The sequence below is a fragment of the Ramlibacter alkalitolerans genome, from assembly GCF_016722765.1.
Classification (GTDB): Bacteria; Pseudomonadota; Gammaproteobacteria; order Burkholderiales; family Burkholderiaceae_C; genus Ramlibacter; species Ramlibacter alkalitolerans.
On record NZ_JAEQND010000003.1, the window covers coordinates 387,530 to 444,653 of the forward strand.

The following is a 57,124-nucleotide window of genomic DNA, read 5'->3' on the forward strand; positions in this document are numbered from 1 at the left end:
GCCGCGCGCAAGTACGCCCGCAAGTTGCGCGCTGTGGTCTTCTTGCCAGCCTCGTGCGGCCGCCGCAATGCGGCCACGATGCACGTCCTACCACCAGCCTGCTACCCCTATGAAGAAGCGCATCGGCCCTGGCGTTGCCGTGTCCCCTTCAAGTCTCCGAACAGGTCGTACAGCTGTTGCGCCGCGGGCGAGAGCGTGCGGCCCCTGCGCCGGATCAAGCCCACCTTGCGGTGCACGATGGGATCCACCAACGGCACGCTGACCAGGATCGGGTGGTCCTTGGCGGGCATGGCCATCGAGGGCACCGCTGCCACGCCGAGGCCCGCTTCGACGAGGCCCAGGGCCGTGGTGACGTGCTCCGCCTCGTAGATCGCCTGCGGACGCCTCGCCACCCCGGCGAGCGCCTGGTCCAGCACGACCCGGTTGCCTGAAGACCGGCCGACAGACACGTAGTCGTACTCGCTCAGCTGCGCCCAGCTCACGCGGCGTTGCTTCGCCAGCGGGTGATCACGGCGGCACGCGGCCACGAAGCGTTCCTCCACCAGCGGCTTGAATTCGAGCTCGCCTTCCTGTGCGCCGATGAAGTTCAGGCCGAAGTCCGCCTCGCTGCGGGCGACCGCCGCCAGCACCTCGTTGGCGCTCGCGTCGAGCACCTTCACGCGCACGCGCGGCGACTGCTGGTGGTAGAGGCGGATCACGTGCGAGAGGTAGTAGTACACGGTGGAGGGCACGCACGCCACGGTGACCTCTCCCATCCGCGTCGCCGTGCCGCCGCGGATGCCGACCAGCGTGGCATCGAGCTCGTCCAGCAGTTCACGCACCTTGCGCTCGAAATCCCGACCCACTGCAGTGAGCGTGACGCGTCGCGTGTTGCGTTCCAGCAGCCGCACGCCGAGCGCCTGCTCCAGCTTCTCGATGCGGCGGCTGAAGGCCGGCTGCGACAGGTGCACGGCCTCGGCCGCCTTGCGGAAATTGCTGAGCTCGGCAACGGTGCGGAAGGCCACGAGGTCGTTCAGGTCGAAGTTCATCGCCACGGTGCACCCGCCTTTCAGTGATGTGCGTGGAACATCAGTTGATCTTAAAGATGCAATTCACTTTGGCAATGCCGGAATGGATCATCCGCTCCATGCAACGAGTCATCCCCTGCGTCCTGATGCGTGCCGGCACGTCGAGAGGGCCCTTCTTCCTGCGCGAGTGGCTGCCGGCCGACGAGACCGCCCGCGACGAAGCGCTGATCGGCGCGATCGGCGCGTCGGACCTGCTGCAGGTCGACGGCGTGGGCGGCGGCAGCACGCTCACCAGCAAGGTGGCCATCGTCTCGCGGTCCTCGCAGGCCGGGTGCGACGTCGACTACCTCTTCGCCCAGGTGGGCGTGGGCCAGAAGTCGGTCGACACGCGGCCGAACTGCGGCAACATGCTGTCGGGCGTGGCCCCCTTCGCGATCGAGCAGGGGCTCGTCCAGGCGCGGGAGGGAGAGACGACCGTCCGCGTGTTCAACGTGAACACACGCTCGCGCATCGACGTCACCGTCCAGACGCCCGGCCGGCGCGTGCGCTACGACGGCCAGACCGGCATCGACGGGGTGGCCGGCACGGCAGCGCCCATCCGGCTGGACTTTCTGGACGCCTGGGGTGCGGTGACGGGCTCGCTGTTCCCCACGGGCAACCGCATCGACACCATCGATGGGATCGAGGTGAGCTGCATCGACGCCGCGATGCCGCTGGTGATCCTGCGCGCCCGCGACCTGGGGCTGGGCGGCCGCGAGCAGCCCGCCGAACTTGACGCCGACACCGCGCTGCTGGCCCGCATCGAGGCGATCCGCCGCGCCGCCGGCGAGGCCATGGGCCTCGGCGACGTCTCGGGCAGCGTCATCCCGAAGCTGGTGATCGCCAGCGACGGCGACGACGCCGACAGCGTCACCTCCCGCTATTTCACGCCCCGCCGCTGCCACGCATCCCATGCGGTCACGGGGGCGATCGGCGTTGCTACGGCCTTCGCGCTGCCCGGCACCGTCATCAGCGGTGCCGCGCGACGCGGTGGCGTCCGCTCCATCGCCGTCCTGCATCCGCAGGGACGGATCGAAATCGAAGTGGCCGTCGAAGGCGACCGCGACCACGCCCGCGTGCAGCGCGCCGCCCTCGTGCGCACCGCGCGAAAGATCCTGCAGGGCGACCTGCACCTCCCACCCCATGTGTTCTCGAGAATTCCCGAAGGAGACAAGCCCATGAACCGCCTGATCGCTCCCGCCGTCGCCGCCGTCCTGGCCACGGCAGCTCCGCTCGCCCTGGCTTACCCGGACAAGCCGATCACGATCGTGGTCCCCACTGCGCCGGGAGGCGGCAACGACGCCATGGCGCGGGTGATCGGCCAGAAGCTCGGCCCGCTGCTCGGCCAGACCGTGATCGTGGACAACCGCGCCGGAGCGAACGGCGCGATCGCGAGCGAGTTCGCCGCGCGGGCGCCCGCCGACGGCCACACGCTCATGTTCGGCTACGTGGCGACCCACGCGATGAACCCGGCGCTGCAGAAGCTTCGCTATGACCCGGTGGCGGATTTCGCCCCCGTGGGACTGGTGGGCTACTCCCCCACGCTCATGGTCGCGAACACCAGTGTGCAGGTGAAGGACGTCAAGGACCTGGTCGCCCAGCTCAAGGCCAAGCCTGACAAGTTCACGTACGCGTCGGCGGGCAACGGCACGGCACCGCACTTCGCGGCGGAACTGTTCAAGCTGAATGCCGGCGTCGTCATGCTGGGCGCCCCGTACAAGGGTTCCGCGCCGGCGATCACGGACACCATCGGCGGGCAGACGCAGTTCATGTTCCCGAGCCTGTACACGGCGCTGCTGCACGTGAAGGCCGGCAAGCTGCGTGCACTGGCCGTGGCTGGGCCCCAGCGTTCGCCCCTGCTGCCCGACGTTCCGACGCTGAAGGAGGCCGGGGTGGACGGCGTCGATGTCCGCCAGTGGTATGGGTTCTTCGTGCCCGCCAAGACACCCAGGCCCATCGTGGATCAGATCAACAAGGCCTTGAACCAGGTCCTTTCCGACAAGGAGGTGGTGAAGCGCCTGGCCGAACACGGGGCAGACGTCGAAACGAGCACGCCGGAGCAGTTCGGCGCCCTGGTGAAGAGCGAGCTCGTGAAGTGGAAGAGCGTGGTGCAGCGCGGGAAGCTGACCGCCGACTGATGGACAGGAGCGCGAACATGGAAACGTCCCTGGACGAACTGCAGGCCTGGATCAGCCGGACCGAAACCGTCCGCGACACCATCGGTGCGACGCCCGTCAGGGCACTCGATGCGACCCTGGACCATCCGGCGCGGCCGGTGGAGCAGGGAACGGCGCTTCCTCCCTTGTGGCACTGGCTGTACTTCCTGCCCCTGCACCGGCAAAGCGAGATCGGCCCCGATGGGCACGCCAGGCGCGGCGGTTTCCTGCCGCCGGTGCCGCTGCCCCGGCGCATGTGGGCCGGCAGCCAGTTCGAGTTCCGCTCCCCGGTCCGGGTGGGCGACGCGGTGGAGCGGACGTCGACCATAGCCGACGTGACGCTGAAGGAAGGCCGCACCGGCAAGCTGGTGTTCGTCAAGGTGCGGCACGAGCTGCGCTGCAACGGGGCCGCCGATCCGGCCATCGTGGAGTTCCACGACATCGTCTACCGCGAGGCGAAGCGGCCCGGCGACGTCGAGCCGCCGCCGCAGCGCGCCGAGACCGGCAGCTGGCGTCGCGAGATCGTGCCCGACGACGTGCTGCTCTTCCGCTACTCGGCGCTCACCTTCAACGGCCACCGCATCCACTACGACCGCAAGTACGTGACCGAGGTCGAAGGCTACCCCGGGCTGGTCGTGCATGGGCCCCTGATCGCCACGCTGCTGATGGATCTGCTGCGCCGGCAGGCACCCGGGGCCGAGGTCGCCCGCTTCGTCTTCAAGGCGGTGCGTCCGACCTTCGACCTGCACCCGTTCCACGTGAATGGCGAGCCTGCGGCGGACGGCAAGTCCGTTCGCCTGTGGGCCTCCGACCACGCGGGCTGGCTCACGATGGACGCGAGCGCCGTCCTGCGCTGAAGCGCTGCCACCACTTCCTGAAAGGCAATCCACCATGCAGCCGCTGAAGGGCCTGACCGTCGTCACCCTGGAACACGCCATCGCCGCGCCCTTCGCCACCCGCCAGCTGGCCGACCTCGGCGCCCGCGTCATCAAGATCGAGCGCCCCGGCTCGGGTGACTTCGCGCGCGGCTACGACCAGCGGGTGCGAGGCCTGGCTTCGCACTTCGTCTGGACCAACCGCTCCAAGGAAAGCCTGACGCTCGACGTCAAGAACCCCGAGGCCGCCAAGGTGCTCCAGCGGCTCGTGATCGAGAAGGCCGATGTCGTGGTGCAGAACCTGGCCCCCGGGGCCGCTGCGCGCCTGGGCCTGGGCTACGAGCAGCTCGCGCCGCGCAAGCCGGGACTGATCGTGTGCGACATCTCGGGCTATGGCGACGACCCGCGGAACCCGGGCCCGTACCGCGACAGGAAGGCGTATGACCTGCTGATCCAGAGCGAGGCCGGCTTCGTGTCGGTCACGGGCACGGCCGAAGAGCCGTGCAAGGCGGGCCCGTCGATCGCGGACATCGCTGCGGGCATGTACGCCTACACCAACATCCTGGCGGCCCTGTTGCAGCGCGCACAGACCGGCAAGGGCCAGCGGATCGACATCTCGATGCTGGAATCGCTCGCCGAGTGGACCAGCTACCCGCTCTACTACGCCTTCGACGGTGCCGAGCCGCCGCCGCGCACCGGCGCCAGCCACGCCACGATCTACCCCTATGGCCCGTTTCCCGCCGGAGACGGCGGTGTGGTGATGCTGGGGCTGCAGAACGAGCGGGAGTGGGGCGCGTTCTGCGAGAAGGTCCTGCTGCAACCCGGGCTGGCCACGGACCCGCGCTTCACCGCCAACTACAAGCGGGTGGCGGAGCGCGAGGCGCTGCGCGCGATCATCGTCGAGGCGTTTGCATCGCTGTCGCTTGCGCAGGTGCTCGAACGGCTGGAAGCGGCACAGATCGCGAACGCGCAGGTCAACACGATGCGCGACGTGTGGGCGCATCCGCAGATGAAGGCGCGCGGCCGCTGGACGGAGGTCGGGTCGCCGCAGGGCCCCTTGCCCGCCATGCTGCCGCCCGGGAGCTGGGACGTGGGGCCCCGCATGGATCCGGTTCCCGCGCTCGGCGAACACACCGAGGCGATCCTCGCGGAGCTGGGCTACAACGCCACCCAGATCGCGGCGCTGCGCGCAGTGCAGGCGGTCTGAAGCGAAGGCACCCTGGCGCGACCGATTTTCCTTCTTCGACGACTTCACCGAGAGACAAGCACCATGGCCTCAGCCATCATCGACTCGCGCATCTTCGGCGACATGTTCAGCGACGCGCGCATGCGCGAGGTGTGGTCCGACGAGAACCGGACTTCGAAGTACCTCGACATCGAGCGCGCCCTGGCCAAGGTGCAGGGGGCGCTCGGCATCATCCCGAAGGAAGCCGCCGCCGAGATCGTGAAGAACTGCGAGCTGTCGCAGATCGACTGGGTCAAGCTCAAGGCGAAAACCGAGCAGATCGGCTACCCCATCATCGCCGTCGTCAACCAGATCAACGCCAACTGCAGGGACGGGCTGGGCGAGTTCTGCCACTGGGGCGCCACCACCCAGGACATCACCGACACCGCGACCGTGCTGCAGATCCGCGAAAGCCTGGCGCTCGTGGAGCAGGACCTCGACGAGATCGGCGACGCGCTGGCAACGCTGGCGCGCAAGTACCGCGACACGCCCATCATCGGACGCTCCAACCTGCAGCAGGCCACGCCCATCACCTTCGGCTACAAGATGGCATCCATCCTGGCGGGCATCGACCGGCACCGGGAGCGACTGCAGCAGCTCAAGCCGCGGGTGCTCGTGGGCGAGTTCGGGGGCGCCTCGGGAACGCTCTCCTCGCTGGAACGGGGCGCGATGGAGACCCAGGCGGCGCTGATGAAGGAGCTGGGCCTCGCGCAGCCCCTGATCTCCTGGCACACGGTGCGGGACACCATCGCCGAAGTGGGCGCCTTCCTGGGGCTGGTGGGCGGCTCGCTCGGCAAGATCGCGATGGACGTCAAGCTGTTGATGCAGACCGAAGTCGCGGAAGTGTTCGAACCCTTCGCGCCCGGGCGCGGCTCGTCCTCCACGATGCCGCAGAAGCGCAACCCCATTTCGTGCCTGTACATCCACGCCAACATCTCCGTCGCGCGCCAGCACGCCGCCGCGCTGATGGACGCCATGGTGGCCGACCACGAGCGGTCCACCGGGCCCTGGGAGATCGAATGGGTGGCGCTGCCGGAGATCTTCTGCCTGATGTCCGGGGCGCTGAAGCAGGCGAAGTTCGTGCTCAAGGGACTGGAAGTCGACGCCACGCGCATGCGCGCGAACATCGACATGACGAACGGCCTCGTCATGTCGGAGGCGGTCATGATGGGCCTGGGTCCCTACATCGGCCGTGAGTACGCCCACGACTTGGTCTACGACCTCTGCCGCCAGGCCCTCACAGAGAACCGGCCGCTCATCGAGATCCTGGCCGCCCACCCAGAAATTTCGAAGCACGTCACCCGGGCCCAGCTCGACGGGTTCTGCGATCCCGGCAAGAACCTGGGCCAGGCCGGCGTGATGGTCGACCGCGTGCTTGCCCACCGCGGCTGACGACGCCGACGATCCGAAATGCCATGAAGGCGCGCGCCCGCCGCGGCGCGCCGCCTTCGTGCGCGCCATCGACCGAGGAGACCCATCGTGAGAATCGCCAAGCCCTTCAAGCTGCTGTACGTCCGGGACTGTTCTTCGCGCTGACGATCCTGGCGCGGTCAGTGAGTCCCGATCGAGGCTGTGTCCGCAGTCCGTGTCTCCGAAACCGTTCTACCCCGTCGAAGGCATTGACGCACCCTGCCCACGGGAATACAAGAATTTGCGGGCAGGCGCGTGTTCGCCTGCCGCTGCATCCCTTCAACCCCTGGCGATGGAGGTAGCGATGAGCGCAAATGCAGTCCTTTTCGGCTGGAACCGGTCTCTCCCCGGGCGCGAGCAGTTCAGCGCAGCCCACTTCCAGGATTTCAGCGCCTACCTGCAGCAGCAGGTTGCCGCCGGCACCGTGGAGTCTTTCGAGCCCGTGCTCATCGAACCCCATGGGGGTGCGTTCAACGGCTTCTTCCTGATCAAGGGGACGCCCCATCAATTGAGCACGCTCACCGGCTCACCGGACTGGGTGCAGCACCTCATTCGCGCCGACCTTCACCTGCAAGGCGCATCCGTCCTGCGGGGGGTCGTGGGCACGGCGGTGACCGAGCGCATGGGGATGTGGGTCCAGGCCCTGCCCAAGTAGGCGGGCCTGCTGGGGCGCCTCCGGATCCATCCGCCACCACGCAGGCAGGAGCTCGCGGACGGCGCGCCGCGAAAAGCGGTCGTCGATCAGGACCACGATGCCACGATCCTCGTGCGTGCGGATCACCCGGCCGGCGGCCTGCACCACCTTCTGCAAGCCCGGGACGAGGTACGCATAGTCGTAGCCTGCGCCGAAGAGCGTGTCCAGGCACGCCCGCAGCTGCTCGTTGCGGGCGTTCACCTGTGGCAGTCCGAGCGTCGCGACGAACGCGCCGACCAGCCGGTCGCCGCGCAGGTCGATGCCTTCGCCGAAGCTGCCCCCGAGCACGGCGAAGCCGACGCCGGCGCCGCCAGGAACGAATCGCTCCAGGAACTCCCGGCGCTGGCCCTCGTCCATGCCCCGGGCCTGCTCCCACACGGGAACGTCTGGGTGGCGGCGGCGGAATTCGGATGCGACCAGCGCCAGGTAGTCGAAGCTGCTGAAGAACGCGAGGTAGTTGCCCGGAGCGGCGTGGTATTGCCGCCCGATGAGACCTGCAATCGGTTCGGCAGATGCTTGCCGGTGGCGATAACGCGTGGAGATCGAGCTCACCACCTGCACCTGCAGCTGATCGGGCCTGAAGGGGGACTCCACGTCCATCCACACCGTGTCCGCGGGCAGGCCCAGCAGGTCGATGGCGTAGCGCGGCGGACTGAGCGTGGCGGAAAAGAGGGTGACGGTGCGCGCGGCCGCCAGGTGCGGCCGCAGGAACGGGGCGGGCACCAGGTTCTGGATGCGCAGGGTGCCCGATGGCCGGCCGCGCGGCACGACCTCCTCCTCCAGCTCCAGCACGGAATGCGAGCCGAAGCTCTCGGCGCGCCGGACGAACGCGAGCAGGTCGAAATAGAACTGCTGCAGCCCGCTGGTGTCGCCCCCCTGGTGGGGCGTCGCCTCGGCGAAGTGCGCCTCCAGGGCCTCGGCCGCGTGTTGCAGCGCCGCGACCAGGGCGGAGGGCAGCGCGGCCACCGGTGCGGCGGCCTGCACCCGCCGCATTGCGTTCCAGTGCCGGTTGACGCGGTCGAAAGCGGTGCGCACAGGCGCCGGCGCGCCGATGCGCGCGCTGCGCAGTGCCGACTGCGTCAGCGAAGCCGAGTACATGGCCCGCGCGCGCTCGACCAGGTTGTGCGCTTCGTCCGCGAGCACGCCGACGTTCCACTCGTTGGCCACCGTCAGCGCGTGCAGCAGGGCGCTGCCGTCGAAGTAGTAGTTGTAGTCTCCCACGACGAGGTCTGCCCACTGCACCAGTTCCTGCGCCAGGTAGTACGGGCAGACCTCGTGCGCGAGCGCGATGCGGCGCAGCGTCGCCGTGTCCATCGGGCCGGCGATGGCTTGCGCGCGTGCCGCAGGCAGGCGGTCATAGAAGCCGCGGGCCAGGGGACACGATTCCCCGTGGCAGGCCTTGTCGCGATGCTCGCAGGCCTTGTCGCGCGCCGTGATTTCGACGACGCGCAAGCGCGCGGGCCCTGCGCCGCGCACCAGCAGCGCAGCGGCGTCGAGCGCCAGCTGCCGGCCCGTCGACTTCGCCGTCAGGTAGAAGACCTTGTGCAGCCCGTACCGCGGCGCCGCGCGCAGCATGGCGAACAGCGTGGCCACCGTCTTGCCGATGCCGGTGGGGGCCTGGGCCAGCACGCAGCGGCGGGTGGCAGCCCCCTTGTAGACGGCCTCGGCGAGCTCGCGCTGGCCCTGGCGGAAGGATGCGTGAGGGAAGGGCAGCGTGGACAGGAGCTGGTCGCGTGCTTCGCGGTGCGCCAGTTCCTGCCCCGCCCAGGCGAGGAATGCGGCGCACCGCGCCTCGAAGAAGCCGCGCAGTTCTTCCGCCGAGTGCGTCTCCACCAGGATCGTCTCCTGGCCGGAGCGCAGGTCGAAGTAGACCAGTGCGACTTCCAGGCTCGCCAGCCCGCGTTCCCGGCACAGCAGCCAGCCGTAGACCTTGGCCTGCGCCCAGTGCAGTGCACGATGATTCGCCGGCTGCCGCGCCAGGTCGCCCCGGTGCGTCTTGATCTCCTCGAGGCGGTTGCGTGCCGGGTCGTAGCCGTCCGCCCGTCCGCGGACCGTGAGCTGCTCGAACTCGCCGCGCAGGGGGATCTCGGTCTCATAGCCGCTGCCGCGCCGTGCGGCCACTTGCTGGTGCCCCGCGATGCCTTCCTGCGCCGTCGGTGCCGGGGTGAACCGCAGGTCCAGGTCCCCGGCCTTGGCAGTGAATGCGCACAAGCTGCGGACCGCCACTGAATACTGCATCGGCCGATCGTAACTGGTGGCCGGCGCTCCTTGTCCAGACGGCTTTCGCGCCCTGGATGCCGGCGCGTTGCGCGTCAATCGTCGAGCCGCATGCCGCACGCGGTGAGACGCTCCAGTCGGCCGTCGGCGGGGGCGCAACGTCCTGGCTCTGGCGTCAGGGGTATTCGCCCAAGGCCAGGTGGGCGGCGTTTTGCGGCGGTGATGCAGCAGGCGTGATTGCTTCTCCTGCAGGGCGGATGTCTGCTTGCGGACAAAAGCGCAGTGACGGCGAAAGGCCCGCCCCGAAATGACGCGGGCGCTGTCCACGAAGAGTGGAAGCGCCCGCGGGTCTGGTCGAGACCTTGGCTACATCACGTAGGGAAGATCCCTCTCGGACCAAGAGAATGAAGACATATCACCTCCTTTCGTAGCTGCCAATGGACCTCCATCCTACCTGAAGACAAAGGGGGCGAAGATCGCCGGGCGGTTCGCGCCTGTCACACCTGCTGTCACAGCCGCGTCCCGCAGTGACGCGGTGACCAGACCGGTCCTGCGCCGCTCCCCCACCCGGCACGCGCCGCCGCGTGGGGCCGGCCTTCCGGGGCACCCGGTGGCATGGCTCTTGCGCCGATGCCGCCCATGTCACCGCCTGCCCTCGGCGTGATCGCGAATCCCGTGTCCGCACGCGACATCCGCCGGGTCGTCGCGCACGCGGGCAACCTGCAGATCAGCGAGCGGGTGAACATCCTCATTCGCGTGCTGCAGGCCGCGCGCGCTGCCGGCGTGGAACGCGCGCTGCTGATGCCCGATCGCGCCGGCATCCACGCGCTGCTCGAGCGGCACCTCCGGCGCGGCGACACGCAGTTGCCCTGCATCGAACTCCTCGACATGGAGCCGACGTCGACGGTGGAAGACACGTTCACGGCCACGCGCCTGCTGCAGCGCGCCGGCGTGGCTGCCATCGTCGTGCTGGGCGGCGACGGCACGCACCGCGCCGTGGTGCGCGAACTCGTGGCCAGCGCCGCCGCCGCCGCGTCGCTGCCGATTGCCGGCCTCTCCACCGGCACCAACAACGCCTTCCCCGAGATGCGCGAGCCCACGATCACCGGACTGGCGGCCGGCCTCTACGCCACCGGCCGGCTCGACGCGGGCGAGGCGCTGGTGCGGAACAAGCTCATCGAGGTGAGCATCCTGAACGGCAGGCGCACGCCGCGGCGCGACATCGCCATCGTCGACGCGGTGGTCACGCGGGACCGCACGGTCGGCGCCCGTGCGCTGTGGAAGCCCCAGTCGCTGGCCGCCGCCTACTTCGCCTTCGCGGAGCCCGAGGCGATCGGGCTGTCGTCCATCGGCGGGCTGCTGGAGCCGGTGGGCCGGCACGAGCGCGGCGGCCTGTCGGTGCAACTGGCGACCGATGCGCGCCATGCGCTGCTGCACCTGAACGCGCCGATCGCGCCCGGCCTCGTGTGCCCCGTGGCCGTGGCGAGCTGGGAGCGCATGGTGGCCGGCGAGCCGCTGGCCGTGGGCGTCGAGGCCGGCAGCGTCGCGCTCGATGGCGAACGCGAACTGACCTTCGCTCCCGGCGACCGCGTGACGATGACCCTGCGCGAGGACGCCTTCCACACGCTCGACGTGAAGCGCTGCATGGCCGCAGCCGCGCGCGACGGGCTGCTGAGGACCCGCCTTTCCACCCCCTGACGACGAGGAGATCCCCCCATGGCTGCCAATCCGTTCCCGCTGCCCCGGGAGCAACTGCTCCAGGCCTATCGAACCATGCGCACGATCCGCGAATTCGAGGAACGGCTGCACGTGGACTTCGGCCGCGGCGACATCCCGGGCTTCGTGCACCTGTATGCCGGCGAGGAGGCGGCAGGCACCGGAATCATGATGCACCTGGGTGCCGCGGACCGCATCGCCAGCACCCACCGCGGCCACGGCCACTGCATCGCCAAGGGGGTGGACGTGCGCTCGATGATGAAGGAGATCTACGGCCGCAAGGGCGGGGCCTGCGAAGGCAAGGGCGGCTCGATGCACATCGCCGACCTCGACAAGGGCATGATGGGCGCCAACGGCATCCTCGGCGCCGGGGCGCCGCTGGTGTGCGGCGCGGCACTGGCCGCGAAGTTCCGCGGCAAGGGCGAGGTCGCGGTGAGCTTCGTCGGCGACGGCGCCAGCAACCAGGGGACCTTCCTCGAAAGCCTGAACCTGGCGGCGGTGTGGAACCTGCCGGCGCTGTTCGTCGTCGAGAACAACGGCTATGCCGAGAGCACCTCGCGCGATTACGGCGTGGCGGTGGACAGCTATGTCGACCGGGCCGCGGGCTTCGGCCTGCCGGGCGTCACCGTCGACGGCACCGACTTCTTCGCCGTGCACGAGGCGGCCGGCGAGATCATCGCGCGCGCCCGCAAGGGCGGCGGCCCGGCGCTGCTGGAGTGCAAGATGGTCCGCTTCCACGGCCACTTCGAGGGCGATGCGCAGACCTACCGCGCGCCCGGTGAACTGGAACAGAACCGCGCAGAGCGCGACTGCCTGAAGAAGTTCGCCGCCGCCGTGACGACGGCCGGCGTCCTCACGCCGGCCGAACTGCAGGCGATCGACCACGAGGTGCTGGACCTCATCGAGAGCGCCGTCGTGGCAGCGAAGGCCGCACCCCTGCCCACCGCAGCCGACCTCACCACCGACGTGTACGTCTCTTATTGACCATCGAGGAGGACGCCATGGCACGCAAGATCAGCATGAAGCAGGCGATCAACGAGGCGCTGGACCAGGAATTGACGCGTGACCCCACGGTCATCCTGATGGGCGAGGACATCGTCGGCGGTGCCGGCGGCAACGGCGAGCGCGACGCCTGGGGCGGGGTGCTCGGCGTCACCAAGGGCCTGTACGCGAAGCACGGCGACCGGCTGCTCGATACGCCGCTGTCCGAGTCGGCCTATGTGGGCGCCGCCATCGGCGCCGCCGCCTGCGGCATGCGCCCGGTGGCCGAACTGATGTTCATCGACTTCATGGGCGTGTGCTTCGACCAGATCTACAACCAGGCCGCGAAGTTCAAGTACATGTTCGGCGGCAAGGCGCAGACGCCGGTGGTGATCCGCACCATGGTCGGCGCCGGCTTCCGGGCCGCTGCGCAGCACTCGCAGATGCTCACGCCGCTGTTCACCCACATTCCCGGGCTGAAGGTGGTGTGCCCGAGCACGCCCTACGACACCAAGGGCCTGCTGATCCAGGCCATCCGCGACAACGACCCGGTGATCTTCTGCGAGCACAAGAACCTCTACGGCTTCGAAGGCGAGGTGCCCGAAGCCAGCTACACGATCCCCTTCGGCGAGGCCAGCGTGGTGCGCGAGGGCAGGGACGTCACCCTCGTGAGCTACGGCCTCATGGTGCACCGGGCGCTCGACGCGGCCGCGGCCCTCGCCAAGGACGGGATCGAGGCGGAGGTGATCGATCTGCGCACCCTGAGCCCGCTCGACCTCGACACCGTGCTCGAGAGCGTCGGGAAGACCGGCCGGCTGGTCTGCGTCGACGAGGCCAGTCCGCGCTGCAGCATCGCTGCCGACATCTCGGCGCAGGTGGCGCAGCAGGCCTTCGCGGCGCTGAAGGGCCCGATCGAGATGGTGACGCCGCCGCATGCGCCGGTGCCGTTCTCGCCTGCGCTGGAAGACCTGTACCTGCCGGCCGCGGCGCAGGTGGTCGCGGCGGTCCGGCGCACGATCGAGGGAGGAAGGCACTGATGGCCGGGCGGATCACGGCGCTCGTGATGCCCAAGTGGGGCCTCGAGATGCGCGAGGGCCGGGTCGCCGGCTGGCTGGTCGAGGAAGGTGCCCGCCTCGAGGTGGGCACCCCGGTCATCGACGTCGAGACCGACAAGATCTCGAACGCGGTCGAGGCGCCGGACCCCGGCCTGCTGCGGCGCAAGGTCGCACGGGATGGCGAGATGCTGCCCGTCAAGGCGCTGCTCGGTGTGCTGGCCGAGGCCGACGTGCCGGATGCGGAGGTCGATGCCTTTGTCGCCGCGTACGAAGTGCCGCCGGCGGACGATGCGGGCGAGGACGAGGGCCCGGCCTACGCGTGGGCCGAAGTGGACGGCATCCGCGTGCGCTACGCGCGGCGCGGTCCGCCGGCCGGCGTGCCGGTGCTGTTCCTGCACGGCTACGGCGGCGACCTGGGCAACTGGCTGTTCAACCTCGATGCGGTGGCGGCGGTGGCGCCGGTGATCGCGCTGGACCTGCCCGGGCACGGGCAGTCCGACGCCAGGTTGCCGGGGGCATCGCTGGCGGACTTCGCCGCCTTCGTCGCGGCCTTCCTGGCGAAGATCGGCGTCGATCGCGTGCACGTGGTCGGGCACTCGATGGGAGGTGCGATCGGCGCGCAGCTGGCGCTCGATCATCCCGCGCGGGTGGTGTCGCTCGCCCTGATCGACGCGGCCGGCCTGGGCGCGGAGATCAACGGCGACTACACCGGAGGGTTCGCCCGGGCGACCTCGCGCCGGGAGCTGAAGCCGGTGGTCGAGCAGCTGTTCGCCGATCCCACGCTGGCCAGCCGCCGGATGGTGGAAGACCTGCTCAGGTACAAGCGGGTGGACGGCGTGGGCGCGCTGCTCGATGCGCTCCAAGGCACGCTGTTCCCCAACGGACGCCAGGCCGACACGCCGGGCCTGCGGCTGGGAGAAAGCGATGCGCCCCTGCTGGTGGTGTGGGGCGCGCAGGACCGGGTCATCCCGGCGGCGCATGCCGCCCAGGCGCCGCGGCGCGCGCTGGTGGAGGTGCTGCAGGGGGCAGGGCACATGGCGATGATGGAGAAGCCCGGCGAGGTGAACACGCTGCTGAAGCGGCACATCGGCGCGTGACAATGCGGGCGTGCGCCTTCCAGCCTTCGAATCCGTCACCGTCCACGAGCAGCCGCTCGCAGGCGGCGTAGCGTGCGAGTCCGCGTGGATGGAGCGCTGCGCCACCACCGGCCGCGCGGAGGCGCACCTGTGGCAGGCGCCGGTCGGCCTCGTCGTGCCGCGTCGCTACACGCTCCTGCCCGGGTGGCAGGCAGCGCGCGATGCGGCGACCGGCGAAGTCCAGGTGCGCTCTTCGGGCGGCGGCCTCGTGCCGCAGGGGCCGGGGATGTGGAACCTGAGCCTCATCTGGCCGGCGCCCGGCGCGTCCCCCGTCGACACGACTGCGGTGTACCTCGCGCTGTGCGCGGAGCTCGCCGCGGCGTTCGCGCAACTGGGCATCACCGCCACGGCGCAGCCGGTGACGGGTTCCTTCTGCGACGGCCGCTTCAACCTCGCGGTCGACGGGCGCAAGCTGGTCGGCACGGCGCAGGCCTGGCGCCGGGTGGCGGGACGGCCGCTCGTGCTGGCGCATGCGGTGATCGTGGTCGATGCCGATCCCGCGCGGCTGACGGCGCAGGCCAACGACTTCGAGGCCGCGCTCGGCAGCGACACGCGCTACCGTGCCGATGCGCTCACGAGCGTCGCGATCGAGGCCGCCGATGCGGAGGTGGCGCGCCGCGCGCTGCAGGCGATCGCGGGCCGGTTCGCACATGTTCTTACGCCGCGCGGCTGAGCCGGCGGTACATTGCTGTTTTCTCCGGCGCGTCGGAGGTTCCGGGATGGAAACGCTGCAGCGCGAACACATTCATGCCGTCATGCGGCTGGCCGGAGAGGGCATGCCGCTCGCGGACGCCCCCGCGCCGGACGCCGTCATCCGCGAGAGCTGGACGCGCTGCGTGCACGAGCACCACCTCGACCCTGCCCGCATGCAGGAGGCGATCATCCTGCCTTCGCACCAGCTGCGCGAGCACCAGGAACGGCTGGAGGAACTGCTGCACATCGCCCGCCATGGCGTCGAAGCGCTGTACCGCCAGGTCGCGGGCCTGGGCTATTGCGTGCTGCTCACCGATGCCCGCGGCGTGACGGTGGACTTCCTGGGCGACCTGCAGCTGGATGCAACGCTGCGCCATGCGGGCCTGTACCTCGGCAGCGACTGGAACGAGCGGCATGCCGGCACCTGCGGCGTGGGCACCGTGATCGCGACGGGACAGGCGCTCACCGTGCACCAGGGCGACCACTTCGACGCGACCCACATCCCGCTCACGTGCACGGCGGCCCCCGTGTACGACCCGCTGGGCCAGCTGAAGGCGGTGCTCGACATCTCCGCCCTCACCTCGCCGCAGGCCAAGAGCAGCCAGCAGCTCGCGCTGCAACTGGTGAGGGTGTTCGCGCAACGGGTGGAGAACGCGAACTTCCTGCGCTGGTTCCGCAACCACTGGGTGCTGAAGCTGCATCCTTCGCCGGAGTTCGTGGAGATCAGCCCGGACCACCTGCTGGCGCTGGACGCCGCCGGGCGCATCGCCGGCCACAACCGCGCCGCGCAGCTGCTGCTCGAAGGCGAGCGGGGCGGCCCCGTGCTGGGCCTGCCCTTCGACTGCCTGTTCAATGCCCGTTTCGAGGAACTGGGGCGCTACCTGCGCGCCGCGCACCCGGCCGGCCAGCGTGCCGTGACGCTGGCGCCCAGCGGCCGCGTGCTGTTCCTGCACGCGGCCCCGCCGCCCATGGGGTGGAGCACCACGCCGGCGGCGAAGGTGGCGCCGCTGCCGCAGGCCTGCGTGCCTGCGCCGCTGGCGCGGCTGTCGGGCGGCGACCCGGCGCTCGACCGGCAGATCCAGCGGGCGGCACGCCTGGTCGACACCACGATGAGCGTGCTGCTCACGGGCGAAACGGGCAGCGGCAAGGAGTACTTCGCCCAGGCCATGCACGCGGCGAGCCAGCGTCGCGGCAAGCCCTTCATCGCCGTCAATTGCGCGGCCATTCCCGAGACGCTGATCGAGAGCGAGCTGTTCGGTCACCTGCCCGGCAGCTTCAGCGGCGCATCGCCCAAGGGCAAGCGCGGGTTGATCCAGGAGGCCGATGGCGGCACCCTGTTCCTGGACGAGATCGGCGACATGCCGCTCCCGCTGCAGCCGCGCCTGCTGCGCGTGCTGGCGGAGCGCGAGGTCACGCCCATCGGCGGCACGCGGGCGCAGAAGGTGGACCTGCGCGTGATCTCGGCCACCCATGCCGACCTCGCCGCGCTCGCGTGCGAGGGGCGCTTCCGCGATGACCTGTACTTCCGCCTGGCGGGCGCGCAACTCGCCCTGCCGCCGCTGCGCCAGCGCCGCGACCTGCCATGGCTTGCGCACCGGATGCTCGACGAGCATCCCGCGCCGCCGCGGCTCGGCCCCGAGGTGGAGGCGTGGCTGCGCGCCTATCCCTGGCCGGGCAACCTGCGGGAACTGAAGAACGTGATTGCGTACGCCTGCGCGATGGCCGGCCCGGGTGGGGTGGTCGGCCTCGCCGAACTGCCCGATGCGCTGCTCGGTGGCGAAGCGGGCAACGCCGCCCCGGGCGCGGCGCCGTCTTCCATGCCGCCGGAGGCGCAACTGCTGCTGCAGTACCTGCGCGCGGCAGGCTGGAGCGTCAGTGCGGTCGCCCACCAGCTCGGCGTGGCGCGCATGACGGTGTACCGGCGCATGCAGCGCTGGGGCATTCGGCAGCCGGATCGCCTGCCGGGCGAAGCCGGCCGGTGAGCAAACTGCAAGGAGACATGCGATGGACCTCGGACTCAAGGGCAAGCGGGCACTCGTCACGGGCGGCACCAAGGGCATCGGCCGCGCGATCGCGGAGACCTTCGCCGACGAAGGTGCGGGCGTCTCGGTGTGCGCGCGCAACCACGGCGATGTCGAAACCACGGTGGCGGCGCTGAAGAAGAAGGGCGTGCGGGCCTTCGGCCGGGCCGTGGACGTGACCGACGCCAGCGGCCTGCAGGCCTGGATCGAGGCCAGCGCCAGGTCGCTCGGCGGCGTCGACGTGCTGGTGTGCAACGTCAGCGCGCTGGCCGTCGGCGATTCGCCGGAGACGTGGGCGAAGTCCTTCGCCACCGACATGATGCACACGGTCAACGCCGTGGCCGCCGCGCTGCCCTTCCTCGAGAAGTCCGATGGCGCGTCGATCGTGCTAATCTCCAGCGTCTCGGGTTTCGAGGTCGACTTCGCCGCGGGCTCGTACGGCGCCACCAAGGCGGCGCTGATCCACTACGCCAAGGGCCTGAGCCGCAAGCTGGTGGAGCAGGGCATCCGCGTCAACTGCGTGTCGCCGGGCAACACCTACTTCGAAGGCGGCATCTGGCAGAACATCGAGAAGAACATGCCCGAGCTGTTCGCGTCCACGCTGAAGGTCAACCCCACGCACAAGTTCGGCACGGCGCAGGAGGTGGCCAACGGCGTGGTGTTCCTCGCCAGTCCCGCCGCCAGCCGCATCTCCGGCGCCAACCTGGTGATCGACGGCGCGCTGACCGTGGCCGTGTGAAGGAGCAGCCATGGGCGCACCCGGCCACACGATCCACACCATCCACAGGGACCACATCCATCACGGCTGGAACAACGAATTCGAGCCGTGCCTGCGCATCGCGCCGGGCGAGACCATCGAGTTCCAGACCGTCGATGCATCCTCCGGGCAGCTGACGCGCGAATCGACGGCGAGCGACCTCGAGCGGCTCGACCTCGCGCGCGTCAACCCCGTCACCGGCCCGGTCTACATCGAAGGGGCGCAGCCGGGCGATGCGCTGAAGGTGACGGTGCTGTCGCTGCGGCCCTCGGGCTGGGGCTGGACCGGCAACATCCCCGGCTTCGGACTGCTGACCGACCAGTTCCCCAAGGCGCGCCTGCACCACTGGAACTACGACCCCGGCCTCGCGCCCGCGATGTACGGGCCGGGCGGACGCGTGCCGCTGCGGCCGTTCACGGGAACCATCGGCGTCGCGCCCGCGGCGCCCGGGCTGCACAGCATCATTCCGCCGCGCAACGTGGGCGGCAACATGGATGCGCGGGACATTGCCGAGGGCGCCGAGCTGTACCTGCCGGTCGAAGTGCCGGGCGCGCTGTTCTCGGTGGGCGACACGCATGCGGCACAGGGCGACGGCGAGGTCTGCGGCACGGCGATCGAAAGCCCGATCGACGTCGTGCTGAAGTTCGACCTGGTCAAGGATGCGCGACTGCGCATGCCGCGCTACGTGGTGCCCGGCCCGGTGACGAACCACTTCGACCGCAAGGGGTACGAGGTGACGACCGGCATCGGCCCCGACCTGATGCAGGGCGCCCGCGTCGCCGTGTCCGAAATGGTGGAACTTCTCAGCAAGCGCCACGGCTACGACCCGGTCGACGCGTACATGCTGTGCAGCGTCTGCGCGGACCTTCGCATCAGCTCGATCGTCGACGTGCCCCACTGGGTGGTGTCGTATTACTTTCCGCGGGTGGTGATCGAGTGAAAGGTCTGCCGGCGGATGGGCCCGGTCGGCGGTGCTGATCGCGGCGCCTGACCGGCGCCTGCCGCGGCCGCGTCGAACCACTCAATGCAGCACGGGCGGCTCACCGAGTTGCTCGCGCAACCTGCGGGCGCTCTCCTGCAGGCGGCTGCTCTCGGCCAGGGCAGCTTCGACGCGATCCTCAGGCGCACCGGCCTGCTGGAGGTCGAACGCGCGCTCGAACGCACGCTCGGCATTCCTGCTGATCGCCGTGAGCTGCGATCGAAGGTGGGCAACGTTGGCGATGGTTTCGATGGTCATCGGAATCTCCCGGCTGAAGCGCGATGCGCGCAGTGTCGGCTCCACCGGCTGGCCGGCCTTGTAGGTGGCGGCGGACCGCTGGCGTGATCCACCGCCGGCCCACGATGTCGCCGCAATGCGGCCGCCCGTGATCCAGCTGGACGGTCGAACCGGCCGCTGCCCCTCAGCGAACGCCCATGCCGGTGGCGGGCACCGCCGGGATGTTCGTGGCCTCCGTGCTGGTCGACCCTTGCTGCGCCGAGGCGGAGCGCGAGTGGTCGATCATCGCGACCGCCAGCGCGGCGATCACCGCAGGAATGGCGATCGCGACGAAGTTCTGCTGCAGGGGCAACTGCATCGCGACCAGCACGCCGATGACGATCGGCGCGAGGATGGCACCGCTGCGCCCCACGCCCGAAGTGAAGCCGATCCCGGTGGAGCGGACCGACATCGGGTAGAACGACGGCCAGGTCGTAGCCGTCGAACACGATGATGAGCGTGCACCAGAGGAGCACGATGCCGTGGAAGCGGTTGAACCGCGCGGTGTCGGCGACCTGGTGGATGTCGATCTGTCGCATGGAAGGAATGTCTCCGGCAGGTGGGGGATGTCAGGCCGCGGCTGCGGCGGCACGCTCGCGTTCGCGCAACCGGAAGCGCTGGATCTTGCCGGTCGCGGTCTTGGGCAGGTCGTCCAGGAACTCGATGAAGCGCGGGTACTTGTAGGGCGCCAGCCGGTCCTTCACGAAGCCCTTGAGCTCCGCCTCGGTGGTGGTGCCGCCCGGCTTGAGCACGACGAAGGCCTTGGTCTTGACCAGGCCGTCGTCATCCTCCTTGCCGATCACGGCGGCTTCCAGCACCGCGGGATGCTGCACCAGCGTCGCCTCGACCTCGAAGGGGCTCACGTAGATGCCGCTGACCTTCAGCATGTCGTCGCTGCGGCCGCCGTAGGTGTAGCTGCCGTCCGCGTTGCGCACGTACTTGTCGCCGCTCTTCGTCCAGCCGCCGTGGAAGGTCTCGCGCGTCTTCTGGCGGTTGCCCCAATAGAGCAGCGCCGCGCTCGGGCCCTGGATGTAGAGGTCGCCCGGCTCGCCGTCGGGCACCGGCTTGCCGTCCTCGTCGCGCAGCGCGATCTCGTAGCCGGGCACGGGCCAGCCGGTGGTGCCGTAGCGCACGCGCTCCGGGCGGTTGGAGATGTAGACGTGCAGCATCTCGGTGGAGCCGATGCCGTCGACGATGTCGATGCCGAAGTGCGCCTTGAAGCGCTCGCCCAGTTCGGCCGGCAGCGCCTCGCCGGCGGAAGAGACCAGGCGCAGGGCCACCTGCGCGCGGGTCGGCAGTTTCGGCGCGGCCAGCATGCCGGCGAAGCCGGTCGGGGCGCCGTAGTACACCGTGGGCCGCACGCCGGCCACGCCGCCGGTGAGCCGGTGGAAGGTGGCGTCCGGCGTGGCGCGTTCGGCCATCAGCAGCGTGGTCGCACCGACGCTCAGGGGGAAGCTCAGGCCGTTGCCCAGGCCGTAGGCGAAGAACAGCTTGGCGGCGGAAAAGCACACGTCGTCCTCGCGCAGCTGCAGGATGCCCTTGCCATACAGCTCGCAGGTCCAGTACGGATTGGCATGCGAGTGCACCGTGCCCTTGGGCCGGCCGGTGGAGCCGGAGGAATAGAGCCAGAAGGCGGGATCGTCCGCGCCGGTGCGCGCGGCGCGCGCCAGCGGCGTGGCCTGCGCGAGGAAGGCCTCGAACTCCACTTCCGCCGGATGCAGCGGCGCGACCGGCCGCGACACGATCACCTTCGCCACCTCGTGGTCGCTCCTCACCAGGGCGGCGTTGAGCGCCGGCAGCAGCGCCCCGGAGACCAGCACCGCCTGCGCCCGCGAATGTTCCAGCATGTAGGCGTAGTCGTCCGCGGTGAGCAGCGTGTTCACCGCCACCGGCACGATGCCCGCGTAGATGGCGCCGAGGAAGGCTACCGGCCAGTCGGTGCAGTCCTGCATCAGCAGCAGCACGCGCTCCTCGCGGCGGATGCCCAGGCCGCGCAGGCCGGCGGCCAGCCGGTGCACCCGCTCGTCGAGCGCGCCGTAGCTGAGGGTGTGGCCGTCGTCGATGAAGGCCGCCTTGGCGGGCCGCGCGCTGTTGGCGGCAAGCAGGTGCTGCGCGAAGTTGAAGGACTCGGGCGGCGGTGCAACGGGGGTCGGGGGCATGGCGGTCTTTCAGGCGAGGGTGGACTGGACGCCCGCGCCGGCCTGCACGGCCGCGCGCCGGTGGTAGAAGTTCAGCGCACGCGCCCCGCCCAGTTCCTCGCCGCCGCCGGCGCGGCCCGGGCCGCCGTGCAGCGACTGCGGCATGACGTTGCCGTGGCCGGTGTGGGAGGCGGCGACTTCGGGCGCGACCACGTGCACGCGGCCGTGGCTGTCGGCGAGCTCGCGTGCCGCGGCGCCGAGCGCCGCGGGGTCGCTGCCGTAGACGGAGCACACCAGCGAGCCCTGGCCGCGCCGCACGAGCGCCAGGGCATGCGCGGCATCGCGATAGGGCAGCAGCGTGGCGACGGGGCCGAACACCTCCACGTCGTGCACCGCGCGCGTGGAGTCCGGATCGCGCGCCCCCAGCAGCGTGGGCCCGACGCAGCAGGCGACGGCGGGATCGGCGTCGACCAGGGCATGCGCCGCGCCCTCGTGCAGCACCTGCGCGTGCCGTTGCAGCATGGCCAAGCCCTCACGCACGGCCGCGAGCTGCGCCCGGCTCACGAGCGAACCCATGCGCACGCCTTCGTTGCGCGGGTTGCCGACGGTGGTTTTCGCCAGGCGCGCGCTGATGGCCTCCGCGGCGGCGCCGTACAGCGCCTCCGGGACGAAGATGCGGCGGATGGCGGTGCATTTCTGGCCCGCCTTCTGCGTCATCTCGCGCGCGGCCTCCTTCACCAGCAGCTCGAACGCGTCGCTGCCGGGCGCCTCGCCGGGCAGGAGCAGGGCGCTGTTGACGCTGTCGGCCTCGATGTTGATGCGCGTCGCGCCGCGCACGATGGCGGGGTGCGAGCGCAGGATCGCGGCCGTGTCCGCGGAGCCCGTGAAGGAGACCACGTCGAAGGGCTGCAGCGCGTCCAGCAGGCCTGCCGAGGAGCCGCAGACGACCGAGAGCGCGCCCGCGGGCAGGATGCCGGCGTCGATCACGTCCATCACCATGCGCTGGGTGAGCCAGGCCGTCGCGGTGGCCGGCTTCACGATCACCGGCACGCCGGAGAGCAGCGCGGGGCCTGCCTTCTCCCACAGGCCCCAGGCGGGGAAGTTGAAGGCGTTGATGAACAGCGCGACGCCGCGCGTGGGCACCAGCAGGTGCTGCGACTGGAAGCTGCCGTCGCGGGCGAGCGCGACGGCCTCGCCATCGAGCAGGTGCCGGCGCTCGCCGAGGCCGGCGCCGAGCTTCGCGTAGAAGCCGAGGGTGTAGATGCCGCCGTCGACGTCGATGGCAGTGTCGTTCTTCACCGTGCCGCTGTTGGCCGTGGAGATCTCGAAGTAGCGGTCGCGGTTGGCCTGCAGCACCTTCACGATGGAGGCCAGCAGCGCGGCGCGCTGCGCGTACGTCATGGCGCGCAGGGCCGCACCGGCCTGCTCGCGAACGAACGCGAAGCCTTCGCGCAGGTCGAGGCCCGTCGCGTCGACGCGGGCGAGTTCGGTGCCCAGCACCGGGTCGGACAGCGCAGTGCCAGGCCCGCTGCCTGCCTGCGGGCGGCCGGCGAGGTGGTTCAGGAGGAGTTCGCTCATGGAGAAGGGGGCGGCCGGGCCGCGGCTCAGGGGGTGGATCGGACCGTCATCGACCAGGAGGCGGCTTGCAGGCGGGCGGCTGATGCACTATCGTGCGTGCAGACTGTAAAAGCACATCAAAATTCATGTCAAGCAGGATATTGCATTCAACAGGGTTAACCCTGAGCAAAGAAATGCCGGAAGGCCGTGGCGAGCCCGAAGGGGGGGCTGCGCCGCCGCCGCAGCCGGCGGAGTTCACCGAGAAGCACCCTTTCCTCGTCCGGCTCGGCGAGCGGGTGCGCTCGCTGCGCAGCGGCCGCGGCATGACGCGCCGGGAACTGGCTGCGGCCGCCGGCGTGTCCGAACGGCACCTGGCGAACCTGGAGCTCGGGGTCGGCAACGCCTCCGTGCTGATCCTGCTGCAGGTCGCGCAGGCGCTGAAGTCCACGCCCTCCGACCTGCTGCGCGACGAGGCACGCTCGCCGGAATGGCTCCTCATCCGCGAACTGCTGGAAAACCAGGACGAGGCCAAGCTGCGCCAGGTGCGCGAGGCGATCGCCACCCTCGTCGGCGCCGCGAGCCCCGATGCGGCGGGGCGCCCGCCGCGCATCGCGCTCATCGGCCTGCGTGGCGCCGGCAAGAGCACGCTGGGCGCCATGCTGGCGGAGGACCTGGGCTTCCCCTTCCTCGAGCTCAGTCGCGAGATCGAGAAGTTCGCCGGCTGCTCCATCGCCGAGATCCAGTCGCTGTACGGGCAGAACGCCTACCGGCGCTACGAGCGGCGCGCGGTCGAGGAAACCATCCAGATCTACCCGGAGGCCGTGATCGCGGTGCCCGGCGGGCTGGTGGCGGAGCCGGCCACCTTCAACCTGCTGCTGTCCCACTGCACCACGGTGTGGCTCAAGGCGCATCCCGAGGACCACATGAATCGTGTCGCGTCGCAGGGCGACCTGCGCCCGATGGCGGGCAACACGGAGGCCATGGAAGACCTGAAGGGCATCCTGGCGCACCGCGCGCCGTTCTATGCCAAGGCCGAAATGCACCTCGACACGAGCGCGCGCCCGCTCGCCGAGACGTTCGTCGCACTCCGCACCATGGTCCGGAAAGCGCTGCAGACCAAGGGAAAACCCTAGGCAAGAAAATGCTTGCGACCTTCGCCAGATATGCATTATGATGCGTATCACTGACGCAGGTCAAACGCAGTTTAGTGCATTCACCGGAGTACCCCTTGAACCAGACCGCCACGCCCTCGCCCGTCGACTACCAGACGCATCCCAGCCGGTACCGGCACTGGAAAATCGGTTTCGACGGCCCGGTCGCCCGGCTCGTCGCCGATTTCGACGAGAACGGCGGCCTGCGCCCCGGCTACAAGCTCAAGCTCAATAGCTACGACCTCGGCGTCGACATCGAGCTGAACGACGCGGTGAACCGCATCCGCTTCGAGCACCCCGAGGTGCGGACGGTGATCGTGACGAGTGCCAGGGAAAAGGTGTTCTGCTCCGGCGCCAACATCTTCATGCTGGGCGTCTCCAGCCACGCTTGGAAGGTGAACTTCTGCAAGTTCACCAACGAGACGCGCAACGGCCTGGAAGACTCCTCGCGCAACAGCGGCCTGAAGTTCCTCGCCGCGGTGAACGGTGCCTGCGCCGGCGGCGGCTACGAACTGGCCCTGGCCTGTGACGAGATCATCCTGGTCGACGACCGCAACAGCGCGGTGAGCCTGCCCGAGGTGCCGCTGCTCGGCGTGCTGCCCGGCACCGGCGGCCTCACCCGCGTGACGGACAAGCGCCACGTGCGCCACGACCTCGCCGATATCTTCTGCACCACCGCCGAAGGGGTACGGGGGCAGAAGGCCGTCGACTGGCGCCTGGTCGACGAGATCGTGAAGCCGAACCGGTTCGCCGCCCGCGTCCAGGAGCGGGCGCTCGAACTCGCGGCCGGCAGCGACCGGCCCGCGAACGCGAAGGGCGTGACGCTCACGCCCCTGCAGCGCACGCTCGAAGCCGACGCGCTGCGCTATCCCTGCGTGACGGTGGAGATCGACCGGGCCAGGCGCGTGGCGACCTTCACCGTGCAGGCGCCGCAGGCGCCGGTGGAGAGCGACGCCGCCGCGATCGAGGCAGCCGGCGACCAGTGGTACCCGCTGGCGCTCGCGCGCCAGCTCGAGGACGCGATCCTCTCCATGCGCACCAACGAACTGGACATCGGCACCTGGCTGCTGAAGACGCAGGGCGACGCCTCCGCCGTGAAAGCGATGGACGCGGCGCTGCTGGCGAACCAGGGGCACTGGCTGGTGCGCGAGACCATCGGCTACCTGCGCCGCACCTTCAGCCGCCTCGACGTCTCCAGCCGCAGCCTGTTCGCGCTGGTCGAGCCGGGCTCCTGCTTCGTCGGCAGCTTCCTGGAACTGGCGCTCGCCTGCGACCGCAGCTACCAGCTCACGCTGCCGTCGGATCCTTCGGCGGCCCCGCGCATCGACGTGGGCGAAGCGAACTTCGGCCTCTATCCGATGGTCACGGGCCAGAGCCGCCTGGGCCGCCGCTTCTACGACGAGACCGCGCCGATGGACGCCGTGCGCGAGCGCGCCGGCCAGCCGCTGGACGGCAACGAGGCGCTCGCCCTCGGCCTCGTGACCAGCGCGCCGGACGACATCGACTGGCCCGACGAGACCCGCCTCGCCATCGAGGAGCGCGTCGCGATGAACCCCGATGCGCTCACCGGCATGGAGGCCAACCTGCGCTTCAACGGCCCGGAGAACATGTTCACCCGCATCTTCGGCCGGCTCACTGCCTGGCAGAACTGGATCTTCCAGCGCCCCAACGCCGTCGGCGACAAGGGCGCCCTGAAGGTGTACGGCAAGGGCGAGCGCGCCGCCTTCGACTTCAACCGCGTCTGATTCCCCGAGGAGAGTGGCCATGAGCACGATCAACTACAGCGAGAAGATCCCGAACAACGTCAACCTGAGCGAGGACCGCACGCTCCAGCGCGCGCTCGAGCAGTGGCAGCCGAACTACCTCTCGTGGTGGAACGACATGGGGCCGGACGGCAGCCAGAATTTCGACGTCTACCTGCGCACCGCGATCAGCGTCGACCCGGAGGGCTGGGCGCAGTTCGGGCACGTGAAGATGCCGGACTACCGCTGGGGGATCTTCCTGAACCCGGCGGAGAAGGAACGCAAGGTGCACTTCGGCGACCACAAGGGCGAGGCTGCGTGGCAGGACGTGCCCGGCGAATACCGCGCCAACCTGCGCCGCATCATCGTGACCCAGGGCGACACGGAGCCGGCGTCGGTGGAGCAGCAGCGCCACCTGGGCCTGACCTGCCCGAGCCAGTACGACCTGCGCAACCTGTTCCAGGTGAACGTGGAGGAGGGCCGCCACCTGTGGGCCATGGTGTACCTGCTGCACAAGTACTTCGGCAAGGACGGCCGCGAGGAGGGCGAGGCCCTGCTGGAGCGCCGCAGCGGCAACCAGGACAATCCGCGCATCCTGCAGGCCTTCAACGAGAAGACGCCGGACTGGCTGTCCTTCTTCATGTTCACGTACTTCACCGACCGCGACGGCAAGTTCCAGCTGTCCGCGCTGGCCGAATCCGCCTTCGATCCGCTCTCGCGCACGACCAAGTTCATGCTGACGGAAGAAGCGCACCACATGTTCGTCGGCGAGTCGGGCATCAGCCGGGTGATCCAGCGAACCTGCCAGGCGATGAACGAACTGAAGACCGACGACCCGAAGAAGCTGCGCGAGGCCGGGGTGATCGACCTGCCGACCCTGCAGCGCTACCTGAACTTCCACTTCAGCGTGACCATCGACCTGTTCGGGGCCGACGAGTCCAGCAACGCGGCCACCTTCTACAGCTCCGGCCTCAAGGGCCGCTTCGAGGAAGGCAAGCGCGGCGACGACCACCAGCTGCGCGGCCAGCACTACAAGGTGCTGCACGTCGCCGGCGGCCAGCTGACGGACAAGGACGTCCCGATGCTCAACGCGCTGAACGAGGTGCTGCGCGACGACTACATCAAGGACAGCGTGGGCGGCGTGTCGCGCTGGAACAAGGTCATCGAGAAGGCCGGCATCCCGTTCCGCCTGACGACGCCGCACAAGGCCTTCCACCGCAACATCGGCGCGCTGGCGGGCATCAAGGTATCGCCCGAGGGCCGCGTGGTGAGCGAAGCCGAGTGGAATGCCAAGGTCGGCGAGTGGCTGCCGACGGCGGAGGACCGCGCGTTCGTCGCCAGCCTGATGGGCCGGGTGGTCGAGCCCGGCAAGTTCGCCAACTGGATCGCGCCGCCGGTCATGGGCATCAACCGCCAGCCGGTGAACTTCGAGTACGTGCGCTTCGCCTGATCGCCCCCATCCCCGTCATCCCCGCCGCGGCGGGGTGACGGAACGCAGAGGAGCCCCCCATGGATGCATCCGACGTCATCTTCCTCAAGCAGCACCTGATCGATCCGGAGATCTGCATCCGCTGCAACACGTGCGAGGCGACCTGCCCGGTCGCGGCGATCACGCACGATTCGAACAACTACGTGGTGGACGCGGCCAAGTGCAACCTGTGCATGGCCTGCGTGCCGCCGTGTCCCACCGGCAGCATCGACAACTGGCACACGGTGCCGAAGGCGCGCCCCTACACGCTCGAGGAGCAGTTCGGCTGGGACGCGCTGCCCGCGCCGCTGAGCGACGCGGAACTGGCCGAGGCCGCCGGCGGCGCCGACCTCGCGATCCTGCCGGTGGCCGAGCCCGGCGCGCCCATGGCGGACCTCGACCCGCAGGCCTCCACCTTCCGCAGCGCGGACTGGGGTTCCAGCGTGCCCCCGTGGTCTGCGGCCCACGCCTTCACCAACCTGTACGGGCCGAAGGCCCCCGTGAAGACGGTGCTCGCCACCGTGACCGGCAACCATCGCGTCACCGCGGTCGGCAAGGAGTACGACACGCACCACGTCGTGCTGGACTTCGGCACGACGCCGTTTCCGGTGCTGGAGGGGCAGAGCATCGCGATCGTGCCTCCGGGCACCGATGCGATGGGCCGGGCCCATCACCCGCGCCAGTACAGCATCGCCAGCGCGCGCAACGGCGAGCGCCCCGGCTACAACAACGTCTCGCTGACGATCAAGCGCGTGCTGGAGGACCACGAGGGCCGGCCGGTGCGCGGGGTGGCGAGCAACTACATGTGCGACCTGAAGGTGGGCGACAAGGTGGAGGTGATCGGGCCGTTCGGTGCCAGCTTCCTCATGCCGAACCACCCCCGCAGCCACGTCGTGATGATCTGCACCGGCACCGGCAGCGCGCCGATGCGGGCGATGACCGAGTGGCGCCGGCGCCTGCGCAACTCCGGCAAGTTCGAAGGCGGCAAGCTGCTGCTGTTCTTCGGCGCGCGCACGCCGGAGGAACTGCCCTACTTCGGCCCGTTGCAGAAGCTGCCGAAGGACTTCATCGACCTGAACCTGGCGTTCAGCCGCGTGCCGGGCCAGCCCAGGCGCTACGTGCAGGACCTGATGCGCGAGCGCGCCGCCGACCTGGCGCCGCTGCTCGCCGACCCCAACGCGTACTTCTTCGTCTGCGGCCTGAAATCGATGGAGGAAGGGGTGGTGATGACCTTGCGCGAGGTCGCGACGCACGTCGGGCTGGACTGGGAGACGGTCGGCACGGCCTTGCGCCGCGACGGCCGCCTGCACCTGGAGACGTACTGATCATGCGGCTGGCCGTGAACGGACCGGCCGCGCCTTCGAGTGCCTTCAACGCGGCGCTTGTGGCTCGCCCCGCAGGTCCTGCCGCGCAAGGAACGCCCCCACCAGCTTCACCCAGTACGTGGACCCGATCGGCAGCAGCGCGTCGTTGAAATCGTAGTTGGGGTTGTGCAGCTCGCAGGGCCCCATGCCGACATACTTTTCCTCGCGGTGCGCGCCTTCTCCGTTGCCCATGAAAAGGTAGCAGCCGGGGACTTCCTGCAGGTAGAACGAGAAGTCCTCGGCGCCGCCGTGTTGTGGTGTGTTGCCGTCCACGTTCTCCGCGCCGAACGCGTCCTGCGCCACCTTCATCGCGAACTCGGTCTGCGCGTCCCAGTTCACCAGCGGCGGGTAGGCGCGGTGGAACTTCAATTCGCCCGAGCCGCCATGGGCCTGCGGCAGCATCTCGGCCATCCGGCGCATGTTGCTTTCGATGTCGTCCAGCACCTCGGTGCTGAAGGTGCGCACGGTGCCCTTGATCACGGCCTCTTCGGGCAGCACGTTGTAGGCGTCGCCGGCATGGATCTGCGTCACGCTGACCACGGCCACGTCGATCGGGTTCTTGTGGCGCGAGATCAGCGTCTGCAGCGCGCCCACCATCTCTGCCGCGATGACGATGGTGTCCACCGCCTTGTGCGGCTGCGCGGCGTGGCCGCCCGTGCCGCGCACGATGATGTCAAAGCGGTTGCTCGACGCCATGGTCGGCCCCTTGCGGAAGGCGAAGTGCCCCACGGCCATGCCGGGCATGTTGTGGATGCCGTAGATCTCGTCGCAAGGGAATTTCTCGAACAGGCCGTCCTGCATCATGGCCTTGGCGCCGGCGTTGCCGCCTTCTTCCGCCGGCTGGAAGATGAAGTTGACGATGCCGTCGAAGTCGCGGTGCCTGGCCAGGTACTTGGCGGCGCCGAGCAGCATGGCGGTGTGGCCGTCGTGGCCGCAGCCGTGCATGCGGCCTGCGTTCCTGGATGCATGCGCGAAGCGGTTGTGCTCGGGCATGGGGAGTGCGTCCATGTCGGCGCGCAGGCCGATGGCGCGCGGCTTGCGGCCTGCTGCGGTCTTGCTGCCGCGCAGCACGCCGACGACGCCGGTCCTGCCCAGGCCGCGGTGCACCTCGATGCCGTAGCTGGCCAGGCGCTCGGCCACCACGTCGGAGGTGCGGTTCTCCTGGAAGGCCAGCTCCGGGTGGGCATGGATGTCGCGCCTGAGGATGGTGAACTCTTCGTGCGTGGTCTCGATCTCGGCGATGGTGCTCATGGTGCGGGTCCTTTGTTCTGCGACAGCGTTTACTTCACCTGGGTGCGGACGTAGTCGGCGATGTCCCGTGCCACACCCGCCAGTGCCGATTGCAGGGCGCCGAAGCCGGCGTTGCGCTCGCACGTGGCTTCGTCCAGGTACAGGCCCCGATGCAGTTCGATCTGCAGGCTGTGGCGGCGCTCCGCCGGCCGGCCCAGGCGGGAGATCAGCGCCACGCCCTTGTAGGGGTCGTTGATGGCCACGCTGAATCCGCGGCTGCGCAGCGCCTGCGCCACCACCTGGGTGAATTCCGGCGCGGCCGTGGTGCCGTCGCGGTCGCCCAGGACGAAGTCCGCCAGCTTCTTGTCCGTCTGGATGCCCAGCCCCTGGTAAGCGTTGGCGGGCATGGAATGCAGGTTCAGGTGCCACACCGCGCCGTGCTGCGCATACGCCGCTTCGATGGCCTGCCGCATGGCGGCGTGGTAGGGCGCATGGTAGGTGGCGATGCGGTGCTGCACCTCGGTCACGCCGAGCTTGCGGCTGTAGATGGGCGTGCGGCCGCCTTGTCCCGCATCGCGCCAGATGAGGCCAATGCCCAGGCGCGTTTTCTCGCCGGGGTTCACGGGCCCGGGCCAGGGTGCGTCCAGCATTGCCGGATCGATGTCGTCGGCGTCGCGGTTGGGATCGATGTAGGCCCGCGGGAACTCCGCCGCCAACAGGGTGGCGCCCACCGACGGCAGCGATTCCCAGAGCACGTGCACGTCGGTGTCCTCGCCCGCGCGCAAGCGCTCGAACGGGATGCTGTAGCCGAAGTCGGCCGGGTACAGGGTGCCGCTGTGCGGCGAATCGCAGACCAGGGGCAGGGCTTCGCCCTCGGGTAGGCGCAGCGTGTAGGGTGCGAAGGGTGTCGGGACGCTGGGAAGGACGGGTGTACTCATTCGGGAACGGAGGGAGCCAGGTCGTTCAAGTGGCAGGCGCTCGTGTGACCGGATGCCAGCGTGCGCAGGGCAGGCCGCTCCACGCTGCAGCGCGGCATGGCGTGCGGGCAGCGGGGGTGGAAGGCGCAACCGGTGGGCGGCCGCAGCGGCGACGGCAGTTCGCCCTTGATCGGCTGGTAGTCGCGGCGCTGCGTGTCCAGCGACGGCAGCTCCGACAGCAGGGCCTGGGTATAAGGATGGTTGGGGCGGCTGAAGATGGTCTGCGTGGGCGCGACCTCGACCACGCGGCCCAGGTACATGATGACCACGCGGTCCGAAACATGGCCGACCACGCCCAGGTTGTGGCTGATGAACAGGTAGGTCAGGCCCAGGGCGCGGCGCAGTTCCAGGAACAGGTTGAGCACCTGGGCCTGGATGGAGACGTCCAGCGCCGCCACGGCCTCGTCGCAGACGATCAGTTGCGGCTTGAGCGCCAGCGCCCGCGCGATGCCGATGCGCTGGCGCTGCCCGCCCGAAAACTGGTGCGGGTAGCGCTGGCCGTAGTCCGGGTCCAGGCCCACCTGGCGCATCAGGCCAGCGACGTAGTCGGCTTTGCCGGACGCAGGGACCAGGCCGTGCACCACGGGCGCTTCGCCGATGATGTCCAGCACCCGCATGCGCGGGTTGAGCGAGGCCATCGGGTTCTGGAAGATCATCTGCACGCCCAGCACGTAGGCCTTGTGCTCGGCGGAGGTCATCCCGTGCAGGGGCTTGCCCTGGTAGCTGACCTCGCCGGCGGTGGGCGGGCTGATGCCGGCGATGACGCGGCCCAGCGTGGACTTGCCACAACCCGATTCACCGACGACGCCGATCACTTCGCCCGCGGTGATGTCGAGGTCGACTCCGGCGACCGCATGCACCACCGACGGTGCATTGCGTGCACCCAGCAGGTTGGCGATCCTGCCGGCCAGGTCCACCGGCTGCACGAAGCGCTTGTCGATCCCGCGCAGTTGCAGCAGCGGCGTGGCGACCTGCGACGGGCTGGATGCGTCCATGCCTCAGGCCAGCGCGTGCCAGCAGCGCACGGTTTTCTGCGGTGGCACGTCGACCGCCTGTGGAACGGTGAGGCAGGCGCTGGAGGCGTAGCCGCAGCGCGGGCGGAAGGCGCAGCCTTGTGGCAACTGCAGCAGCGATGGGGTCATGCCCGGGATCTGCCGCAGCAGCGAGCCGTGCGTGGCCCGCGTGGGAATCGAATCGACCAGCCCCTGCGTGTAGGGGTGCGAAGGCCGGTGCACCACGTCGGCGGCGGCGCCGCTTTCGACGATGCGGCCGGCATACATCACGGCGATGCGGTCGGCCAGGCCGGACACGACGGCCAGGTCGTGCGTGATCCAGATCATGGCGGTGCCCGTTTCCCGGCAGAGCTTCTGCACTTCGTACAGGATCTGGGCCTGGATGGTCACGTCCAGCGCCGTGGTGGGCTCGTCCGCGATGATCAGCCGGGGTTTGTTGAGCAGCGCGATGGCGATCGCCACGCGCTGGCGCATGCCGCCCGACAGCTGGTGCGGATAGGACAGCAGCCGCTCCTGCGGCGAAGGGATGCCGACCATGGCGAGCGTGTCGCGGGCGCGCGCCAGCGCCGCCGCCGCGCCCACCTTCTCGTGCGCGTGGATGGCCTCGACCATCTGCGTGTCCACCCGCAGCACCGGGTTGAGCGTCATCATCGGGTCCTGGAAGATCATCGCGATCTCCTTGCCGCGCAGCTGCTGCAGGCGCCGCTCGCCCGCGCCCACCAGCTCTTCGCCCAGGTAGCGGATGCTGCCGCCGACGATGCGTCCCGGCGCATCGATCAGGCCGATGACCGAGAAGCCGGTGATGCTCTTGCCCGAGCCCGATTCACCGACCAGGCCGAGGATTTCGCCGCCGCCCACGCGCAGGTCGACACCGTCCACCGCCTTGACCACGCCGCCGTGGGTGAAGAAGTGGGTCTGCAGGCCCCGCACCTCGAGGACGGGTGCGCTCACGCTCTCAGTGGGCATTGTGCGGGTTGAGGATGTCGCGCAGGTGGTCGCCCACCAGGTTGATGCCGACGATGGCCAGCGCCAGCGCGATGCCGGGGAAGAACGAGATCCAGTAGTGGCCGCTGAGCATGAACTCGAAGCCGTTGGCGATCAGCATGCCCAGGGAGGGCTCGGTCACCGGCACGCCGACACCGAGGAAGGACAGCGTCGACTCGAGCGCGATGGCGTGCGCCAGGTCGATGGTGGCGATGACGATCAGCGGCGGCATGCAGTTGGGCAGCATGTGCCGCAGCAGCACGCGCGGCGAACTGAGGGCCATGCATTGCGCCGCTTCCACGTATTCCTTGGCGCGCTCGACCAGCGCGGCGCCGCGGGCCGCCCGCGCGAAGTAGGCCCATTGCACGATGACCAGCGCGATGATCACCTTGTCGACGCCCTTGCCCAGGATCGCCAGCAGGATCAGCGCGACCAGGATGGAGGGGAAGGACAGCTGGATGTCGACGATGCGCATCAGCAGCGCGTCGACCCAGCGGCCGAAATAGGCGGCCGTGAGACCGACGATGGTGCCGATGGCCAGTGCCGCCGCCACCGAGACGCCGCCGACCATCAGGCTGGTGCGCAGGCCATAGAAGATGGCCGAGAGCAGGTCGCGTGCCTGGCCATCGGTGCCCAGCCAGTAGTGCATGCCGCCATCGGCCGTCTTGCTGCCGGGCGGCAGCTTGGAGTCGAGGATGTCGAGCTTGCCGATGTCGTACGGGTTCTGCGGCGAGATCCAGGGCGCGAACACGGCGACGGCGACGGCCAGCAGCAACAGCACCAACCCGGCGACAGCCAGTTTGTTGGCAAGGAACTCGCGCCGCAGGCGCCGCCACGGCGTCTCGGGCGGCGGCAGGGCCACCGGCTCCTGTTCGATCCCGACGGGGGTGAGGACCGCGCTCATGCTTTCGCCTCCTGCAACCGGACCCGGGGGTCCAGGACGGAATAGAAGATGTCGGTCACCAGGTTCAGCATCACCAGGAAGAACACGATGAGGATCAGGTAGGCCACGACCACCGGCCGGTCCAGCGTGATGATCGAGTCGAGCAGCAGCTTGCCCATGCCGGGCCAGGCGAAGACGGTTTCGGTCACCACCGCGAAGGCCACGACCTGCCCGAACTCCAGGCCGAACACGGTGACGATCGGGATCATGATGTTCTTGAGCAGGTGCACCCGCAGGATGCGGCTCCAGGCCAGGCCCTTGGCGCGCGCGAACTTGATGTAGTCCGTGGGCAGCGCTTCGCGCGTGGCGGCGCGCGTCACGCGGATGATGAGCGCGGCCTTGGCGGTGGCGATGGTCAGGGCCGGCAGGATCAGCCGCTTCCAGCCGTCCAGCGTGAGCACGCTCAGGTCGAGCGGGCCCACCAGCACGGTCTTGCCGCGGCCACTGGCCGGCACCCAGCCCAGGTAGACGGCGAACACCATGATCAGCATCAGGCCGACCCAGAAGTTGGGCAGCGAAAAGCCCAGCACCGAGCCGGTCATGATGCCGCGCGTGCTGAGGGCCTGCGGCTTGAGCCCGGCCCAGATCCCCAGGGGGATGCCGACGATCGCCGCCAGCAGCATGGCGACACAGGCCAGCTCCAATGTGGCGGGCATGCGCTCCAGGATCAGGCCCATGGCCGACTGGCCGGTCAGGAAGCTCTTGCCGAAATCCAGCTGCAACGCGTGGGACATGAAGATGGCGTACTGCTGCCACAGCGGCTTGTCGAGGCCGAAGTTCTGGCGGATCGCCTCCCGGTCCAGTTCGGTGGCGTCCGGGCTGGCCATCATCGAAACCGGGTCGCCCACGACGTAGAGGCCGACGAAGACGAGCGCCGACATGACGGCCATGACGAGCACGGCCTGCAGCAGGCGGCGGATGATGTAGGCGAGCATGCGCAGACGCTCAGCGACGCAGGCTCACTTGCCGAGCGTCACGTACTGCACCATGGTTTGCTGGTCGGCGCGGCCGGCGAACTCGATGCCCTTCTTCATGGCCCAGACCGAGTGCTCGAAGTGGATCGGGAGCATCGCGAAATCGGCCATGGCCATCTCGCTCGCCTTGGCCAGCATGTCGCTGCGCTGGGCCGGGTCCATCAGGTCGGCCGAATCTTCCACCAGCTTGTCCATGGCCTTGTTGGAGTAGCGGCTGCGGTTGGTGGTGCCCACCCCCTTTTCCTTGTTGGGGGTCACCAGCAGGGAGTTGAGGGTGTTGGACATCTCTCCGGTCGCGGTGCCCCAGCCGGCCATGTAGGCGCTGAAGGCGTAGCTGTCGCGCTTCTTGAAGAACACCGGCGGCGCGGTGGCATCCACCGTGGTCTTGATGCCGATGCGCGTCCACATCGCGGCCAGCGTCTGCGCCACCTTGCTGTCGTTGATGTAGCGGCCGTTGGGCGAACCCAGCACCAGGGTGAAGCCGTCGGGATAGCCCGCCGCCTTGAGCAATGCCTTGGCTTTCTCGGGGTCGGCCTTGGCGGCCGTTGCCAGCTTCTTGCTGGCACCCAGCATCGGCAGCGGCAGCAGTTGCGCGGCTGGCGTGGCGATGCCGCCCATGACGCGATCTACCAGCGCTTCGCGGTCGATGGCGAGCGACATGGCTTCACGCACCCGCTTGTCCAGGAGGGGGTTCTTGCCGTTGGTGCCCTGGATGCCCGGCGTCTGCTCGCCGTTCTGGTCCAGCGCGACGTAGATGATGCGGTTGGATGCCTTGGCCACCACGTTCAGCTTGGGGTCCTTCTTGAGGCGTTCCAGGTCGTCCGTCGGCGGGTCTTCCACCAGGTCGACGTCACCGGCCAGCAGCGCCGCCACGCGCGCCGCCGGGTTGCTGATCGGACGGTAGATGACCCTGTCCCAGGCCGGCTTGGGGCCCCAGTAGTACGGGTTGCGCTCGAACACGATCTCGGAGCCGCGCTTCCAGGACACGAACCGGTAGGGGCCGGCACCCACCAGGCCGTTGCCGGCGTTCAGCTCGGTGGTGGTCTTGCCCTCCGGCGCGGTGCCCGACGCGGCCTTGGCCGACATGATGGGCAGGGAGGCCATGTTGGTCGGCAGCAGCGGATATGGCTTTTCGGTGGTGATGCGCACCGTGAGCGGGTCCACCGCTTCGACCTTGGTGATCTGCTGGAGGTAGATCTTGTACGAGGACGGGCTGTTGGGAACCTTGGGCACGCGGTCGAAGGTGAACAGCACGTCGGCCGCGGTGAAGGGCGAGCCGTCGGAGAACTTCACGTTAGGCCGCAGCTTGAAGGTCCAGGTGTTGCCCTGCGCGGTCCACGACTCGGCAAGGCATGGCTTGGGCAGCATCTCGGCGTCGGCACAGACCAGCGGGTCGAACAGCGTCTGCGACAGCTGGATGTTGGGCGTGAGCGCGTGGTATTGCGGGTCCATCGACGATGGCTCGGTCTTGATGGCGACGACCAGGTCACGCGCCGTGGCGTTGCCTACCAGCCCGGCCGCGGCGGCGGTGACCGCGCAGGCAAACAGTTTTCCTCGCATTGGCAGTGGCTCCGGAAATATTGGAGGGAGGCGGGACCCGGCACTACGCGCGCCCGCGTGCATTCTTGCGCTGGCACAGCATACAGGCGGCGCCATGGGCCGCAGCACCCGTGATAACCCGGCTGGCGGCTGGATGTGAGGCTCAGCCACGCCCACGGAACTGGCGGACAGGCGCTCGCGTTGCTGCATGGCTGCAGCGAGTGCGGCAGCGAGTGCGGCAGCGCCCGCACCTTCAGCGACGTTGTGCGTATCGGCGAAGAGCACGCGCATCGCTTCCGCGACCTCGTCGTCGCTGGCCTTTCGAAGAACTCAACGAGCGTGACGCCAAGCGCGCGCATGGCAGCGTTCTTCTCCACCGAGTGGCTCGGCGAGGCGAGGACCAAGGCGTCGAACCAGGTCAGTCCGCCAAGCCGGTACGAAAAACGCATTCGACCCGAGCCCGCCACGCTGCGCTCACGAAGCAATCGCAAGCGACTTTCCACGTTCTGTAACGCTCGGAGCGCATTGATCGCACAAGTCCAACCGAGTGGGGCAGGGCTTCAGCACCATCGGGCCTGTCTCGCATGTTGTGCGAGACATAGGATTTCTCCGAAGCCCTCATGCGAGCAATCAGCACCACGCAAAACCACGTGGAGATTGCCCCCGTAGCGCGACCTTTACAGAAACCTTGGAGCCACACGATGAGATCCCCTCAGCTATCAAACACCGGTGTTGCATATTGGGTGAAGGTCATGGCGCTCGCCATCCTCACCGCCTCCCGAGCAGCTGCCATGGCGTTCCTGGGCACTGGCGCCCTCTTTCTCGCTTGTGCAAGCAGTGCGTGGGCTGCGCCCGGCGACCTGGATCCCACATTCGGCAGCGTTGGCAAGGTGACGACGCCGATCTTCGCGCAAGCCAGCGACGGCGCGACCGTGTATGCGGTTACGGTGCAGTCCAACGGCAAGATCGTCGCGGCGGGCAGCGCTTTCCGCGCTCCACAGAACGGCGCCAGCAGTGGCAGCGACTTCGTGCTCGCCCGCTACAACACCAATGGCAGCCTGGACACCAGCTTCGGCGGCAGTGGCAAGGTGACCAAGGACATCGGCGGCGGCCAGGACTACGCGTACGCCGTCGTCGTGCAGCCTGACGGCAAGATCGTTGCAGCGGGCTCGGCCGAAGTGAACGCAGCGAACGCGAACACCCGTTTCACGCTGGTTCGCTACAACCCCGACGGCAGCCTGGACAGCGGCTTCGGCACCGCCGGCGTCGTGAGCACCGATTTCTTCGGCACGGAAAACATGGCCGCCGCGGTAGCGATCCAGGCCGACGGCCGGATCGTCGTCGCGGGGCGCACCCACGACGGGATCTTCAGGCGCTTCGCGCTGGCGCGGTACAGCGCCGACGGCAGCCTCGACGCCAGCTTCGGCACAGGCGGCAAGGTGACCACGAGCTTCTTCGGCTTCGATAACGGCGCTACCGGGGTTGTGGTGCAGGCGGACGGCAAGATCGTGGCGAGCGGCTGGGCCGACCCCGGCGGCCCCAACGTTCAATTTGCGATGGCGCGCTACAACGCCGATGGCAGCCTGGATGCGGGCTTCGGGACCGGCGGCAAGGTGACGACCGACTTCTTCGGCGCGAACGACGTTGGCTGGTCGCTCCTCCTGCAGGGCGACGGCAAGCTCGTGATCGCGGGCCTGGTGCTTCCTTCCGGATTCGGGAGCGACGTCTTCGGGCTGGTCCGTTACAACACCGATGGCAGCCTGGATACCAGCTTCGGCGCTGGCGGCAAGACAACCCTGTCCTTTTCGTTCAGTCGTCAAAGGCGCCTGGCAGCCGCTCTCCAGCCCGATGGGAAGATCCTCGCGGTGAGTTGGGGCGTCGATGGGTCGACCGGCTTCGACGTCTTCTCGCTCGCACGCTTCAACGGCAATGGCGCGGTCGACCTGGGCTTCGGGAACGGAGGCAAGGTGATCACCAACGTCCTGGGGTCCCAGAGCCAGGCGTATGCGCTCGCGGTACAGGGTGACGGCAGGATCCTGGCCGCAGGCTCTGCATTCGATTCCAGCCGTTCCCTGGGAGTCCTCGCGCTGACCCGCTACGACGCCGGCGCCATGAATTCATCCGCGGTGCTCTCGTCGGTCCTGTTCAATGCGGCCAGCGTGGTGGGTGGCTCGTCGGCGACCGGGATCGTGACGCTGACCGCGGCAGCGCCGGTGGGTGGGGCCCTCGTGAGCCTTCTGAACAACTCCCTGGCGATCAGCGTACCCGCCAGCGTGACGGTGCCGCAAGGTGCCACGACGGCGACCTTCAGCGTGTCGACCACGCCCGTGGGCGCCAATACCACCGCGACGGTGACCGGGAGCTACAACGGGGTGAGCGGGGCCGGGTTGTTGACCATCACGACGGCGGCGACGACGACGACTGCGCCGCCGCCGCCGCCGCCCGCCGGCGTGACGCTGACGGTGAAGGCCACGGGCCGCAGTGGGGAGAGCGTGGTATCGAGCCCGGCGGGAATCAATGCGAAGGTCGGGACGCTCAGCGCCGCCAGTTTTGCGGCGAACACCGTGATCACGCTGAGCACAAGCAGCAAGCGCGACGTGGTCTGGTCCGGCAGCTGCTCGAGCGGCGGCAACAAGGCGAAGAGCTGCACGTTCACGATCAAGGCCAATGCATCGGTGACGGGCAGCGTGCAGTAGGGCGGCGTTGTGGCGTGGCGGGCACCGTTTCGGCGGGCCCGCTATCGGGAGCTGTGAAGCATTGCGACCAGCTCCCCGAGCACTGGCGGCATCTTGCGTTCGTTCCAGACCATGTAGACGTCGGAGCGGATCGGCGTTTCGGGAATGGCCGTGAAGCGAACTCCCGAAAGTCCGCTCTCTGTCAGTGCCTTCGGAACGAGCGCGTATCCCATCCCTTTCGAGACGAGTGCCACCACGCTGAGCCAGTGCCGCACCTCGTGGCGCACCGGCGGGTCCAGGCCTAGTTGAGCGCAGAGCGAAAGCACGCGCTCGTAGTAGTCCGGCGAAGCGCCGCGCGAAAACAGCACCAGTGGCTCACGCGAGAAGTGCTCCAGCCGTGGCGCGCGCCGTGCCGCCCCTGCCCGCGTCGGCGTGCAGAGCACGAAGGGCTCGGTCATGTAGAGCGCCTTGTTCAGGTCCGCCGGCACGCGCGGCGTATGCACGAAACCGAGATCGATCTGGGCCCGGGCGAGGGCTTCCAGCTGCTCCGCCGAATTGAGCTCCACCAGCTCCGTCTGCACCTGCGGATGCGAGGCATTGAAGCGGCCCAGCTGCTCGGGCAGCCGCCGGAAGAGCATCGAACCGACGAATCCGATCCGGACACGAACCGTGACGCCGGCTGCCACGTCCCGGGCGCGCCGGGCAGCCGTGTCGACTTCGGCGAGAACCTGCTGCGCGGACCGCCGGAATGACTCACCGGCCGGCGTGAGCTTCACGCCGCGGCTGTTCCTCTCCAGCAGCTTCAGTCCCAGCGCGCCCTCCAGCTGCTTGATGTTGAAGCTCAGGGGCGGCTGGGACATGTGCAGGCGCTTGGCCGCCCTCCCGAAATGCAGTTCATCCGCCAGCACGAGGAAATAGCGAAGGTGGCGCAGCTCGAAGGCCATACAAGGTTTGGATCGATCCAGCCGAATTCAATATTGGACATTGTCTCGCCGGATCCGAAGAATGCAATCCAGCACCCTGCGAGGAGACCCTTGATGAACGCACGCTTGCCGACTTTCGCCACCGAGCCGCAGCAGCACCCGATCCCGGATCGCACCGGCACCAACGCCTGGCTGGACGATGAGGAAGGCCAGTCCCTGCTGCCGCTGTACCTGCCCGCGGATCTGCTCGCGCACTTGCAGCCGCACCTGTGCCGACTGGGGGAGCGCGCCGGCGGCGAGCTGGACCGCCTGGCGTACGAAGCCGACCAGAACCCGCCGACGCTGCAGCATCGATCGCGTGCCGGACTGGACGACCAGCGCGTCCTCAAGCATCCGTCGTACGTCGCACTGGAGAAGGTGGCGTTCAGCGACTACGGCCTGGCCGCGATGTCGCACCGCGCCGGCGTGCTCGGCTGGCCTGCACCCATGCCGGCGGCGGCGAAATATGCCTTGACGTACCTGCTGGTGCAAGCCGAGTTCGGCCTGTGCTGCCCCTTGTCGATGACCGACTCGCTGACGCGAACGCTGCGCAAGTACGGCGACCCGGAACTGGTCCGGCGCTATCTGGCCGACCTCACGACGCAGGACCTCGACGCGCTCACCCAGGGCTCGATGTTCATGACCGAGCAGGGTGCCGGCTCCGACGTCGCGGCGACCGCCACGATGGCCATCCCTGACGAGCAGGAGCCGGGCCGCGCATGGCGGCTGCACGGCGAGAAGTGGTTCTGCTCGAACCCCGACGCCGGGCTGGGCATGATCCTCGCGCGCACCCAGGGCGCGCCGGAAGGCATGAAGGGCGTCTCGCTGTTCCTCGTGCCCAAGGTGCTCCCCGACGGCACCCGCAATGCCTACCGGATCGTCCGCCTGAAGGACAAGATGGGATCGCGCTCCATGGCCAGCGGGGAGATCCGCTTCGAGGGGGCCAAGGCCTGGCTGGTCGGCGAGCTGGGGCGCGGCTTCGCGCAGATGGCGGACATGGTGAACAACTCGCGCCTGTCCAACGGCATGCGCTCGGCGGGCATGATGCGGCGCGCCATCGCAGAGGCGCTGTACATCGGCCGGAACCGCCGCGCCTTCGGCCAGCGCCTGATCGACATGCCGCTGATGCAGCGGCAGCTCGCCAAGATCATGCTGCCCGCCGAACAGTCGCGCACGATGATGTTCCAGACCGCCGAGGCGCTGCGCCGTTCCGATGCGGGCGAGGAGGGTGCCTATGCCCTGACGCGCCTGCTCACGCCCCTCATCAAGTTCCGGGCCTGCCGCGATGCGCGGGCGGCCACCGGCGATGCCATGGAGGTGCGGGGCGGCTGCGGCTACATCGAGGAGTGGGGCGATCCGCGCTTCGTGCGCGATGCGCATCTCGGTTCGATCTGGGAAGGCACCAGCAACATCGTCGCGCTGGACGTCATCCGCGCGATCCGCCGCGAAGCGTCCCTGCCGGTGTGGCGCGCCCATGTGCAGGCGCTGCTGGCGAAGTCGTCGTGGCACGCACAGCCGCGGGCGCACGTGGATGCGCTCATCGAACGCGTGGAATCGCTCGCCGAAAAGGCGGCGGAGAAGGGGCAGGAGGCGCTCGCCCGGCAGGCGGCGACGGCGCTCTACCGGCTCACCGCCGCCATCGCGATGGGATGGGAAGCCAGCCAGACCGGATCCATGCGCCGCATGCTGCTCGCCCAACTGGCAGTGCGACACCAACTGCTGCCGGCTGATCCCTTGCAGGGTGAGGCCGCGACGAACCTCTCGCCGCTGTTCGAGCAAGCGCCGCCGCGCGGGGATGTCGGCGTCGTGAATATCTTCGCCGACTGATTCCCGCAGAGCATCCAAGGAGACAAGACATGCATCCGATCTCTAGGCGAGCTTTCGCCATCTACACCGGTGCTGCCACGCTGGGCCTTGCCCATGCGCAGACCACCTTCCCGAGCAAGCCCGTGATCCTGGTGGTGCCCTATGCGCCCGGTGGCCCCACGGACGCCATGGCGCGTACGCTCGCGACAGCGCTCAAGCCGAAGCTGGGTGACAAGGAACCCGTGCTGGTCGAGAACAAGGCCGGCGCCGGCGCCAACATCGGTGCCGAGTATGTCGCCCGCGCAGAGCCCGATGGGCACACCATCATGTTCGGCACTTCGGCGCCGCTCGCGATCAACGTGAGCCTGTACCAGAAGATCGGCTACGACCCCGTGAGCAGCTTCACGCCGATCATCTACCTGGGCTATCTTCCCAACGTGCTGGTCGTCCACCCGTCGTTGCCGGTCAGGAACGTGCAGGAACTCATCGCGTACGGCAAGGCCCACCCCAGGAAGCTGAGCTTCGCGTCTTCCGGGAGCGGGGCTTCGTCGCACCTCGCGGGCGTGCAGTTCAACCAGCGTGCCGGCACCGACTTCCAGCATGTTCCCTATAAAGGGACTGGCCCGGCGCTCAACGACCTGCTGGGGGGCCAGGTGTCCATGGCCTTCACCGACGTGCTCACCGCACTGCCGCACATCAAGGCCGGCAAGCTACGGGTGCTGGGTGTCACGACTGCCGCGCGCTCGCGCAGCTTGCCGGACGTCCCCACCGTGATGGAACAGGGCGTGCCGGATTACGACGTGAGCGTCTTCTTCGGGATCGTCGGCCCGGCCGGCATGCCACGCGACGTCGTGCAGAAGCTGAACACCGCGTTCGTGGGCATCCTGCAGCAGCCCGAGGTGCGGCAGCGCCTGGAGGCCCAGGGGCTGGCGATCTCCAATGAGCAGAAGCCGGAGCAACTGGGCGCCTTCATCCAGTCCGAGGTGAAGAAGTGGCGCGAAGTGGTGCGGATCTCCGGTGCCCGCGCCGATTGATCGGGACACACCATGAACCCTTCCATTCACGGCGCCTTGCACGGGCTGCGCGTCGTCGATCTCTCGCGCGTCCTCGGCGGGCCGTACTGCGGCCAGATCCTCGGCGACCACGGCGCCGAGGTGCTGAAGATCGAGCCTCCGCAGGGTGACGAAACGCGCACGTGGGGGCCGCCGTTCGAGCATGGCGTCGCTTCCTACTACATGGGGCTGAACCGCAACAAGCGCGGGCTGCGGCTGGACCTCGCCGGCGAGGCCGGCCGCGAGCAGCTGCTGGGACTGCTGGCAGGCGCCGACGTGCTGATCGAGAACTTCAAGACGGGCACCATGGAGCGCTGGGGGATCGGCTACGAGGCGCTCGCCGCGCGGTTCCCGCGCCTGGTGCATTGCCGTGTGAGCGGCTACGGGGCCGACGGTCCGCTGGGGGGGCTGCCGGGTTACGACGCGGCGCTGCAGGCACTGTGCGGCCTCATGAGCGTGAACGGCGAGACGGGGGGCGAGCCGCTGCGCGTCGGCCTGCCAGTGGTGGACATGGTCACGGGCCTGAACGCAACGATCGGTATCCTGCTCGCATTGCAGGAACGGGCGCGCAGCGGGCGCGGACAGTTCGTGGAGGCGGCGCTGTTCGATTGCGGCCTGTCGTTGCTGCACCCCCATGCGGCCAACCTGTTCGGCGGCGGAAAGGCTCCCACCCGTACGGGCAACGCGCATCCGAACATCTACCCGTATGACGCATTCCCGACGCGGACGATCCCGATCTTCCTGGCCGTGGGCAACAACGGGCAGTTCGGCAGGCTTTGCGAACTGCTGCGGGCACCGGAACTCGCAACGCAGCCCGAGTTCGAATCGGCAGGCGCGCGATCCGTGAACCGCGATGCACTGCGAAGCGAGCTGGTGGAACGGCTCGCCTCGGTGGACGGCGAAGCTTTCGTGGAGACGCTCTCGGCGGCCGGAGTGCCGTGCGCCCCCATCTTGTCGGTGGAGCAGGCGATCGCACATCCACATACCGCTCACCGCGGCATGACGGTGAGCCTGGACAACTATCGCGGCATCGCCTCGCCGATCAAGCTTGGACGCACACCAGCCACGTACCGGCTGCCGCCGCCCTGAGGTGCAGTTGCCCGGCGGTGCCGTCCGTGCTGCCGTCGACCACGACCCACACCGGGTTCCAATGGTGGCGCGCCTCCCGCACGGTCGAAAGCACCTTCTCAGGCGAGCTTGCGGGAGCGGGCAGTCCGCTGCGGCGCAACGCCGGCGAACAGCCGGCCGTGTTCCGCCGTGCGTTCGTGGTTCCGGGCGATGCTGCCGCAAACCAGGTCGCACAGCGCATACACGGATTCGTCCGCCATGCTGTAGTAGGCCGCCGTTCCGCGGGCGTCCCGGCGCACCAGCCCCTGCTGCGTGAGCACGGCCAGGTGCCGCGACACATTGGCCGCGGTGTAGCCCGTGGCCTCGGCCAGTTCGCCGACGTTGCGTTCCCCGCTGCGCAGCAGGTTCAGGATCTGGAGCCGGGTCGGCTCCGAGAGGGCGCGGAAGTATTCGGCAACCTTCTGGAGTGCTTCGGGAGGCAGGTTCTTCATGCGTGAACGGGTGCTGGTGAGGCCTGGACGCATCATGCCCCACCGCGGCCGCCTTTGAAAATGATTTGGCTACTTGCAATGTTAGCTGTGTGGCTAAATAATGCATCAACGACCAAAGAAACGAAGGGGGAGGGCCATGGAACGATCTGCCGTGAACCGCCGCGCCCGCGCCACCGCGGCCTGGGTGGCCAGCGCGGTGCTCGCCATGCTGCTGGCCCTGCTCCAGTGCGTGGCTGCGGCGCAGGTCCCGGTCGCCGACCGGGCGGGGAGCCACGAACTGCGCACCGTCGCGGCGAGTGGAGGTGGCGGCAGGCAGAGCGTTGCCTTCGATGGCGTGGTCGAGGCCGTCCGGCAGACGGCGATCGCTGCCCAGGTCTCCGGTGCCGTGGTCGCCCTGGAGGTCCGCGCGGGCGACCGGGTGCGCAGCGGCCAGGTGCTGCTGCGCCTGGATTCCCGCGCCGCCGAACAGGCTGCCGCCGCCAGCGCGGCGCAGGTGGGCGCGGCCAGCGCGGAGCGGGAAGCCGCCACGCGTGACTTCGAGCGGCAGCAGCAACTCTTTGCGAAGAACTACATCAGCCGCGCCGCCCTCGACCGCGCCGAAGCGCAGTACCGGGCGGCGCAGGCGGGCACCGCCGCACAAGTGGCGATGGCGGGCGCGGCCCGCACCCAGTCCAGCTTCTACGTGGTCCGGGCTCCGTACGGCGGGATCGTCGCTGACGTGGCCGTGGTTCTCGGCGACATGGCGCTGCCGGGACGCCCGCTGCTGACCGTCTACGACCCGGGCGCGCTGCGGGTGAGGGCAGCGGTACCGCAGACGGTGGCGCTGCAACTTGCGACCGACATGCGCCCGCAGGCGGAGATCCCCGGGCTGGGGCAGCGGATCGCGCCTGCACGCTGGCAGCTCCTGCCCACGGTGGACCCCGCGACGCACACCCTCGAACTCCGGCTCGATCTTCCGGCCGTCGCTCCCGGCGTCACGCCGGGCATGTTCGCGCGCGCCTGGCTGCCGCTGCCGGGCGGAGCTGCCGGGAGCCGCGTCTACGTGCCGCAGGGCGCCGTGCTGCGGCGCGCCCAGCTGGATGCCGTGTATGTCGTCGGTCCGGACGACAGGCCGCTGCTGCGGCAGGTGCGGCTCGGCCGCGCCGACGCCGACCGCATCGAGATCCTCAGCGGGCTCGATGCCGGCGAGCGGGTCGCGCTGGACCCGCAGGTCGCCGCGCGCGTGCGCTGAACGAAGGCACGCACGATGAGCCTGCGTACCGGCATCTCCGGCCGCATCGCCGGTTACTTCCAGTCGGCGCAGATCACGCCGCTGCTCGCGCTCGTCGCCTTGCTGCTCGGCGTCTTCGCCGTGCTGGTCACGCCACGCGAGGAGGAGCCGCAGATCAACGTCACGATGGCCAACGTGCTGGTGCCCTTCCCGGGCGCTTCCGTGCGCGACGTGGAACAGATGGTCGCCACCCCGGCCGAACAGGTGCTGGCGCAGATCGCGGGGATCGAGCACGTGACGTCGCTGTCCCGGCCGGGGCTTGCCGTGCTGACGGTGCAGTTCAAGGTGGGCGTGCCGCGCACCGAGGCGCTCGTGCGCCTGTACGATGCCCTCGCGACGCATGCCGACTGGCTGCCGCGCGGGCTCGGCGTGGGCGAGCCTATCGTCAAGCCGAAGGGAATCGACGATGTGCCCGTGCTGGCCGTGACGCTGTACGCGCGCGACGAGCGCATGGGCGCCTACGAGCTCGAGCAGGTCGCCCACAGCGTGGAGGCGGACCTCAAGCGCGTGCCCGGCACGCGCGAGGTCGTCACGATCGGCGGCCCGGGCCGCGGCATCGTGGTGGAGCTCGACCCGGCGCGCATGGCCGGCGCGGGCGTCACGGTGGCCGAACTGCGGCAGGCGCTGCAGTCCGCCAACCTCGGCTCACCGGTGGGCGAACTCCTGGGCGGCAACCGCTCGGTGGCGCTGGAGGCCGGCCCGTTCCTGCGCGACGCGCGCGATGTCGGCGAACTGATCGTGGCGGTGCGCGACGGCCGCCCGGTGTTCCTGCAGGAACTCGCGACCGTGCGCGATGGCGCGCTGCCGGCCCGGCGCTACGTGTGGCACGGCATCGTGGGCCCCGGCGGCGGCGAGTTCCCGGCGGTGACGCTGTCGATCACGAAGAAGCCGGGGGAAAACGCGATCGACGTGGCCGCGGCGGTCCTGCGGCGCATCGGCGAGCTGCGCAACACCGTGATCCCGCAAGGCGTGGAGCTGGCCGAAACGCGCAACTACGGCGCGACGGCGAACGACAAGGCGCACAAGCTGATCCAGAAGCTGCTGTTCGCGACGGCTTGCGTGGTGGCGCTCGTGTTCGTCGCCCTCGGGCGGCGCGAGGCCGCCATCGTGGGGAGCGTCGTGGTGCTGACGCTCACGGCGACGCTGTTCGCCTCCTGGGCCTGGGGGTTCACCCTCAACCGGGTGTCGCTGTTCGCGCTGATCTTCTCCATCGGCATCCTGGTCGATGACGCCATCGTGGTGGTGGAAAACATCCATCGCCACCAGGCCCTGGAGCCGCACAAGACCCTGCTGGAGCTGATCCCGGGCGCCGTCGACGAGGTGGGAGGACCCACGATCCTGGCGACGCTCACGGTCATCGCCGCCCTGCTGCCGATGGCCTTCGTGAGCGGGCTGATGGGCCCCTACATGAGCCCGATCCCCATCAATGCCAGCATGGGCATGCTGCTGTCGTTGGCCATCGCCTTCGTCGTCACGCCGTGGCTGGCCCGCCTCTGGATGCGGGACACGCAGCACCTGCAGCCGGCTGCGCCCAAGGGCCTGGGCGCCAGGCTGGGGCCGCTGTTCGAGCGCCTGTTCCGGCCCCTGCTGGACGACCGCAGCGGTGGCCGCAACCGCACGCTCCTGGCCGCCGCCGTCGCCGCGCTGATCGGGCTCTCGCTGGCCTTGCCGGCTGTCGGCCTCGTCGTGCTGAAGATGCTGCCCTTCGACAACAAGTCGGAACTCCAGGTGGTGGTGGACATGCCGGCAGGCACGCCGGTGGAAAAGACGGCGGCCGTGCTGCGCGAACTGGGCGACTTCCTGGCACGCCAGCCGGAGGTGGTGAACTACCAGGCCTATGCCGGCACGGCCGCGCCGATCAACTTCAACGGCCTGGTGCGCCAGTACGACCTGCGCACCGGTGGCGAGGTGGGCGACCTGCAGGTGAACCTCGCCGGCAAGACGCAGCGCCGGGAACAGAGCCATGCGTTCGCGACGCGGTTGCGGCCGCCGCTGCAGGCCATCGGGCTTCGCCACGGCGCGAACGTCAAGGTGGTGGAGGTCCCGCCGGGGCCGCCCGTGCTCGCTCCCATCGTCGCCGAGATCTACGGGCCTGACGCGGCGGGGCGCCAGCAGGTTGCCGAAGCCGTGCGCGCCGTGTTCGCCGGCGCGCCCGGCGTGGTCGACGTGGACGACAGCAGCATCGCGGCGGCACCGCGCAAGCTGCTCCTCGTCGATCGCCGCAAGGCAGCCCTCCAGGGCGTGCCACAGCAGGCGATCGTGAGCACGCTGCGCGCCGGCCTTGCGGGCGAGGCAGTGGCCTGGCTGCACGACGCCAGCAAGTATCCCGCGGCCGCCGTGCTCCAGCTTCCAGCCGAAGCGCAGGGCGATCTGGACACGCTGCTGCAGCTCTCTGTCCGCGGCGCGCGCGGCCAGCTGGTGCCGATCCGCGAACTGGTGACGGTGAGCGACACGCTGCGCGAGCAGCCCGTGCACCACAAGGACCTGCTGCCGGTGAACTACGTCACCGGCGACATGGCAGGCGCGGTGGACAGCCCGCTGTACGGCATGTTCCGCATGGGCGAGGCCCTGCGCGCGATCCGCACCCCCACTGGCGCCACGCTGGCCGAATCCTTCATCCGCCAGCCCTCCGATCCCTACCGCGAGTACACGCTCAAGTGGGACGGCGAATGGCAGGTCACGTACGAAACGTTCCGCGACATGGGGGCCGCCTATGCAGTCGGCCTGGTGCTGATCTACCTGCTGGTCGTGGCGCACTTCGGCTCCTACCTGACGCCGCTGATCATCATGGTGCCGATCCCGCTGACGATCGTCGGGGTGCTGCCGGGGCACGCGCTGCTTGGCGCGCAGTTCACCGCCACCAGCATGATCGGGATGATCGCGCTGGCCGGGATCATCGTGCGCAACTCGATCCTGCTGGTGGACTTCATCGAACTGCAGCTTGCGCGCGGCGTACCGCTGCCCCAGGCCGTGGTGCGCTCTGCCGCGACGCGAGCCCAGCCCATCCTCCTGACCGGCCTGGCCGCCATGCTGGGCGCCTTCTTCATCCTGGACGACCCGATCTTCAACGGGCTGGCGATCTCCCTCGTCTTCGGCATCTTCGCCAGCACGCTGCTCACCCTGGTCGTGATCCCGCTGCTGTTCTTCGTGACCCACCGCCGCTACCCCGCGGCGGAACCCGCATTCATCGTTGCCGACCAAGGAGTTTCCGCATGACCTCGTGGCAAATCGTGCGCCTGTTCGCAGGCATCTTCATCCTCGTGTCGCTCGCCTTCGGCGTGCCGGGCAGCCCGCTGTTCGTGAGTCCGTGGTGGCTCGCCTTCACGGCGTTCGTCGGCGCCAACCTGCTGCAGAGCGCGTTGACGCGCTGGTGCCCGCTGGAGATCATCCTGCGCAAGCTGGGCGTGCAGAAGGGCTGCTGACCCCCGACGCGCGGCGCCGCAGCACTCAGTCGCGCGGCAGGACCAGCACGGCCTCGAGTCCGCGCTCCGGCCGGTTGTGCAAGGTGAGCTCGCCGCCGTGCATGCGTGCAACGTTGCGCGCGACGGCGAGGCCGAGCCCGGTGCCGCCCGTCGCGCGGCTGCGCGACGGCTCCAGGCGGTAGAAGGGTTCGAATACCTTCTCGCGTTCGGCTTCGGGAATGCCGGGCCCGTCGTCCTGCACCCGCAGGACCAGCGAAGCGGAGGAGTCCTCGACCCGCACCACCGCGCGCTCGCCATACAGGACCGCGTTGTCGACCAGGTTGGCGAGGCAGCGCCGCAGCAGCGAGACGCGCGCCGGATAGGGCGCCGCGGCCTCGCCCTCGATCCGCACTTCGCGTCCCATGGCCTCGTTGTCGGACTGCAGGCTGTCCAGCAGCGCGTTCACGTCCACGGCCTGCCGCACCTCGCCGGTGCCCAGCCCGCGCATGAACTCCAGCGTCTGCGTGACCATCGTCTCCATCTCCTTCAGGTCCGCCTCGAAGCGCTGGCGCAGCGGCTCGTCCTCGAGCAGGTCCGCCCGCAGCCGCATGCGCGTGATCGGGGTCTTGAGGTCGTGCGACATCGCCGTGAAGATCCGGGTGCGGTCCTCGATGAAGCGCACCAGGCGCTGCTGCATGCCGTTGAAGGCCTGCGCCGCCCGCCGGATCTCGGTGGGCCCGTCCACCGGCAGCGGCGGCCGGTGGATGTCGCGCCCGAGCGCGTCGGCTGCTTCCGCCAGCACGTGCAGCGGACGCGTCACCCAGCGCACCGCGAAGTACGAGAGCACGAGGACGGCGGCCAGCAGGATCGCCAGGACCAGGGCGAGCCGCCAGGGCAGCGGGGTGACGCCGGGCCGGGGCTGCGCGTCGAAGCGCGCCCAGGTGCCGTCGCGCAACTGCACCTCCGTGCGCACCACGGGCCCGGAGGCAAATCCGCCCGGACCCGCCATCCCGGGCCCGCCGCCCATCCTGTGCCGCATGCCCGGGCCGGGGCCCGGGGAGCCGCCAGGCGGGACCCCGGTGGCCGTGACGCGCACCTCGCGGCCGGCCCCGACGGAGGCCCGCAGCAAGGCGGCGAACATGAGGGCGTGCGGTGTGCCGCCCGGGCCCGCCTCGGACGCCGATGGATGCAGGGACAGGACCAGCGGCGGCACGTTCAGCACCGCCGCGATCCGCGCGCGTTCGGCGGTGCCGACCGAATCGAGCAGGCGCACCGCGTCGGCGATCCGCTGGGCCTGCTGCATGCCGCTGGCGGTGTCCAGCAGGCGATCGCGCTCGACGAGGTTGATCCCGGCGCTGAGCAACTGCGCCACGAGCAGGCCGCCGGCCAGCACCAGCACCAGCCGCCCGAACAGGGACTGCGGCAGCCAGCGCGCGAGGCCGCGGATCACGGAGCGTCCTTGCGCACCGGCACGCTCAGCACGTAGCCTTCGCCGCGCACGGTGCGGATCATGGCGGCTTCCCCCGGGCCTTCGCCGAGTCGGCGGCGCAAGCGGCTGACCTGCACGTCGATGCTGCGATCCAGCGCGTCGGCCTCGCGCCCCTGGGTCAGCTCCACGAGCTGGTCGCGGGTGAGGACGCGGTTCGGATGCGCCACGAAGATCCGCAGCAGCCGGTATTCGGCGCCGCCCATGGGGGTGACGATGCCGCCCGGGGACACCAGGTGGCGCTGCACGGTGTCGAGTGTCCAGCCGCCGAAGCGCACGCTGCGCTCTTCCTCCGGCTGCAGGTTGTGCGGCAGGCTGCGGGAGCGGCGCAGGACGACCTTGATGCGCGCCAGCAGCTCCCGCGCACTGAACGGCTTGGCGACGTAGTCGTCCGCACCCATTTCGAGTCCGAGGACGCGGTCCATCTCCTCGCCGCGTGCCGTGAGCATGATCACGGGGATGTCGGAATGCGCGCGCAGCTCGCGGCACAAGGTGAGGCCGTCGTCGCCCGGCAGCATCACGTCCAGCACCACCAGGTCGAAGGCGCCGCGGTCGAGCGCCTGCCGCATGGCGCGCCCCTCCGCCACGGCGGTGGCGCGCAAGCCGTTCTTCTCCAGGTAGCGCTGCAGCAGCGTGCGGATCTCGGCGTCGTCGTCCACGATCAGGATGTGGTCAGTGCGGTCCATGCGTCCATTAGATGCGGTGGGCCGCCTTCCACGTAACCCAGGATGTCAAACATCCGCGCTGTCGCACTGTGCGACAAGAAGCCCGGGCAGTGAAACCCATCGCCTTCGCGGGCGAGCTTCAATGAAGGCGTGGCAGGGAGGTCCTGCCGTCCGGCGGGTGGCGCCGCATCGCCACCACGCAGAGGAGTCGAACATGAAGAGCAGCACCAAGAGGATGGCCGCCATCGCAGCGACGGCGGTCCTGGCGCTCGCGGGCACGGCTTTCGCGCACCCGGGCTTCGGCCCGGTCATGGGCATGGGGCACGGCATGGGGATGGGGCACGGCATGGGGATGGGGCACGGCATGGGGATGGGGATGGGGCCGGGGTGGGGGCCCATGGGCGGCGGCGCCATGATGGGCGGACCTGGCGCCGACATGACCGCGATCACCGCGGCACATCTGGCGGCGCTGAAGGCGCGCCTGAAGATCACCCCAACGCAGGAGAGTGCCTGGAAGGCCTACGAAGGTGCGATCACGCAGCAGGCGAATGCGATGCAGGCCGCGCGCGAGAAGTTCCATGCGCAGTGGCAGGACGCCAAGCCTGGCGAGGTGCCCGACATGGCGGAGCGTTTCGGTGAAATGACCGCCCTGCGGCAGTCGGCCTGGGAGGCGCAGCGCAAGGCGATGAGCGAGCTGGTCGCGGTGCTGACGCCGGAGCAGCGCGCGCTGGTGGATGGCGGCCGCGGTGCGTGGGGCGGGGCACGTCGTTGACGAATCGCTGTGGAAAGCCTGGAGTGGCCGGTGATCAAAGCCACCGACGCGAGGAGGCCGGCGGCGAACGATCCGCCGGCGCGACCGGTGGTCCTTGCTCGCCCCGGGCAAGGTGGCCCTCAGCTGGCGGCCTCCGGCTCGGGCGAGCGCAGCGCCAGCACCGGCACCGGCACCGGCGTCAGGCGCAGCACCTGCTCCGCCCCGCTGCCCAGGAACGCGCGGCTGAAGCCGCGCCGCCCGTGGGTGCCAACCACGACAAGATCGGCTTCCCACTTGCGCGCCTCGTCTGCGACAGTGTCGCCCAGTCGCTGGGCCACTGAAAGCAGCCGGGTGTCCGCTGGCACGCCACTGGCGTCGGCGATCGCCAGCGCATCTTCCAGCACCTTGGCGCCGCCCAGGCGGGCGGCTTCCAGGACCTGGTCGCTGTATTCGAACCCGGTCACGTAGGCGAGTTCATCGATCACGTGCAGCAGCCGCATGCGGCCGCCGCTGTCGCGCGCCATCTGCAGCGCGGCGACCAGGGCACGGTTCGACGTGTCGCTGCCGTCGACGGGGACGAGGATGCGCTTGTACATGAGAACCTCCTTGGATGCGAAGCCGTCCCCGAGGCCCGGGGAACCATCGCCAGCGTCGAGCATCCGCAGATCGGACGCGTGGCAGGAATGCGAACTCCTGTCGCGCAGGTTGAAGCCGCCGGAACTCGCCCGGATGCGTGCGGACGCGGCGGCATGGAGCCGCCAGGTGCTCCGTTCAAGTTCGCGGGGCGCTATCCCCGCTTAGCGACGTGAGCTTCGACCGCTGCTTTCGGCCATCAGCAGCCCACGTGCACGTCGGGAGCCAAGACGCAAGAGGCGCGGAGCAACATTTTTTTGCGTCTGCCTACGAACGGGGCACGCGATGGAACCCGCGCCAGCGCTCACGCCGTTGCTCTCCTCGCGAGGTCGTCCACAGGTCTTTCCACTGGAGCTGTGGGTAGACCAAACCGGTGATGTGGTAGGGCAGCGCTCGGCGGCCCAAAGGAGAGGGGGCGAACCTGCTTATGCAGTGCTACATCCCGCAGCTCGGAGAAGTCGACGCGGGTTCGCAGGTCTAACCGCTCAGGCAGGGACACCGAGGTTCGCGCACTGCCCCCAATGGGTGGTGCATCTGGGCACCGATCATCCAGAGGACGGGTTCCTCGTTGCTCACACCGAGCTGCTCGCTTCGCGTCGGGTCGCTAGAGGCGACGGCCCAGCATGCGCGCGAAGATCTCGCTCCCTTTCTCCTGCACCGCCACTCCGGCATCCATGATGTCACCGCAGTTGATGTCCATGTCGCCGCATACATGCGGGAGTTTGTGGCCAGCTTGATGGAGGCGCGGGCTCGAGGCGAAGCAGGAGCCTCGGCCGGTGGTGAACGCGGCGAGGTTTGCGCCGCTTGCGATCTGCCCGGCCGGCCGGCATAACGGTACCGCCCATGAGCGCGGAGGCGCCGCTCTTCGCTACTGCGCCGAGCGACTTCTCGAGCGGGGTTCGCGCCGCGCAGTTCGCCATCCCTGCTGGAGGACCGCTTCGACATGTGGAGCGTCGAGAGACGGACGGCCGACCGTCGCGTCAGCAACGCGCAGGCTGTGAATGTCGGCCCACCTTGTGCGTGCTTCGGCGCGACGGAGAGCCCCAACAGATTCAACCTCTACGTGGAAATGACCGGCGGAGAACTCGCGGTTTCGGGGAAAGGGGAGTGCCCGATTGAGATAGGGGACATGCCGGAGAAGGGCATGTCCCTTGCGCGATGCGTTGTGCCGTTGAAGTTGGACTCGGTCGCCTACACGGCGGGTTGCTTGTGACGAGTCCGTTGAACAGCGGAGAAGTCTTAGGCCGACAGACAGCTCCGCTGGGGTATACCCAGGTCTCCATCGCAACCAGACGTCTGTGGCGCAAGCCTAGCGGCGGGTCCGCGTACGCCGGATCAATGTTTACGCATCATCGCGACGAGGTCTGGCGGTGGTCGGTGCTCGGTCCCCCGCTGTCGCAGCAGTAGGTGTCCTGGTCTTTTACCCACGGGAGAAAGGAGGCCGAGTTCGCAGGCTTTCCGCCCGCCGCGCAGGGACTGAACTGCCGAAGTGTGACGCCGCTGCGTGCCGGTCGACGGTGCGCCTGTACAGCGCTGCCCACGCTCGCTACTATCAACCGGCCATGCAGGCCGCCCCTGAAACCCGGTACACACGTTGTGGCGGACAAAACGTCGCCTACCAATCTTACGGCCACGGTGCAGAAGTCTTGGTCATCGCGCCGAGCAACCTCTTTCACCTCGAGGCGTCCTGGGCACTCCCTGCCGCGGCCAGGATGGGGCGGCGCATCGGCAGATTCGTTCGCGTCATTCGATACGACAGGCGCGGGATCGGGCTCTCGGATCGATTGCCGCCTGGCACCACGCTCTCTCTCCAGGAACGAGCGGAAGAGCTCATTGCGGTCATGGACGCGACCGAGGTGCCCAAAGCGGTCCTGTTCGGGAGCGCGGACGGCGGGCTCGTCGCCGCATTTGTAGCGGCCACTTTCCCCGAACGTGTGCAGTCCCTCGTGCTTTACGCCACCTCCGCTTGCTTGAGGTCCTCCCCCGGATATGAGCCCGGGCTTTGCGAGCCAGATCTGGAATCCCGGCTCGGCCTGGTGCGTCAACACTGGGGTTCCAATGCGGCGCCGTTCGGATTTGAGTGGCTCATGCCAAGCGTGGGCGGGGACGCGGAGCTACGCCACATGCTTGCGCGCGCCCAGCGGCTTGCCGCGCCTCCTGAAGTCGCGGCGGACGCCTACCGTTGGATGTGCGACGCCGATATTCGTACGTTGCTTCCGTGCATAGCCGTCCCAACGTTGGTGCTGCACAAGACTGGCGACCGCAGCATACCGATCGGGCACGGGCGATATCTGGCCAGCCATATCCCTGGGGCTCGGTTCGTCGAGTTGCCGGGTACGGACCACCTGCTGTTCACGGAAAACACGGACGCTTACTTGGACGCGTTGGAAGCGTTCATCACAGGCCGCGGTCCCGAACGTGAGCCGGATCGGCCCATCGCGACCCTCCTCTTCACGGACATCGTGGGCTCCACCAGCACCGCGGTGGCGATGGGTGACACCGGCTGGACCAACCTGCTGGAGCATCACGACGAAGAAGTACGCGCCGAGATCGTTACTCACGGGGGGCGGGTCGTGGACAATGCCGGCGACGGCATGTTCGCGCTGTTTACTGCGCCCGCACGGGCCATCCAGTGTGCGTTGTCGATCCAGGATCACTTGCGGTCCCTGCACCTGCAGATCCGTGCCGGCATCCACACCGGAGAAATCGAGTCCCGCGGTCATCGAATCAGTGGCGTGGCCGTCCACCTGGGAGCGCGCATCGTCGCAGCCGCTCAGCCAGGGGAGATCCTGGTTTCGCGAACCGTCAGGGACCTCGTGGCCGGATCGGCGATTTGCTTCCGTGATCGAGGACCCCACACGTTGAAAGGACTGTCAGAGCCGTGGCAGTTGTTCGGGGTGCTCAGGGCCCGCGACACTTGACCCGCGCGCAGGTGGAGGTGCCGATGGAGGCGGCGCGGGCCATTTCGTCTCCCGCGCTTCATTTCGCCGAGTACAGGCCTCCGAACTCAGCCCAGTTCTTGCCGTCAAAGCGCCGCAGGTCCATGGTGTCGAACAGGGCGTAGTCAGTCGGGCTCGTGCTCACCGTGATTCCGGGTGTCATCATCGGGAGTTGCACTTTCCTTAGATTGGTGGCCTGCCTCATGACGTTGTCGCGCGTAAGGTCATCGCCACATTGCTTGAGCAGGTGCACTGTCAACTGGGCCACCGACCAGCCATAGACCGCGAGCCCGTCGTTGGGATCTAAATCCGGCAGGTGCTTCCTCATCAAGGCGACGAATTCCTTGGTGTCCGTATCGTTGGCCCATATCGGACTGCTCGGGTCCTTCCCGTAAGTCGCGCAAATCAACCCGATCGCCTTCTCGAGCCCTGCCGGCTTGAGCACGGATCCGATGCTGGAGGCCACCGAATTCAGGTAGTGCGTGGGCTTCCAGCCGGTGTCGAAGGCCTTGCGAATCGCCAGCGTGCCGAACTTGGGCGTCGTCACATTGAAGAAGGTGTCGGCGCCGGAGGACTGCAGCGTCACGATCTGCGAGTCCACTGTCGGGTCCGTCACCTCGTAGCTTGCCTGCGCGACGATCAGTCTCTTCGCATGAGAGCCGAGGGTGTCGGCAAATCCCTGGAGGTAATCCTTGCCGTAGTCATCGTTCTGGTACAGCACGGCGATCCTTGCATTAGGCCGCGTAGCGAGAATGTGCTTGGCGTAGATGCCTGCTTCGAGGCGGTAGCTTGGGCTGTACCCCATCGTCCAAGGGAAATTTTTCGGGTCGTTCCACTTGGAGGCTCCGCTGGCAAGGAAGAGGTGGGGTACCTTCTTCTGGTTCACGTACCTGTGGATCGCACTGTTGGAAGGCGTGCCCACGGCGCCTACCAGGAACAGCACCTGGTCCAGTTCGACCAAGCGGCGGGTCATCTCCACCGTCTTGGCCGGGTTGTAGCCGTCGTCCAGGCTGATGAAAAGGATCTTGCGGCCGTGGATGCCACCCTGATCGTTGATGATCTTGAAGTAGACGGCCTCCGCGCGCCCTATCGTTCCCAACGCGGAGGCGGGCCCGCTGTACGGCATGGTTTGTCCAATCTTGATCTCGGTATCGCTGACGCCCACGTCGTAGTGCCTCTGCGCCTTCGCTATAGGCAACAGGCCCAGCGCAGCGCCCGCGGCCATGAGATTCCGCCTCTGGATCGACACGGCAGTTCCTTTCAGAAAGAAGGTTCAAGCCAGGTTTGGCCGCGCCACCCTGTCTACTCCTTATCGCGGGCGCTTGCCGCCAGCGCGCCGGGCAGCACAAGGGTGCCGGATCATGGGCAGGCGCAATGCGCAATACAAGCAGAAACCGCCCGGAGGCTCGCCGCTCGTCCGACAGTGATGCCAAGAACCCGCGAAGGCGGGCGCGCAGATGACAGAAGCGAGGAGAGGTCGCGCGGTGTCAAGCGACATCAGAATCTGACCCCCTGGCGACATCCAAAACTGACCCCCTGGTTTGTTTCCTAATGGGCTGTTTCTGCAGTTGAGAGTTGAGGATTGATCAACCCGGCCTTGCGCTTGGC

The 57,124-nt window shown here is 69.0% G+C and carries 45 protein-coding genes and 2 pseudogenes (1 of these 47 only partly in view); 25 read left to right on the forward strand and 22 right to left on the reverse strand.

Annotated features, from left to right (window positions below):
- Positions 1–77, reverse strand: the 5' end (the start) of a protein-coding gene (locus JI746_RS07270; RefSeq protein ID WP_201688129.1) for a site-specific integrase. The gene continues 697 nt to the left of window position 1, outside the view; only the first 77 of its 774 coding nucleotides appear in the window; its start codon is at positions 75–77; its stop codon lies beyond the left edge, outside the window.
- A 30-nt stretch (positions 78–107) separates the two neighbouring features.
- Positions 108–1,034, reverse strand: coding sequence for a LysR family transcriptional regulator (locus tag JI746_RS07275; protein WP_201688130.1), 927 nt, complete (start codon positions 1,032–1,034; stop codon positions 108–110).
- 92 nt (positions 1,035–1,126) lie between these two features.
- Between JI746_RS07275 and JI746_RS28175 the strand changes: the two genes are divergently transcribed.
- From JI746_RS28175 to JI746_RS07295, 4 genes are all read left to right on the forward strand, one after another.
- A complete protein-coding gene (locus JI746_RS28175) occupies positions 1,127–3,184 on the forward strand; it encodes a 4-oxalomesaconate tautomerase (protein ID WP_201688131.1) in 2,058 nt (685 codons plus the stop codon).
- Positions 3,185–3,201: 17 nt separating this feature from the next.
- Positions 3,202–4,059, forward strand: a complete 858-nt coding sequence (locus tag JI746_RS07285; RefSeq protein ID WP_201688132.1) for an FAS1-like dehydratase domain-containing protein — start codon at positions 3,202–3,204, stop codon at positions 4,057–4,059.
- A gap of 34 nt (positions 4,060–4,093) precedes the next feature.
- Complete coding sequence (locus tag JI746_RS07290) at positions 4,094–5,284, forward strand: CaiB/BaiF CoA transferase family protein (RefSeq protein ID WP_201688133.1); 1,191 nt, start codon at positions 4,094–4,096, stop codon at positions 5,282–5,284.
- Positions 5,285–5,347: 63 nt separating this feature from the next.
- On the forward strand, positions 5,348–6,694 hold the full coding sequence (locus JI746_RS07295) for a class-II fumarase/aspartase family protein (RefSeq protein ID WP_201688134.1): 1,347 nt from the start codon (positions 5,348–5,350) through the stop codon (positions 6,692–6,694).
- A 544-nt stretch (positions 6,695–7,238) separates the two neighbouring features.
- On the opposite strand, the gene JI746_RS07300 is transcribed toward JI746_RS07295, so the two are convergent.
- Positions 7,239–9,644: a helicase C-terminal domain-containing protein gene (locus tag JI746_RS07300; protein ID WP_201688135.1), complete on the reverse strand. Its 2,406-nt coding sequence runs from the start codon at positions 9,642–9,644 to the stop codon at positions 7,239–7,241.
- A gap of 609 nt (positions 9,645–10,253) precedes the next feature.
- Between JI746_RS07300 and JI746_RS07305 the strand changes: the two genes are divergently transcribed.
- From JI746_RS07305 to JI746_RS07340, 8 genes are read left to right on the forward strand one after another with little or no spacing between them, the layout of a single operon-like run.
- Complete coding sequence (locus tag JI746_RS07305; RefSeq protein WP_201688136.1) at positions 10,254–11,321, forward strand: ATP-NAD kinase family protein; 1,068 nt, start codon at positions 10,254–10,256, stop codon at positions 11,319–11,321.
- Positions 11,322–11,339: 18 nt separating this feature from the next.
- Entirely contained in the window at positions 11,340–12,323 is a 984-nt protein-coding gene (locus JI746_RS07310) for a thiamine pyrophosphate-dependent dehydrogenase E1 component subunit alpha (RefSeq protein ID WP_201688137.1), read from the forward strand.
- A 17-nt stretch (positions 12,324–12,340) separates the two neighbouring features.
- A complete protein-coding gene (locus JI746_RS07315) occupies positions 12,341–13,357 on the forward strand; it encodes an alpha-ketoacid dehydrogenase subunit beta (RefSeq protein WP_201688138.1) in 1,017 nt (338 codons plus the stop codon).
- Complete coding sequence (locus tag JI746_RS07320; RefSeq protein WP_201688139.1) at positions 13,357–14,472, forward strand: acetoin dehydrogenase dihydrolipoyllysine-residue acetyltransferase subunit; 1,116 nt, start codon at positions 13,357–13,359, stop codon at positions 14,470–14,472. Before JI746_RS07315 ends, JI746_RS07320 begins: the two co-directional genes overlap by 1 nt.
- 10 nt (positions 14,473–14,482) lie before the next feature.
- On the forward strand, positions 14,483–15,184 hold the full coding sequence (locus tag JI746_RS07325) for a lipoyl protein ligase domain-containing protein (protein WP_201688140.1): 702 nt from the start codon (positions 14,483–14,485) through the stop codon (positions 15,182–15,184).
- A 46-nt stretch (positions 15,185–15,230) separates the two neighbouring features.
- Positions 15,231–17,186 carry a sigma-54-dependent Fis family transcriptional regulator gene (locus tag JI746_RS07330; RefSeq protein WP_201688141.1) on the forward strand — a complete coding sequence of 652 codons (1,956 nt, stop codon included), beginning with the start codon at positions 15,231–15,233 and terminating at the stop codon, positions 17,184–17,186.
- A gap of 22 nt (positions 17,187–17,208) precedes the next feature.
- Positions 17,209–17,964, forward strand: a complete 756-nt coding sequence (locus JI746_RS07335; protein ID WP_201688142.1) for an SDR family NAD(P)-dependent oxidoreductase — start codon at positions 17,209–17,211, stop codon at positions 17,962–17,964.
- Positions 17,965–17,974: 10 nt separating this feature from the next.
- Positions 17,975–18,922, forward strand: coding sequence for an acetamidase/formamidase family protein (locus tag JI746_RS07340; protein WP_201688143.1), 948 nt, complete (start codon positions 17,975–17,977; stop codon positions 18,920–18,922).
- A gap of 81 nt (positions 18,923–19,003) precedes the next feature.
- On the opposite strand, the gene JI746_RS07345 is transcribed toward JI746_RS07340, so the two are convergent.
- The 4 genes and pseudogenes from JI746_RS07345 to JI746_RS07360 all read right to left on the reverse strand — a co-directional run bounded on the left by JI746_RS07345 (position 19,004) and on the right by JI746_RS07360 (position 22,953).
- On the reverse strand, positions 19,004–19,219 hold the full coding sequence (locus tag JI746_RS07345) for a hypothetical protein (RefSeq protein ID WP_201688144.1): 216 nt from the start codon (positions 19,217–19,219) through the stop codon (positions 19,004–19,006).
- 163 nt (positions 19,220–19,382) lie between these two features.
- Positions 19,383–19,658 (reverse strand): annotated as a pseudogene (locus JI746_RS07350) (MFS transporter); the annotation flags it as partial.
- A 148-nt stretch (positions 19,659–19,806) separates the two neighbouring features.
- Entirely contained in the window at positions 19,807–21,396 is a 1,590-nt protein-coding gene (locus JI746_RS07355) for a benzoate-CoA ligase family protein (RefSeq protein WP_201688145.1), read from the reverse strand.
- 9 nt (positions 21,397–21,405) lie between these two features.
- Positions 21,406–22,953 carry a 3,4-dehydroadipyl-CoA semialdehyde dehydrogenase gene (locus JI746_RS07360; protein ID WP_201688146.1) on the reverse strand — a complete coding sequence of 516 codons (1,548 nt, stop codon included), beginning with the start codon at positions 22,951–22,953 and terminating at the stop codon, positions 21,406–21,408.
- Between the two features lie 125 nt (positions 22,954–23,078).
- Here JI746_RS07360 and JI746_RS07365 point away from each other — a divergent pair, with 125 nt between their 5' ends.
- The 4 genes from JI746_RS07365 to boxA all read left to right on the forward strand — a co-directional run bounded on the left by JI746_RS07365 (position 23,079) and on the right by boxA (position 28,618).
- Positions 23,079–24,065 (forward strand): helix-turn-helix transcriptional regulator, encoded by a 987-nt coding sequence (locus tag JI746_RS07365; RefSeq protein WP_201688147.1) that lies wholly within the window; start codon positions 23,079–23,081, stop codon positions 24,063–24,065.
- Positions 24,066–24,160: 95 nt separating this feature from the next.
- The gene (gene boxC / locus JI746_RS07370; RefSeq protein WP_201688148.1) at positions 24,161–25,828 is read left to right on the forward strand and encodes a 2,3-epoxybenzoyl-CoA dihydrolase; all 1,668 of its coding nucleotides are present in this window, start codon (positions 24,161–24,163) and stop codon (positions 25,826–25,828) included.
- A 19-nt stretch (positions 25,829–25,847) separates the two neighbouring features.
- A complete protein-coding gene (gene boxB, locus JI746_RS07375; RefSeq protein ID WP_201688149.1) occupies positions 25,848–27,275 on the forward strand; it encodes a benzoyl-CoA 2,3-epoxidase subunit BoxB in 1,428 nt (475 codons plus the stop codon).
- A 59-nt stretch (positions 27,276–27,334) separates the two neighbouring features.
- The gene (gene boxA, locus JI746_RS07380) at positions 27,335–28,618 is read left to right on the forward strand and encodes a benzoyl-CoA 2,3-epoxidase subunit BoxA (protein ID WP_201688150.1); all 1,284 of its coding nucleotides are present in this window, start codon (positions 27,335–27,337) and stop codon (positions 28,616–28,618) included.
- Between the two features lie 45 nt (positions 28,619–28,663).
- Here boxA and JI746_RS07385 read toward each other — a convergent pair whose 3' ends face one another.
- Genes JI746_RS07385 through JI746_RS07415 form a run of 7 tightly spaced genes read right to left on the reverse strand, consistent with a single transcriptional unit; the run spans position 28,664 to position 36,338 of the window.
- Positions 28,664–29,908, reverse strand: coding sequence for a M20 aminoacylase family protein (locus JI746_RS07385; protein ID WP_201688151.1), 1,245 nt, complete (start codon positions 29,906–29,908; stop codon positions 28,664–28,666).
- A 29-nt stretch (positions 29,909–29,937) separates the two neighbouring features.
- Positions 29,938–30,825, reverse strand: a complete 888-nt coding sequence (locus tag JI746_RS07390; RefSeq protein ID WP_201688152.1) for an N-formylglutamate amidohydrolase — start codon at positions 30,823–30,825, stop codon at positions 29,938–29,940.
- Entirely contained in the window at positions 30,822–31,859 is a 1,038-nt protein-coding gene (locus JI746_RS07395; RefSeq protein WP_201688153.1) for an ABC transporter ATP-binding protein, read from the reverse strand. The genes JI746_RS07390 and JI746_RS07395 overlap by 4 nt, the downstream gene beginning before the upstream one ends.
- A 3-nt stretch (positions 31,860–31,862) precedes the next feature.
- Positions 31,863–32,843, reverse strand: a complete 981-nt coding sequence (locus JI746_RS07400) for an ABC transporter ATP-binding protein (RefSeq protein WP_201688154.1) — start codon at positions 32,841–32,843, stop codon at positions 31,863–31,865.
- Entirely contained in the window at positions 32,833–33,765 is a 933-nt protein-coding gene (locus JI746_RS07405; protein WP_201688155.1) for an ABC transporter permease, read from the reverse strand. Before JI746_RS07405 ends, JI746_RS07400 begins: the two co-directional genes overlap by 11 nt.
- Positions 33,762–34,739, reverse strand: coding sequence for an ABC transporter permease (locus tag JI746_RS07410; RefSeq protein WP_201688156.1), 978 nt, complete (start codon positions 34,737–34,739; stop codon positions 33,762–33,764). The genes JI746_RS07405 and JI746_RS07410 overlap by 4 nt, the downstream gene beginning before the upstream one ends.
- A 24-nt stretch (positions 34,740–34,763) precedes the next feature.
- Positions 34,764–36,338, reverse strand: coding sequence for an ABC transporter substrate-binding protein (locus tag JI746_RS07415; RefSeq protein WP_236599628.1), 1,575 nt, complete (start codon positions 36,336–36,338; stop codon positions 34,764–34,766).
- A gap of 731 nt (positions 36,339–37,069) precedes the next feature.
- Between JI746_RS07415 and JI746_RS07420 the strand changes: the two genes are divergently transcribed.
- Entirely contained in the window at positions 37,070–39,013 is a 1,944-nt protein-coding gene (locus tag JI746_RS07420) for a delta-60 repeat domain-containing protein (protein WP_201688157.1), read from the forward strand.
- A gap of 41 nt (positions 39,014–39,054) precedes the next feature.
- Here JI746_RS07420 and JI746_RS07425 read toward each other — a convergent pair whose 3' ends face one another.
- A complete protein-coding gene (locus JI746_RS07425) occupies positions 39,055–39,936 on the reverse strand; it encodes a LysR family transcriptional regulator (protein ID WP_201688158.1) in 882 nt (293 codons plus the stop codon).
- A 93-nt stretch (positions 39,937–40,029) separates the two neighbouring features.
- On the opposite strand from JI746_RS07425, the gene JI746_RS07430 reads away from it, so the two are divergent.
- The 3 genes from JI746_RS07430 to JI746_RS07440 are packed head-to-tail and all read left to right on the forward strand — an operon-like array spanning position 40,030 to position 43,901.
- Positions 40,030–41,781 carry an acyl-CoA dehydrogenase family protein gene (locus JI746_RS07430; protein WP_201688159.1) on the forward strand — a complete coding sequence of 584 codons (1,752 nt, stop codon included), beginning with the start codon at positions 40,030–40,032 and terminating at the stop codon, positions 41,779–41,781.
- Positions 41,782–41,810: 29 nt separating this feature from the next.
- Positions 41,811–42,794 (forward strand): Bug family tripartite tricarboxylate transporter substrate binding protein, encoded by a 984-nt coding sequence (locus tag JI746_RS07435; protein ID WP_201688160.1) that lies wholly within the window; start codon positions 41,811–41,813, stop codon positions 42,792–42,794.
- Positions 42,795–42,806: 12 nt separating this feature from the next.
- Positions 42,807–43,901 (forward strand): CaiB/BaiF CoA transferase family protein, encoded by a 1,095-nt coding sequence (locus JI746_RS07440; protein WP_201688161.1) that lies wholly within the window; start codon positions 42,807–42,809, stop codon positions 43,899–43,901.
- Here JI746_RS07440 and JI746_RS27605 read toward each other — a convergent pair.
- Together JI746_RS27605 and JI746_RS07445 are read right to left on the reverse strand one after the other, a co-directional pair.
- Positions 43,894–44,025 (reverse strand): annotated as a pseudogene (locus tag JI746_RS27605) (glycosyltransferase family 2 protein); the annotation flags it as partial. The gene JI746_RS07440 and the pseudogene JI746_RS27605 sit on opposite strands and share 8 nt — an antisense overlap.
- The gene (locus JI746_RS07445) at positions 44,000–44,371 is read right to left on the reverse strand and encodes an ArsR/SmtB family transcription factor (protein ID WP_201688162.1); all 372 of its coding nucleotides are present in this window, start codon (positions 44,369–44,371) and stop codon (positions 44,000–44,002) included. The gene JI746_RS07445 and the pseudogene JI746_RS27605, both read right to left, overlap by 26 nt.
- Positions 44,372–44,507: 136 nt before the next feature.
- Here JI746_RS07445 and JI746_RS07450 point away from each other — a divergent pair, with 136 nt between their 5' ends.
- Genes JI746_RS07450 through JI746_RS07460 form a run of 3 tightly spaced genes read left to right on the forward strand, consistent with a single transcriptional unit; the run spans position 44,508 to position 49,063 of the window.
- Positions 44,508–45,602 carry an efflux RND transporter periplasmic adaptor subunit gene (locus JI746_RS07450; protein ID WP_201688163.1) on the forward strand — a complete coding sequence of 365 codons (1,095 nt, stop codon included), beginning with the start codon at positions 44,508–44,510 and terminating at the stop codon, positions 45,600–45,602.
- Positions 45,603–45,617: 15 nt separating this feature from the next.
- Positions 45,618–48,857, forward strand: a complete 3,240-nt coding sequence (locus JI746_RS07455; protein WP_201688164.1) for an efflux RND transporter permease subunit — start codon at positions 45,618–45,620, stop codon at positions 48,855–48,857.
- On the forward strand, positions 48,854–49,063 hold the full coding sequence (locus JI746_RS07460) for a YgaP family membrane protein (protein WP_201688165.1): 210 nt from the start codon (positions 48,854–48,856) through the stop codon (positions 49,061–49,063). Before JI746_RS07455 ends, JI746_RS07460 begins: the two co-directional genes overlap by 4 nt.
- A gap of 25 nt (positions 49,064–49,088) precedes the next feature.
- Here the strand turns inward: JI746_RS07460 and JI746_RS07465 are convergent, their stop codons facing one another.
- Positions 49,089–50,492 carry an ATP-binding protein gene (locus JI746_RS07465; protein WP_330892958.1) on the reverse strand — a complete coding sequence of 468 codons (1,404 nt, stop codon included), beginning with the start codon at positions 50,490–50,492 and terminating at the stop codon, positions 49,089–49,091.
- On the reverse strand, positions 50,489–51,214 hold the full coding sequence (locus JI746_RS07470; protein ID WP_201688166.1) for a response regulator: 726 nt from the start codon (positions 51,212–51,214) through the stop codon (positions 50,489–50,491). Before JI746_RS07470 ends, JI746_RS07465 begins: the two co-directional genes overlap by 4 nt.
- Positions 51,215–51,407: 193 nt before the next feature.
- Here JI746_RS07470 and JI746_RS07475 point away from each other — a divergent pair, with 193 nt between their 5' ends.
- Positions 51,408–51,965 carry a Spy/CpxP family protein refolding chaperone gene (locus JI746_RS07475; protein WP_201688167.1) on the forward strand — a complete coding sequence of 186 codons (558 nt, stop codon included), beginning with the start codon at positions 51,408–51,410 and terminating at the stop codon, positions 51,963–51,965.
- Positions 51,966–52,084: 119 nt separating this feature from the next.
- On the opposite strand, the gene JI746_RS07480 is transcribed toward JI746_RS07475, so the two are convergent.
- Positions 52,085–52,540 carry a universal stress protein gene (locus JI746_RS07480; protein ID WP_201688168.1) on the reverse strand — a complete coding sequence of 152 codons (456 nt, stop codon included), beginning with the start codon at positions 52,538–52,540 and terminating at the stop codon, positions 52,085–52,087.
- 641 nt (positions 52,541–53,181) lie between these two features.
- Positions 53,182–53,388 (reverse strand): hypothetical protein, encoded by a 207-nt coding sequence (locus tag JI746_RS27610; protein ID WP_330892963.1) that lies wholly within the window; start codon positions 53,386–53,388, stop codon positions 53,182–53,184.
- Positions 53,389–54,139: 751 nt separating this feature from the next.
- On the opposite strand from JI746_RS27610, the gene JI746_RS07490 reads away from it, so the two are divergent.
- Entirely contained in the window at positions 54,140–55,498 is a 1,359-nt protein-coding gene (locus JI746_RS07490) for an adenylate/guanylate cyclase domain-containing protein (protein ID WP_201688169.1), read from the forward strand.
- Between the two features lie 58 nt (positions 55,499–55,556).
- On the opposite strand, the gene JI746_RS07495 is transcribed toward JI746_RS07490, so the two are convergent.
- Positions 55,557–56,765 carry an ABC transporter substrate-binding protein gene (locus JI746_RS07495; protein WP_330892959.1) on the reverse strand — a complete coding sequence of 403 codons (1,209 nt, stop codon included), beginning with the start codon at positions 56,763–56,765 and terminating at the stop codon, positions 55,557–55,559.
- Between the last annotated feature and the right edge of the window lie 359 nt (positions 56,766–57,124).

Bases quoted from the DNA above. Each gene is read 5' to 3' on its own strand.
- boxB (WP_201688149.1), top strand. From the start codon at position 25,848: ATGAGCACGATCAACTACAGCGAGAAGATCCCGAACAACGTCAACCTG.
- JI746_RS07300 (WP_201688135.1), bottom strand. From the start codon at position 9,644: ATGCAGTATTCAGTGGCGGTCCGCAGCTTGTGCGCATTCACTGCCAAG.
- JI746_RS07290 (WP_201688133.1), top strand. From the start codon at position 4,094: ATGCAGCCGCTGAAGGGCCTGACCGTCGTCACCCTGGAACACGCCATC.
- JI746_RS28175 (WP_201688131.1), top strand. From the start codon at position 1,127: ATGCAACGAGTCATCCCCTGCGTCCTGATGCGTGCCGGCACGTCGAGA.
- JI746_RS07410 (WP_201688156.1), bottom strand. From the start codon at position 34,739: ATGCTCGCCTACATCATCCGCCGCCTGCTGCAGGCCGTGCTCGTCATG.
- JI746_RS07460 (WP_201688165.1), top strand. From the start codon at position 48,854: ATGACCTCGTGGCAAATCGTGCGCCTGTTCGCAGGCATCTTCATCCTC.
- JI746_RS07405 (WP_201688155.1), bottom strand. From the start codon at position 33,765: ATGAGCGCGGTCCTCACCCCCGTCGGGATCGAACAGGAGCCGGTGGCC.
- JI746_RS07425 (WP_201688158.1), bottom strand. From the start codon at position 39,936: ATGGCCTTCGAGCTGCGCCACCTTCGCTATTTCCTCGTGCTGGCGGAT.
- JI746_RS07315 (WP_201688138.1), top strand. From the start codon at position 12,341: ATGGCACGCAAGATCAGCATGAAGCAGGCGATCAACGAGGCGCTGGAC.
- boxA (WP_201688150.1), top strand. From the start codon at position 27,335: ATGGATGCATCCGACGTCATCTTCCTCAAGCAGCACCTGATCGATCCG.
- JI746_RS07335 (WP_201688142.1), top strand. From the start codon at position 17,209: ATGGACCTCGGACTCAAGGGCAAGCGGGCACTCGTCACGGGCGGCACC.
- JI746_RS07470 (WP_201688166.1), bottom strand. From the start codon at position 51,214: ATGGACCGCACTGACCACATCCTGATCGTGGACGACGACGCCGAGATC.
- JI746_RS07475 (WP_201688167.1), top strand. From the start codon at position 51,408: ATGAAGAGCAGCACCAAGAGGATGGCCGCCATCGCAGCGACGGCGGTC.
- JI746_RS07365 (WP_201688147.1), top strand. From the start codon at position 23,079: ATGTCAAGCAGGATATTGCATTCAACAGGGTTAACCCTGAGCAAAGAA.
- JI746_RS07440 (WP_201688161.1), top strand. From the start codon at position 42,807: ATGAACCCTTCCATTCACGGCGCCTTGCACGGGCTGCGCGTCGTCGAT.
- JI746_RS07390 (WP_201688152.1), bottom strand. From the start codon at position 30,825: ATGAGTACACCCGTCCTTCCCAGCGTCCCGACACCCTTCGCACCCTAC.
- JI746_RS07330 (WP_201688141.1), top strand. From the start codon at position 15,231: ATGGAAACGCTGCAGCGCGAACACATTCATGCCGTCATGCGGCTGGCC.
- JI746_RS07345 (WP_201688144.1), bottom strand. From the start codon at position 19,219: ATGACCATCGAAACCATCGCCAACGTTGCCCACCTTCGATCGCAGCTC.
- JI746_RS07295 (WP_201688134.1), top strand. From the start codon at position 5,348: ATGGCCTCAGCCATCATCGACTCGCGCATCTTCGGCGACATGTTCAGC.
- JI746_RS07360 (WP_201688146.1), bottom strand. From the start codon at position 22,953: ATGAGCGAACTCCTCCTGAACCACCTCGCCGGCCGCCCGCAGGCAGGC.
- JI746_RS07450 (WP_201688163.1), top strand. From the start codon at position 44,508: ATGGAACGATCTGCCGTGAACCGCCGCGCCCGCGCCACCGCGGCCTGG.
- JI746_RS07490 (WP_201688169.1), top strand. From the start codon at position 54,140: ATGCAGGCCGCCCCTGAAACCCGGTACACACGTTGTGGCGGACAAAAC.
- JI746_RS07430 (WP_201688159.1), top strand. From the start codon at position 40,030: ATGAACGCACGCTTGCCGACTTTCGCCACCGAGCCGCAGCAGCACCCG.
- JI746_RS07305 (WP_201688136.1), top strand. From the start codon at position 10,254: ATGCCGCCCATGTCACCGCCTGCCCTCGGCGTGATCGCGAATCCCGTG.
- JI746_RS07445 (WP_201688162.1), bottom strand. From the start codon at position 44,371: ATGAAGAACCTGCCTCCCGAAGCACTCCAGAAGGTTGCCGAATACTTC.
- JI746_RS07310 (WP_201688137.1), top strand. From the start codon at position 11,340: ATGGCTGCCAATCCGTTCCCGCTGCCCCGGGAGCAACTGCTCCAGGCC.
- JI746_RS07285 (WP_201688132.1), top strand. From the start codon at position 3,202: ATGGAAACGTCCCTGGACGAACTGCAGGCCTGGATCAGCCGGACCGAA.
- JI746_RS07455 (WP_201688164.1), top strand. From the start codon at position 45,618: ATGAGCCTGCGTACCGGCATCTCCGGCCGCATCGCCGGTTACTTCCAG.
- JI746_RS07395 (WP_201688153.1), bottom strand. From the start codon at position 31,859: ATGGACGCATCCAGCCCGTCGCAGGTCGCCACGCCGCTGCTGCAACTG.
- JI746_RS07400 (WP_201688154.1), bottom strand. From the start codon at position 32,843: ATGCCCACTGAGAGCGTGAGCGCACCCGTCCTCGAGGTGCGGGGCCTG.
- JI746_RS07340 (WP_201688143.1), top strand. From the start codon at position 17,975: ATGGGCGCACCCGGCCACACGATCCACACCATCCACAGGGACCACATC.
- JI746_RS07320 (WP_201688139.1), top strand. From the start codon at position 13,357: ATGGCCGGGCGGATCACGGCGCTCGTGATGCCCAAGTGGGGCCTCGAG.
- JI746_RS07355 (WP_201688145.1), bottom strand. From the start codon at position 21,396: ATGCCCCCGACCCCCGTTGCACCGCCGCCCGAGTCCTTCAACTTCGCG.
- JI746_RS07480 (WP_201688168.1), bottom strand. From the start codon at position 52,540: ATGTACAAGCGCATCCTCGTCCCCGTCGACGGCAGCGACACGTCGAAC.
- JI746_RS07385 (WP_201688151.1), bottom strand. From the start codon at position 29,908: ATGAGCACCATCGCCGAGATCGAGACCACGCACGAAGAGTTCACCATC.
- JI746_RS07435 (WP_201688160.1), top strand. From the start codon at position 41,811: ATGCATCCGATCTCTAGGCGAGCTTTCGCCATCTACACCGGTGCTGCC.
- JI746_RS07420 (WP_201688157.1), top strand. From the start codon at position 37,070: ATGGCGCTCGCCATCCTCACCGCCTCCCGAGCAGCTGCCATGGCGTTC.
- JI746_RS07415 (WP_236599628.1), bottom strand. From the start codon at position 36,338: ATGCGAGGAAAACTGTTTGCCTGCGCGGTCACCGCCGCCGCGGCCGGG.